This window comes from Limnohabitans sp. Rim11 (genome assembly GCF_001269365.1).
In the GTDB taxonomy this organism is placed as follows: Bacteria; Pseudomonadota; Gammaproteobacteria; order Burkholderiales; family Burkholderiaceae_C; genus Limnohabitans_A.
Genome location: NZ_CXOM01000004.1, coordinates 227,587 through 285,257, shown reverse-complemented (window position 1 = coordinate 285,257; position 57,671 = coordinate 227,587). Strand labels below are relative to the sequence as shown.

Sequence of the window (57,671 nt, the reverse complement as noted above, 5' to 3'; positions counted from 1 at the left end):
TTCATTGACCAGCATGGTTTGGTGCTTTAGCCAGGCGGCCCATGCCTCTTTGCTGACGTTTTCCCAGATGCGTTTGCCCAGGTCGCCAGGATAGGGCGGAAAGTCCAAACCTTCGGCTTCCGTTTCCAATTTGATGCATTTAACAGTACGCGCCATGGTGTTCCTTGATGTTGCTTAAGATTGCTTGTCTATACAGATATAAAATTATTGTATTTCCATTAGCTACAAATAAGCCTGAAAATGGCATGTTTTGTTTAAATTCCCCTAGGTTTTATGAGTGCATTTTTAGAAGAGAAGGTTCTCAGTGTTCATCACTGGACCGATCGTTTGTTCAGCTTTACCACCACCCGTGATCAGGCCCTGCGGTTTTCGAACGGTCACTTCACCATGATCGGTTTGCGTGGTGACAATGGCAAGCCTTTGTTGCGTGCCTACAGCATTGCCAGTGCTAATTACGAAGAGCATCTTGAGTTTTTGAGCATCAAGGTTCAAGACGGCCCACTCACCTCCAAGCTTCAACACATCCAAGTGGGCGACACCATTGTGGTGGGTCGCAAGCCCACGGGTACCTTGCTGATCGATTACCTTACACCCGCCAAACGTTTGTACCTCATTGGCACAGGCACCGGTTTAGCACCTTTCATGAGCATCATTCGCGATCCCGAAACCTATGAGCGATTTGAACAAGTGATTTTGTTGCACGGCGTGCGTGAAGTGAAAGAGTTGGCTTACCGCGACTACATCACCCAAGAATTGCCACAAAACGAATTTTTGGGTGAGATGGTCAGCAAGCAGTTGTTGTATTACCCCACCGTAACGCGCGAAGCCTTTGAGCACCAAGGCCGGGTAACTGATTTACTGGCTAACGGCAAAATTGCCTCAGACTTGGGTGTGCCTGCATTGAACCCAGCAGAAGACCGCGTCATGATTTGCGGCAGCCCCGAAATGCTGCGTGATCTGAAGGCGCTGTGCGAAGGCAAAGGCTTTGTTGAAGGCAATACCAGCACGCCTGGTCAGTTTGTCATTGAACGCGCTTTTGTTGAAAGCTAAGTTCAATTGATTCAAAGCATAGAAAGACGCGCATGACCGACATCCTTCCGATGCTTTTAAAGTGGCCCACCCGAGCTTGGCTTTTGATAGTGGCCGTTGCTTGCACCGCCATGATGGCTTTTGGCGTTTTGTACTTGCAATATTACTTGGGCACAGAACCTTGTCCCATGTGCATTGTTCAGCGCTACGCCATGATTGGCGTCATTGTGTGGTGTTTGCTCGGCCTTAGCGAAAAGTCGCCCGTGCGAACCCTCATCATGTCTTGGTTGGTCTTTTTGTCAGCGGGATTCGGTGCTTTTGTAGCAGCCCGTCAAACTTGGTTGCAGTGGTATCCACCCGAGGTGGTGACCTGTGGCCGAGACTTCTACGGCATGATTGAAAACTTCCCCTTGCAGCGCGCGGTGCCCATGATTTTTAAAGGGGGCGGCGATTGCTCAAAGATTGATTGGACCTTTTTGGGTGGGTCAATCGCCAATTGGTCTTTATTGGTTTTCAGCAGCATCGTCGTATTGATGCTGTATCTGAGATTGCGCGACGGTTTGTTCCGTGCGCAAGCTTCTGCCAACTAAGCCAAGCTCGTACTTCTCAGCTTAGTTTTTTGACCAGCACTTGGCTGCGTCTGTCCCAGTTGTATTTGCGTTTGCGGCCCTCAGGCAACCAATCGGCTTCAACCTGAACAAAGCCACGTTTGATAAACCAATGCATGGTGCGAGTGGTCAGCACAAAAATACTCTTGAGTCCCATGGCGCGAGCTCGTTGCTCGATGCGCTTGAGGACCTTCTCACCATCGCCTTGACCTTGCGACTGAGGTGAAACAGTCAATGCTGCCATTTCAGCTGTCTTTGCTTCCGTGTAGGGATACAAGGCTGCACAAGCAAAGATCAAACCGTCGTGTTCAATGACGGTGTAGTGGTCAATGTCACGTTCAATTTCTGTGCGATCGCGCTTGACCAAAGTGCCATCGTTTTCAAAAGGTTCGATGAGTTGCAAAATTCCGCCCACGTCATCGTGTGTGGCTTCGCGCAACTCTTCTAGTTTTTCGTCCACCACCATGGTGCCAATGCCATCGTGCACATAAATTTCTAACAGCAGAGCGCCATCCACCGCAAATGGCAAGATGTGACTGCGCTCCACGCCTTCTTTGCATGCCTTGACACAGTGCTGCAAATAAAACGCATGATCGGTGGGTTCAAGGGGCAGTGGCAAATCGATCAGCAACTTCTCTGCAGCGGCCAAAGGCAATTCAGTGTCAATGGGGTTGTCTTCCGATTCGGGTTCAAGTGGCTTCAATCGCAGGCCTGGAATTTCGGTCAGAAAAATCAATTTGTCGGCTTGCAGTTCAATGGCAACGCTGGTGGCCACTTCTTCCATGCTGAGGTTAAAGGCTTCACCGGTTGGCGAAAAACCAAAGGGCGACAGCAACACCATGGCGCCCATGTCCAAAGTTTGAGTAATGCCGGCCACATCGACCTTGCGGACCAAACCAGAGTGCTGAAAATCAACGCCATCCACAATGCCGACAGGCCTTGCGGTTAGAAAGTTACCACTGATGACGCGCACGGTTGAACCTGCCATGGGCGTGTTGGGCAGTCCTTGACTGAAAGCGGCTTCAATTTCATAGCGCAATTGGCCCGCAGCCTCTTGGGCGCAATCGAGTGCTACGCCGTCAGTAATTCGGATGCCGTGTGAATATTTGGGTTCGTGCCCTTTGGCTTTGAGTTGTTCGTTGACTTGGGGTCTAAATCCGTGGACCAACACAATTTTGACGCCCATGCTTTGAATGAGGGCCAAGTCTTGGGCCAAGTGCTGTAACTTGCCTGCTTCAATGGCTTCCCCAGCAATGCCAACCACAAAGGTTTTGCCCCGATGCATGTGAATGTAGGGTGCCACCGAGCGAAACCAAGGTACGAAGGTGAAGTTGAAGACAGTGGACATGAGCTTTGGGGTCTCTCGAAAAGGGCCAAGACAGCGGATAATTCAGGGCTTACGCCATCCCTGATTTTTACAGAAGTTTTGCCATTGTCCGCCACCCCCTTGAAAATCGAGTTCCCAGAGTCCTTGCCGGTGTCGGCAAAGCGCGACGAAATAGCGCAGGCCCTGTCGGAGCACCAGGTCATCATCGTTTGTGGTGAGACGGGTTCAGGCAAAACCACCCAGTTGCCCAAGATTGCTTTGGCTCTGGGCCGTGGCAAGCTCAATGCCGCCCCTGGTCAGCGCGGCAAGTGGATTGGGCATACCCAACCGCGCCGCATTGCTGCCAGCAGCGTTGCCAAACGCATTGCCGAGGAACTGAAGACCCCACTGGGTGATGTGGTGGGTTACAAGGTTCGATTTCAGGATCGTTTGTCTAAGGATGCCTCGGTCAAACTCATGACCGATGGTATTTTGTTGGCAGAGACTCAAAATGACCCTTTGTTAGAGGCCTATGACACGCTCATCATTGACGAGGCCCATGAACGAAGCCTGAACATTGACTTCTTGTTGGGCTACTTGCGTCAAATATTGCCAAGGCGTCCCGATTTGAAAGTGGTGGTCACCTCGGCCACCATCGATGCCAATCGCTTTGCACAGCACTTTGCCTCCCGCAAAGGACCTGCGCCAGTCATCATGGTGTCTGGCAGAACCTTTCCTGTCGAAATGCGTTGGCGGCCATTTGAGGAATCTCGCGAACACGATTTGAACGATGCCATTGCTGAAGCAGTCGATGAATTGTGGACGGGTCATGCTTCGGGCGATATCTTGATATTTCTGCCGGGTGAACGCGAAATTAGAGAAGCGGCAGACCACCTGCGAAAACACTTGTCGCACAGCGCTGTCACTCGAAGTGCCGAGGTGTTGCCTTTGTTTGCCAGACTGTCGCAAGCCGATCAAGACCGAGTGTTTGACACGCACTCGGGCAGACGAATTGTGTTGGCGACCAACGTGGCCGAGACGTCATTGACCGTGCCCGGTATTCGATATGTGATTGATGCTGGTACAGCACGTGTCAAGCGCTATAGCCTTCGAAGCAAGGTGGAGCAGTTGATGGTTGAGCCCATTAGCCAAGCGGCAGCCAATCAGCGCGCCGGTCGCTGCGGCCGTGTGGCCAATGGCATTTGCATTCGCCTGTACGATGAAGCCGATTTCAATTCGCGACCCAAATTTACCGATCCCGAAATTTTGCGATCATCTTTGGCAGGCGTGATCTTGCGAATGAAGTCATTGCATTTGGGCGTGGTCGATGACTTTCCGTTCATCGAGGCGCCCTCAAAACGCGCCATTACCGATGGCTATCAGTTGCTGGCCGAACTGGGGGCGGTGGACGACACCAATGAGCTCACACCAACGGGCACAGAACTGGCCCGACTGCCTTTGGATCCTAGGGTTGGCCGCATGATTTTGGAGGCACGCGACAGGCAAGCGCTGGACGAGGTGTTGATCATTGCCAGCGCGTTGTCCGTGCAAGATGTGCGTGACAGGCCCATGGAGGCCCAAGCTCAGGCAGACCAGGCACATGCCAAGTTTGACGACGAGAAAAGCGAATTCACGGGCTACCTGAAGCTTTGGAAATGGTTGTCCGAATCACGGGGTGGCAAATCACCCGCTGGTGCAGAACACAAGTTAAGCAATCGGCAGTACGAACAATTGCTGAGGCAAAATTTCGTCAACATTCGCCGTGTGCGCGAGTGGCGCGATACGCATACGCAGTTGCACACCACGGTGGCGGAGCATCGCTGGCAATTGAATACCAAGCCAGCCACTTACGAGCAAATTCATTTGTCCATGTTGGCTGGCTTGCTGGGCAACGTGGGCTGCAAACAAGACGATGAAGATGTGTATTTGGGCGCGCGTGGCATTAAGTTTTACAGACACCCTGGCGCTCACTTGTCTAAGAAGCCAGGCCGTTGGACGGTGGTTTCTGAATTGGTTGAGACCACGCGATTGTTTGGTCGAGGTATTGCTGGCATTGAGCCCACTTGGCTCGAGCAGGTAGGCTCACACTTGCTCAAGAAGCAATTGCTTGATCCGCATTGGGAAAAGAAGTCAGCAGAGGTCATTGCCCTTGAGCGGGCTACCCTGTATGGCTTAGTGGTCTACAGCGGGAGGCGAGTGCCGTTTGGCAAGATCGACCCGCAAACCGCGCGTGAAATTTTCATTCGCGAGGGCTTGGTACAAGCTCAGTGGGAAACAGCTTTGCCCTTTTTGTCTGCCAATCAAAAGATGATTGCCAAAGTCGAAGAGCTGGAGCACAAGTCAAGACGACAAGATGTGTTGGTGGACGACGAACTCATATTTGCTTTTTACGACCAACAAATTCCAGCAGATGTTTGTTCGGGTCGACTCTTAGAGTCTTGGTACCGCCAAGCAGTCAAGCAGCAGCCCCAACTTTTGTTGTTGACACGCGAAGAGCTGATGCGCCACGAGGCTGCTGGCATTACCACGCAAGCATTTCCCAAAGCCATTCGATTAGGTGGTACCGATTGCAGCGCTACTTATTTGCATGAACCGGGTGATGCCAAGGATGGGGTCACTGTCACCGTGCCTTTGTTTGTTTTGAACCAGGTCAATGAAGAACGCTGCGAGTGGCTGGTACCTGGTTTGTTGAAAGACAAAATACTCGCATTGCTTAAAAGCTTGCCGCAAAAGCCCAGGTCTCGATTTGTGCCTTTGCCAGATTCGGCTTCTAAGTTGGCTGAACAACTGGGTGCGCCGGAAGTTTTTGGCACCGGCTCATTGACAGATGTGTTGCTGAAAAAAGTTCGCGACATGACCAGTCTGGATGTCAAACGCGCTGATTTCAAATTGGACATGCTCAGTCCGCATTTGTTCATGAACCTCCGAGTGGTGGACGAGCATGGGCGCCAATTGGGCATGGGGCGAAATTTGGGCGCCTTGAAGTCTGATTGGGGCTCACAAGCCCGTGGCGCGTTTCAGGCCTTGGCGCAGTTGAAGGTGCAAACGTCTGCGCCACCAGCTGCACAAGGCAGTGCTTCTAAAGACCAAACTAGCACATCAAAATCAACGACTGCAGTCACACATTCATCAACTTCAGTGCAGCCTCAAAAGGGTGGTTCGTCATCCAGTAGCAAAATCAATTCGCAAATCAAATACACGAATTGGTCGTTTGGCGATCTGCCTGAACTCATGGAGATCAACAAAGGCGGTCAAAGTTTGATTGGTTTCCCTGCCTTGGTAGACATGCAGGACGCTGTAGCCATTGAGGTCTTTGACGAGCCCGAAGTGGCGGCTCAAAAGCACCGTGAAGGCTTGCGCCGATTGTTTGCATTGCAAATTAAAGATGCTTTGAAGTATTTGGAAAAGAACATTCCGGATTTGCAAAAAATGGCAGTGTCTTACATGCCGCTAGGCACATCCGACGAACTGCGTCAGCAAATCATTGAAGTAGCCCTGGACCGTGCTTTCTTGTTAGACCCATTGCCTGCCGATGAATTCGCATTTAAAAAACGAATCGAAGAGGGCAGAGGGCGACTTACCTTGATTGCCAACGAGGTGGCTCGTTTGGCAGGTGTCATTCTGATTGAATATGCGGCAGCCACCCGCAAAATCAAGGACACCAAAAATGCACCTGAAGCCACAGCCGACTGTGCGCAACAGCTTCAGCGCTTAATGCCCAAACGATTCATGGTGGCCACGCCTTGGAATCAGCTTCAGCATTTTGCAAGGTACCTCAAAGCCATCGTTTTGCGATTGGACAAATGGCGAGCCGATCCCGCACGCGATGTTACCAAATCCTTGGAGCTCAAACCTCAGGAGCAACGCTACTGGCGGCTGGTGGCTGAAAGAAAAGGCGCAGTCGATGACCGCATGTTGGAGTTCAGATGGTTGCTGGAAGAGCTGAGGGTGAGCTTTTTTGCACAAGAGCTACGCACCCCTCAACCGGTGAGCGTCAAGCGCTTAGACAAAGCCTGGGCGCAACTCACGCACTAAAGACTCACGCTAGCGGATGAACGCCTGAAGCTATCGATTGAATGCCTAACGCATTAGCCTTTGCTTTAGGCCTTGGGCAAGGTCATGAGAGGGATATCTTTTTCGGTAGCCAACTTGTCAAGTTGCTGTCGTGTTTTGCTGGCGAAGAAGGACGCAATGCCTGCATGCGTTTTGGGGCTGAACAATGTTTTGACATCTTTCACAGGGATGCCCGCTGCTTCACACAATGACTTTGCAAAATGAGTTTCTAGCGCAGCCACTGCAACACGTCCATTTTTGCAAGCGTAAATCTTGTAGCCAGCATGAGCGCCACCGACTGGACCCGTTGGCAGTGTCATGCCCCAATGGCGAGGCAAAGCCAACCAGGCAGCGGCTTCGCTGAGTGCAACTTCGTGAAAGCTGCCGTTTCCAGACGTGCGCTGCGAAAGGGTGGCTTTCAAGATGGCTTCACTGGCCATGAGGGCGCCGCCCATGTCTGCAAATAAACTGGCAGGCAGTTGCATGCCAGGTACTAAATTGACTTCGGCTTGATAGGTCAGGTCATGTCCAGGAATTTCTGCCAAGGCGCCAGGCGCTCCCACCACGCTAACGCAACTGAGCTGCGGGTACATCTTGTGCAAGACCTTCCAACCAAAGCCTAATTTGTTCAAGGCCGAGGGTCTGAAGGAGGTGAGCAAGACATCGGTTTTGGCCAGCCACTGATGCATTGATTTTTGACCTGCAATACTTTTTAAATCACACGATACTTCTTTGATACCAGAGTGCAAAGTGGCATAGCCAGCTTGGGTATACAAAGCCATGGGATCGCCATTGGGCGGATTGACCTTGGTGCATTTGGCGCCCATTTGGGCCACACGCAGCAGGGCGGCAGGTCCCGGCAAATTCAAAGCCAAACTTAGAACGCGAACGCCTAGCAGTGTGTTGTCTTTTTTCATGAAATCTCTCAACAAAAAGCCTTAAGCCCATTAAACACCAAGGTGCTGCGCCATGATTTCTGGCTGCGATTGCAGGGATTCAGAACTACCTTCAAAGACCACTTCGCCTTTAACCAAAATCACATTGCGATCCGTAATTTTGGTGACGTGTTTCCAGTTTTTATCAACAATGATGCTGCTAATGCCACTCTCTTTGATGACGCTGCAAATGCGCCAAATTTCTCTGGCAATCAGTGGCGCCAAACCTTCTGTGGCTTCATCCAAAATGAGCACATCGGGGTTGGTCATGAGCGCGCGGCCAATGGTCAGCATTTGTTGCTCGCCGCCGGACAATTGTTGACCGCCATGGCCTAAGCGTTCTTTGAGGCGAGGGAAAGTTTCAAGCACGCGGTCATAGGTCCAATCGCGTTGTCCTTTGGTGCCTGGGCGCGCCGCCATTTGCAAATTTTCAACCACACTCAAATTGCCAAAGATGCCTCGGCCTTCGGGTACATAGGCGATGCCTTGTTGTGCCACTTCAAAAATGGCGCGCTCATTGGTTCTTTGACCTTTGATCAACACATCGCCCGAGCGAGGGGTGATAATGCCCATGATCGATTTAAGCAGGGTGCTTTTGCCCATGCCATTGCGACCCATCAAGCCGATGGTCTCGCCAGCCTTTACTTCAAAATGAATGTCTCTTAGAACGTGGCTGGCCCCGTAGTAACTATTGAGGCCCTTCACTTGAATCAGTGTTTCTGACATGTCAATGATCCTCACCCAAGTAAGCGGCTTGTACGCCAGCGTCTGCGCGCACAACTGCGGGTAAACCACTTGCAATGACGGTGCCGTTGACCATCACAGTCAATTGATCGGCCAAGGTAAAAATAGCGTCAATGTCATGCTCAACCAGCATCATGGCGTGCGATGACTTGAGTCGCAATAAAAGTTGAATCATGCTTTCTGCTTCGGCAACGCCCATGCCGGCCAATGGTTCATCCAATAAAAGTACCTGTGGTTCTGTGGCCAAGGTCATGGCAATTTCAAGCTGACGCTGTTCGCCGTGGCTGGCGGCACCTGCGATGGCATGCCGTCTGTTTTGCAAGCCAGCCAATTCAATAGCCCGCTCAGCGCGCTGATTGACATCTTGCATGGCATCTGCATTTTGCAGCCAAGCCAATGGATTGAAGGGCAGTGGCTGACTTCTGGATTGTGCAGAAAGTCTTACGTTGTCCCAAACCGTAAAGCTTCTAAAGATGTTTGTCTTTTGATAACTTCTGCCGAGGCCATTGCGAGAGATTTTCTCGGGAGTCCAACCCGTAATGTCTTCACCCTTGAGACTGACATGACCCGATGTGGCAGGCAGGTCGCCTGTCAACAAATTGGTCAGGGTCGATTTGCCTGCACCATTGGGGCCAATCACAGCATGAATTTGTCCCAGTTTTAAATCGACTGAAACTTCATTGACGGCCGTTAATCCGCCAAAGCGCTTGGTGACTTTGTGTGCACTTAAAAGCAAGTCTTGGGTGTCACTCATGACGCGCCTCCTTCGACTTGAACAATGTGGCAAACAAGCCCAAGATACCTCTGGGTGCCAAAATGACCAGGCCTACGATGAACAAGCCCATCCACAACTGCCAATGCTTCCCTAAGTTAAACCCGCCCACAGTGGGCAGGTCTTTGAAGACATGCAACAAATACTCAAACGAGAAAGCGCCAACAATAGCACCCGCAAAATTGCCCATGCCGCCCAAAATGATCATCATGATGACGTGCGCACTCATGTGGAACCCCAGCAGTTCGGGATTGACGTAGCCCGATTGAGCACCCCAAAGAAATCCAGCCAGACCGGCCAAGGCGCCAGCCAATGTGAAGGCCGCTAGTTTGTGGCCAAAGGTGCCATAGCCCAAAGCTCGCATGCGATGTTCATTGACGCGAATGCCCGACAAGGCGCGCCCAAATGGGCTCCACAAAAGACGTCTTAAAAACAAATACACCGCCAGCATCATGGCCAAGGTGAAGAAATAGAAAGTCGTTTTGTTTTCTAAATCAAACAACCATGTTTCAGGTTTGAAGTTGATGTAAACCCCGTCAGATCCGCCCAGTGCTTTGTTGTCAAAGAAGGCGTAGAACACCATCTGTGAAAAGGCCATGGTGACCATGATGAAGTAGATGCCGTGTGTTCTAACCACCAAGAACCCAATGACCAGTGCCAGCAGGGCAGACACACCCACAGCAGCAGGCAAGGACCACCACAAAGCAATGGGCTCACCTGGCGGTGTGAAAAACGCCAGCGCATAACCTGCCACACCAAAGTAAGCCGCATGTCCCAAGGACACCAAGCCTGTGACACCTTGCAGCAAATCAAGGCTCATGGCAAAGATGGCCAAAATCATCATGCGGGTGACCATCTGCAAGTAATAGTCTGTGCCAACAAATGGAAAAGCAGCCAGCGCCACAAAGGCGAGTGCCAACAAAATATTCAAACTGCGTGGCAGCGTTTCGAGGGGGGCGTGTGAATCGCTCATGTTGGCCCCTTAGTTTTTGAACAAGCCTTCGGGCTTGTAGAGTAAGACAAGTGCCATCAAGATGTACACCAACATGCCAGACACTTGTGGCAACAGAACCTTGCCAAAGGTATCTACCAAGCCGACCAACAAGGCTGCAATGAGTGCGCCCTTGACAGAGCCAATGCCGCCAATCACGACCACCACAAAACACATGATGAGAACTTGCGAGCCCATGTTAGGGTAGACGCTAGAGACAGGTGCCGCCACCATGCCAGCGATGGTGGCCAGGCCAACGCCCAATGCAAACACCAAGGCGTGAATCAGTTTGATGTTGACACCCAAAGCCTCGGTCATTTCATGATTGAAAGCGCCAGCTCTAATTTTCATGCCCAAACGTGTTTTAGAAATGAGCAAATACAAACCGAGTGCCAGCAACAAGCAAACGCCGGACATGAACAATCTGTAGACAGGGTACGACAGAGTTTCTGTAAGCGGAATAGACGCACTCAGCGCATCAGGGATGGTGACGCCATGAACATCGTCGCCCCAAAGAATGGATCGAGTTTCTTCAAAGACATAGATCAAACCAAATGTCAGAAGCACCTGGTCTAAGTGATCGCGTTTGTAGAAGTGCCTAAACAGCAACCACTCTAGCAACAAACCAAAAATCACTGACAACACAGTTCCAAGAATGATGGCCAGGGTGAAGCTCTGTGTTATGGCTGCCAGAGACCACGCCAAATATGCGCCCAGCATGTAGAAACTACCGTGCGCCAAATTGACAACGCCCATGATGCCAAAAATGAGCGTCAAACCCGCGGCAAGCATGAACAGCAGCAGTCCATACTGAACACTGTTCAATAGTTGAATCAAAAAATTAACGAAATCCATAATGGCTACAAAATAACGCAAGTACTCAGTACTTCAGAAATGAAAAAGCGGCGGATTTCTCCGCCGCTTTGGCGTGTCAAAACCACGCAAGCCTTTTAGCCCATTCTGCAGCCGGTGCCCGGATCGGCAAGGCCTTTGGCAGCAATGCCAATGACTTTGTTTTCACCTTTTTCTGCGACGCGCAGGTACATGTCTTGGATGGGGTTGTGTGACTTGCTCATGGTCCATTTGCCACGTGGGCTGTCAATCACGGCACCTTCCATGGCTTTGTAGAGTTCAGGCTTTTTGCTCAAGTCGCCCTTGACGGCATTGGCACCTTGCATCAACAAGAGGCCAGTGTCATAACCTTGGACGGCATAGACATCTGGTTGCATTTTGAATGCCTTGGCGTATTCCAAACGGAACTTGTTGTTGCGTGGCGTATCCAATGAATCGCTGTAGTGCAAGGTGGTCATGACGCCATCGGCAGCGGGGCCTGCTGCTTGCAAAACGCCTTCGGTCAAGAAGCCTGAGCCGTACAGCGCGATCTTGCCTTTCAGGCCAGCTGCAGCAAAGTCCTTCATGAATTTGGCACCTGAAGGACCGGCAAAGAAACAAGCCACAGCGTCGGGTTTGATGGCTGCAATTTCAGTCAGCAAGGCTTGGAATTCAACATTGGGGAAGGGCAAGCCCAGTTCCTTGACAATGGTGCCACCAGCTTTGGTGTAGCTTTCTTTAAAGCCCTCATAGGCTTCGTCGCCAGCTGCGTACTTCCAAGTAATCCAAACAGCCTTTTTGTGACCTTTGGCCACCATGGCTTGACCCAATGCCAATGTGGGTTGGCTGTTGGAGAAGCTGGTGCGGAAAACGTTGGGTGCGCACAATGCACGCGTGGCGGCGTGAACGCCTGCGTTAGGAATGAGTGTCAGAACGCCAGAATCGCGGGCTACTTTGTGAATGCCCATTTGCACGCCGGAGTGAACGGTGCCGATCAGGACATCGACTTTGTCACGTTGAACCAATTTGTTGGCGTTCTCGATGCCTTTGGAAGGATCTGATTCGTCATCAACCTTGAACCATTCGATCTCGCGGCCGCCCAATTTGCCACCTTGCTCATTGATGGCCATTCGAACGCCGTTTTCAATGGCGACGCCCAAAGGCGCAAAGGCACCAGAGTAGGGCAGCATGAGGCCAACGCGAATTTTGCCGGACTGAGCCATGGCCCATTCAGGCAATAGCAAACCAGAACTGGCTGCGCCAACCAGGGCGGCACTGCGTGTTAAAACCAGACGACGTGAGGGGGAATTGGTCATGAATAATCTCCTTATAAGATGCATTATGTTGCATATCTGAAGGCGAAAATGCTAGGCAAAACCCTTATGCATGAAATCGGAAGATGGCCTGCCCGGAGGGACTCGAACCCCCGACCTACGGCTTAGAAGGCCGTTGCTCTATCCAGTTGAGCTACGGGCAGATAAAAAAGGCCCTGAAACCATGATGGTAGGGCCTTTTAGGATGAATGGTCGGAGCGAAAGGATTCGAACCTTCGACCCTCTGGTCCCAAACCAGATGCGCTACCAGACTGCGCTACGCTCCGACAAGCCTCATATTCTAATGCGGGATCAGTGGAAATCTGAAAAATTGATGAAAAAGTTCTTCAGAAATTCCATCGGACTTGATAGAAAAAGTTAACTCACGGATTGGCTGAGAATTAAGAACCGCGCGTGATTGGCATTTCTACGTCACCAGGCACCAGCATGTGTTTGGCCAATTCAAGTTTGGCCAGAGAGTTGCGGTGTACTTCGTCTGGACCATCTGCGAAGCGAAGGGTTCGCTGGTGTGCGTAAGCATAAGCTAAAGGGAAATCTTGACTCAAACCACCCGCGCCATGAGCTTGAATGGCCCAATCAATGATTTGGCAAGCCATTTGAGGCGCGACAATTTTGATCATGGCAATTTCAGCCTTGGCAATTTTGTTACCCACAGTGTCCATCATGTATGCCGCTTTCAAAGTCAGCAAGCGGGCTTGTTCAATCATGCAACGTGACTCTGCAATACGCTCCTGCCAAACGGTTTGTTTGGAAACTTGCATGCCAAACGCCACACGACTGTTCAGTCGTTTGCACATCAACTCAAGTGCGCGTTCTGAAATTCCAATGGTTCTCATGCAATGGTGAATACGTCCTGGGCCAAGGCGACCTTGTGCAATCTCAAAGCCACGACCTTCACCCAACAACATATTGCCCACTGGAACTCTCACATCTTTGAGAACCACTTCCATATGGCCATGTGGCGCATCGTCGTAGCCAAACACAGACAAGGCTCGAACCACCTTAATGCCTGGAGAATTGGCTGGCACAATGATCATGGACTGTTGTTGGTGGCGTCCAGCTTCAGGGTCTGTTTTTCCCATGACGATGTAGACAGCGCATCTTGGATCGCCAGCACCAGAGGACCACCATTTACGGCCATTGATCACGTATTCATCGCCTTCACGACGAATTTCGCATTGGATGTTGGTGGCGTCAGATGAAGCCACATCGGGCTCAGTCATTAAGAAAGCAGAGCGAATTTCACCGCGAAGCAAAGGCTCAAGCCATTTGTCTTTGAGTTTTTCACTGGCGTAGCGCTCAAAAGTTTCCATGTTGCCAGTGTCAGGTGCTGAGCAGTTAAAAACTTCAGCAGCAAAAGGAACTCGTCCCATGATTTCGCACATAGGCGCGTATTCCAAATTGGACAAACCCTGTGGGGCACGATTAGATTTGGGCAAGAACAGATTCCACAAGCCAGCTTTTTGTGCCAATGGTTTAAGTTCCTCCACAATTTTTGTGGGAATCCATGCATTGCCCTTGGCGCGGTTTTCTTCAATCTCTTTGAAAAAACGCGCTTCGTTTGGATAAATGTGCTCATCCATGAAAGCCAGCAAGCGTGCTTGCATGTCTTTGACTTTGTCAGAATATTCGAATTGCATAGAGTGTCTCCTGTTAAATCTTAAAAATTAAGCTTGCGCTGCAATTTGCCATGCCAATTCGGCCATGGGTTTGGCGCCTGCGCCTGAAGCCTTGGCTTGTTCGCTCGAAGCTGTTCCGGCTTCAACGCGCTTTGCAATGCCTTGAAGAATGGCCGCCATTCGGAACAGGTTGTAGGCCATGTAGAAACTCCAATCAACGGCCAATTTTTCTGGCGTTGTAAAGCCTGTGCGTTGGCAATAGCGCTCAATGTATTCTGCCTCGGTTGGAATTCCCAAAGCTTGGTGGTCTAAGCCACCAATGCCTCTGAATGAGCCTGGCTTGATGTGCCAAGACATGCAGTGGTAGCTGAAGTCTGCAAGGGGGTGACCTAAAGTGGAGAGTTCCCAATCTAACACGGCCAATACCTTGGGCTGTGTTGAATGAAACATCAAATTGTCTAATCTGAAATCGCCATGAACAATGCTGACAAGACTCTGGTCCTTGGCGCTGTTGGGCATGTTGGCAGGCAACCATGCCATGAGCTTGTCCATTTCAGGAATGTCTTGGGTGCGTGATGCGTCGTACTGCTTGCTCCAGCGGCCAATTTGTCGCTCAATGTAACTGCCGGGCTTGCCATAATTTGCCAAGCCTTGTTTGGCAAAGTCAACGGAATGCAGCGCAGCAATAACGCGATTCATTTCGTCATAGATCTCGCTCCTCTGAGCGTTGTTCATTTGGGGTAAGGACTGATCCCACAAGACACGTCCAGCTACAAATTCCATGACATAGAAGGCACGCCCAATGATTGACTCGTCTTCGCACAGTACATGCATTTGTGCCACTGGAACCGCTGTCCCCGATAAACCGCTCATGACTGCGAATTCGCGTTCGATGGCGTGCGCAGAAGGAAGCAGTTTAGCAACAGGCCCTGGTTTGGCGCGCATCACATAAGCGCGCTTGGGTGTCAGTAGTTTGTAGGTGGGGTTGGACTGCCCCCCTTTGAACATTTCTACTGTGAGGGGGCCTTCAAAATCTTGAAGTCTTGAGGCAAGCCACTGTTCAAGGATTTGAACGTCAAATACATGACTACCGGTCACAGGGCGAGTGCCCTCAAAGTGTTCAAACTGGCTCATGGGAGATACCACCGTTGTTTAGCAAATTGTCAAGATGGAATTGGAAAGTCAGATGTCTGAATTGACAATTTTGAGCAAGGCTTGTCGATCCAAAATTGTTAAGCCGCTGGGCTCTATTTTGATGACATTTTCGCGCTCCATTTGTTTGAGCTCTTGATTGACGCGTTGTCTGGATGCGCCCAACAATTGGGCCAATTCCTCTTGAGCCAACTGCAAACTGATGCGAATGGCCTTGGCATCTGAAAGACTCGGCACACCATAACTTCGAACCAAGTGATTGAGCTGTTTGGCCAAGCGAGCGCGCAAGGGCAGGGTGTTCAGATCTTCTACCAGGCCGAACAGTTGACGTATGCGTCTTGCGTGCAAGCGCAGCATAGCATCGTAGAGTTCGATGTGCGTATCTAGAATTTTTTTGAAGTCGGCTTTGGCCACATTGAGTGTGGTGGTCTCGCCATGTGCGTACACATCGTGCGTGCGCCGGTCGCCGTCGAAGATCGAGACGTCGCCAAACCAAATGCCTGGCTCGACATAGGTCAGTGTAATTTGTTTGCCCGATACAGAAGTTGAACTGACACGCACGGCGCCTTTGGCGCACGCAATCCATTGCTCTGGCGGCTCGCCGCGAGAAGCAATCAGTTCGCCGTCTTTGTATCGTTTGACGTAAGCGCATCGGAGAATGTCGTGTCTGAGTGAAGGTGAAAGTGTTGAGAACCAACGACCTGCGTTGATGGCTTCTCTTTCCTCCATCGTAAGAATGGGTTCGTCCATGATGTGTCTTTTGAGTGACTGCTAATGAGAATTTTGTCGCCTGGGAGACCCCATGCGCATCATTCGAACTGCGGTTTTTCTTTGTTTAAAAATGCATTGATCCCAATGCCGCCGTTGACGTGGTGCAAGTTTTTAACGAAATGATCACGTTCTAAGGCAAGTTGTTTGTTCAAAGCAGCGGCATCTGCTTCAGAGAGCAATTCTTTGATGCTGGTCAAGGCATTGGGGGCGCGTTTGTTGAGTTGCTCTGCCAAAGTTAGGGCTGTACCCAAGGCCTGACCCGGTTCGCAAACGCGATTGACGACGCCCAAATCGTGTAACTTTTCGGCACCTATGCGTTCTCCCAGCATGAGCAATTCTGTGGCCAATTGACGCGGCAGTGAGCGCGTCAAGCTCCAGCTGGCACCGCCATCCGGCGACAAAGCGATATTGCTGTAGGCCATGACAAACACACTGTTGCGGGCCGCAATGATGAGGTCGCAAGCCAGGGCCAATGAAAAACCAGCACCTGCTGCAGGACCCTCCACAGCGGCCAATACGGGTTTTGGAAATGCGCGAATGGCTTCAATCCAATTGTGCAAGCCCTCGATACTTTGAGCTTGATGTTCTGGGGGCATCTGACGGTTGTTTTGCAATCGTTGAAGGTTGCCACCCGCACTGAAAACACCCCCTTCGCCCGTGATGACCACACTTCGAATGTCGGCGCTGCTTTCAGCCACGTTCAAGGCTTCAACCCCTGCCGCATACATTTCTGGGCCCAGTGCATTTCGATGCTCGGGATTGCTCAGGGTCAGAATGAGCGTGGCGCCTTCGCTGGTGCTGAGCAGTTGAGATGACATGTCCTCAATCCTCTGTGTGCAACAAAGACAAACCGATGGCGCCGCGACGACGCAACCAGGGGCTAGGGCGATAACGTGGATCGCCATAAACCGTTTGCAAATTAAATAGCACTTCCAAAACGTTGGTAGGGCCCAATTTGTTGCCCAAGGCCAATGGGCCAACGGGATAACCCAAGCCGAGTGTGACAGCCACATCCAAGTCTTGCGGTGTGCAAACTCTTTGTTGGCACATGTCAGCGGCGATGTTCACGATGTTGGCCACCACGCGTTGGGTGATGAAGCCACCGCTGTCGCGAATGACACTCACTGCTTTGCCATCTTTGGCAAACAAGGCGTGCGCGGCATCTCGCATGTCAGAGCGAGTGGCTGGGTTGGTGGCCAAGACGCGACGTTTGGTAGCGGCATCGTCAAACAACATGTCAATGCCCACCGTTCGTGCAGGGTCTAAGCGTTCAACGACCGCAACTGTTGTGACGTCAAAACCCAATGGAGCCACCAGCGTCAATGCGTTGGGTGAAGGTGAGGCACCTGTTTCAATGGTGGCGCCCAAATCCTTGAGCAGTTGCAAAAGTTCTAAGCGCCTTGATGCCCTAGGTGAAACCCAAACTGGAGGAAATTCGGTGACATGTGGCACGGGTGGTTCGGGACTGACATTGGCTTTGCCATCGGTATAGGTGTAGAAACCTTCGCCTACTTTTTTGCCAACGACACCGCCTGCCAAGCGCTGAGCCGTGATAACACTGGGACGGTATCTGGGTTCTTGGTAGTACTGGTTGTAAATGGACTCCATGACAGGATGGGACACATCCAAGGCGGTCAAATCAAACAACTCAAAGGGGCCAAGTTTGAAGCCAACTTGGTCTTTCAAAATGCGATCGATGGTGGCGAAATCTGCTACGCCTTCAGACACAATGCGCAGCGCCTCGGTACCATAGCCGCGGCCTGCATGATTGACGATGAAACCAGGGGTGTCGTTGGCCTGAACGGGGGTATGGCCCATTTGTTTGGCAAACTGGGTGAGGCGTTCGCAAACTTCTGGGGACGTCTTCAGGCCCGCGATCACTTCAACTACTTTCATGAGAGGCACGGGGTTGAAGAAGTGGTAGCCCGCAAAGTGTGCAGGACGCTTTAAGGCAGCTGCAATAGCGGTTACAGACAAGGACGATGTGTTAGTGACCAACACGGCAGTTTCAGACAGAACGTTTTCCAGTTCAACGAACAAACTTTTCTTGATGTCCAAGCGTTCAACAATGGCCTCGACCACCAACTCGCAAGTTTTTAGATCTACCAGCGAGCTGGCCGTGTGCAACTGTGCTTTGTAGCGCGCCACTGTTTCTGCGTCCAGTCGACCTTTGGAAGCCAATGTGTCCCACACTGCGTGGACTGCATCTTTGGCTTTGAGTGTTGCGTCAGCTTGTGTGTCGTAAAGCCAAACTTGACTGCCTGCTTGCGCTGCAATTTGGGCAATGCCACGGCCCATGGCGCCTGCGCCAATGACGGCAACTTGTTTGAAAACGGTTGTCATAAAGAGAAATCTAAAATTGAAAAAAACATTAAATCTTCAGAGCGATTTGTCAAAAAGATAGAAATCTTGAAGATCTATCTTCTGACCTGCAAAGCGCCTGGATTGACAATGTTGGTGGGTGTGCCTTTGATGAAGTTCACCACGTTGTCAAATGCTGCATTGAAGTACAACTCGTAGGTGTCTTTTTCGACGTAGCCGATGTGAGGTGTGCAAATACAATTTTCTAAGCGCAACAAAGCGTGTCCTTGAAGGATAGGCTCGTGTTCAAAGACATCGATGGCGGCAAGGCCGGGACGGCCGCGGTTCAGGGCGCTGATGAGGGCGTCAGGCTCAATCAACTCAGCGCGAGAGGTGTTGACAATCAAGGCGCTGGTTTTCATGCGCGACAAATCTTCAAGCGTAACGATGCCACGTGTTGCATCGTTGAGTCGCAAGTGCAAAGACAAAATGTCACATTGTTCAAAAAATGCTTCACGGCTTGATGCGGGTATGAAGCCATCTTTGACGGCTTTGTCGCGCGAGGTTTCACTGCCCCAAACGACGACTTGCATACCAAAAGCCTTGGCATATCCGGCAACCAACTGACCTATTTTTCCGTAGCCCCAGACGCCAAATGTTCGGCCCCTGAGGACCGTGCCCAAACCAAAGTTACTGGGCATTGACGCAGATTTAAGGCCTGATTGTTGCCAAGCACCATGCTTCAGGTTGCCAATGTATTGGGGCAACCTGCGAGCCGCTGCCATGACCAGAGCCCAGGTGAGCTCGGCGGGAGCATAAGGTGAGCCTGTACCTTGTGCAACGGCAATGCCACGTTCGGAACATGCTTCAAGGTCAATGTGTGTGCCCGCATGACCCGTTTGAGAAATAAGCTTGAGCTTAGGTAGCTTTTCAAGGAGCTGCCGATTGAGGTGCGTGCGCTCTCTGATAAGAACCAAAATATCTGCGTCTTTGAGTCGAACAGACAGTTGCCCCAAACCTTTGACCGTATTGGTATAGACCTTGGCACTGTATGCATCTAACTTGGATGCGCAATCGAGTTTTCGGACGACATCTTGGTAGTCGTCAAGGATCACAATGTTCATAGGCACTATTGTGCCTTGACTTGGAATGCTCAGTGAGGCAAAGCCCCCTTGTTTTTGGCTTCTAAAGCGACTAAACGGTCTAGTTCGGCGCAGACATCGGCCATGCGGCCAGAGATGACCATTCGACCAGCGGAATGGGCGGCGTCGCCTTGCTCGGCGATTCTGACCACTCGGAGGGCGCGTTGCTGTGTAGCACTGGAAAACTGGACATTGTTTGCAGCTTGGGCGCTAATTTGATGGAGGTTGGCGGAGGCATTCATGAATTTTTGAATGCCGTTGTAAATGCTGGAAATACCAAAGAGGGCGATTGACATATTGAGCCTTTGCAATAGGTGAAATTACATTAAGAGAGTGTTGCGAATGAGGCCCACAGCCAAACCTTCGATGTCGAAGGGCTCGCCTGGTTGGACCAAAATGATGGGGTAGTCTGGATTTTCGGGAAGTAATTCGATGCGATCGGGTTGGCGGCGCAGTCGCTTAACGGTGACTTCTTCGCCCAAACGGGCCACCACAATTTGCCCATTTCTGACATCTTTCGTAGCTTTGACTGCCAGTAAATCGCCGTCCATGATGCCGGCATCGCGCATGGACATGCCCCTGACGCGAAGGAGATAGTCGGGTTGCTCTTGGAACAAATGACTTTCGACGTGGTAGGTGCGATCGACGTGTTCTTGGGCCAAAATGGGCGAACCCGCAGCGACGCGGCCAATGAGGGGCAAGGCCAATTGGGCAAATCCGGGCAAGGGCATGCTGAACAAATCTGTGGAATTCCGCATGCCATCGCGAGATGAGCCCTTAAGGCGAATGCCACGGGAAGTGCCACTGACCAAATCGATGGCCCCTTTTCGGGCCAAGGCCTGAAGATGCTCTTCCGCTGCGTTGGCTGACTTGAAACCCAGTACATTGGCAATTTCTGCTCGTGTGGGTGGCGCGCCAGTTTCAGCAATTGTTTTTTGGATGAGTTCCAATATTTGCTGTTGGCGAGCTGTGAGCTTGGGGTGATCGATCATGTTGCGTTCCTTTGGAGGTGTCTGAGTTCGCAGGGCACTGTTTTCTTATCCAGTAACTGTATTTTTAACCAGTCTTTTTAGAAATGCAAGCAAAAAATCAAAAAATTGTTGTTTTAGGCACAGGCGGAACGATTGCCGGAGAGTCGAACTCCGAAAACGAAGGGCTGTCTTATCAAGCCGCTCAGAGAAGTATTCACGACCTGATGCAGGCGGTAGCAGGCAAGTCACAGGCCTTGCCTGAAGCTTTAATTGGGTTTCAATTTGATACCGAACAGGTGTCGCAAATTGACAGCAAGGACATGGATTTCGACATCTGGCACCGGTTGGCCTTGCGATGTGATCATTGGCTAAGTCAGGCAGATGTCCATTCAGTTGTCATTACACATGGCACGGATACGCTAGAAGAAACCGCCTATTTTTTGTCACAAGTCGTTCAACACAACAAACCGATTGTGTTGACCTGTGCCATGCGGCCCGCCAACTTTAAGGATGCGGATGGCCCTCAAAATATGCGAGATGCATTGAATGCGGCATCCCAATTGGAGGGCCAAGGCGTATGGCTAGTGGCTGCCGGCGAAATTCATCACAGTCAGTATGTGCAAAAGGTTCATCCAACCCGTTTGAATGCGTTTGATTCTGGTGAATGGGGACCTGTAGCAGAGATGCGTGACGATCAAATCTATTGGCGGCAAGGGGCTTTGGAAAACTGCCCCCAAAATCAATGGAATGAAGGAATGACCATCCAAGCATTGGCTTTACCAACAGAATGGCCTTGGGTTGAAATCATCACGAACCACGTTCACGCCACGGCTAAGCATGTAGAAGTGCTGTTGGATGCTGGCGTAGATGGTTTGGTGGTGGCCGGCACAGGCAATGGCTCTATCTGTCAAGTGACCAAAGAGGCTTTGTTGAAGGCTCAAACTAGGGGGGTAGAAATTTGTCTTGCAAGCCGCTGCAATCAGGGTCCTGTTGTGCAAACCCCTAACCATGTCTTTCAAATTGCCAAAGAACTTAACCCCTCAAAAGCAAGAGTGGCTTTGATCTTGAACATCTTGTCCAAGAAGCAAAGCCACAACAACTAACCATGTGCATGCAGCACTGAAGCGCTATTGAGCGAAATTAACCACCCAGGGCTTGCATGGCGCGTTGAGTGATGTCTTCAACAGAACCCATGCCGCTGATGGCACGGTATTGAGGCGCTGCCTGAGGTTCGCGGGTGGCCCAGTCAGAGTAGTAAGCCACCAAAGGACGTGTTTGTTGGCTGTAGACATCCAAGCGTTTTTTGACGGTTTCTTCTTTGTCGTCTTCGCGTTGAACCAATGGCTCGCCAGTCAGATCATCTTTGCCTTCTGCTTTAGGCGGATTGAACTTGACGTGGTACGTGCGGCCGGAGGCTGGGTGTGAGCGACGACCGCTCATTCGCTCAATGATGGCTTCAAATGGCACATCAATTTCAAGCACGTAATCGAGTTTGACACCCGCAGCCTTCATGGCATCAGCCTGGGGAATGGTTCTTGGAAAGCCATCAAACAAAAAACCATTGGCGCAATCGGCTTGCGTAATGCGTTCTTTCACCAAATTGATGATGAGGTCGTCGCTGACCAAACCGCCTGATTCCATGACAGCCTTGGCTTGCAAACCCAATGGGGTGCCTGCCTTGACGGCGGCACGAAGCATGTCGCCTGTAGAAATTTGGGGGATGCCGTATTTAGTGCAAATGAAAGCGGCTTGGGTACCTTTGCCAGCGCCAGGCGCACCTAAAAGAATCAGTCTCATGAAAGTTCCGAATTGTTGTTAATCTTTCGCCACAGCCTGCATGGCTCTCTGGTAAGAATATCACGGTAATCCCAGATTTTCCTGACGGCCAGCCCGTCAGCCCCTTAAGCCCTAAAAAGCGTTTGAACTCTGGCCAAATCTTCGGGGGTGTCAACGCCAGGCCCCGGTGCTTTGTCGATGACGTGAACAGCAATTTTGTGACCATGCCACAAAGCACGCAATTGCTCAAGTGCTTCGCCTTCCTCTATGGGGGCCTGGGGCAGTTTGGGAAAGCTTTGCAAAAAGCCCACGCGATACCCATAAATACCAATGTGCCTGAGTGCTGCGGGTTGTGGCAAAGCGTCAATGCCCTTGGAAAATCCATCTCGCCACCATGGAATGGGGGCGCGGCTGAAGTACATGGCCATTTGGGCCTGATCGATCACCACCTTCACCACATTGGGGTTGGTGAATTCTGCAATGTCGTGAATTTCGTGGGCAGCGGTACTCATGCTGGCGAGGGGGTGCTTCCCCAGCAGCGCGGCCACTTCATTGATGAGTTCGGGGTCAATCAGGGGCTCATCCCCTTGAACATTGACCACAATGTCTTGCGGACCCAGTCCCAACAATTGGCTGGCTTCAGCCAAGCGGTCACTCCCGCTAGGGTGATTGACTTGGGTCAGCAAAACGCGAATACCATGTGCTTCGCAAGCCATCACAATTTCGGGGCTGTCAGCGGCAACCACCACTTGAGTGGCGGCCGAAAGAGCCGCTCTTTGCGCAACTCTGACCACCATGGGCAAGCCGTGAATGTCAGCCAGTGGCTTATTGGGCAATCGAGTTGAGGCAAGCCTTGCAGGGACGATGACTGTAAATTTGAGGGTCATGCCGCTTAAACCAAAGGCGTTCGAGGTTTGAGACTTTCGAGCTCATCATCGGTCAGGGTCCGAGCTTCATTTTCTAACAAGATAGGAATGCCATTTCGAATGGGGTAAGCCATGCGTGCGCTTCTAGACCATAGCTCTTGGGCTTCTCTTTGAAGTTCAAGGGGCCCCTTGGTGACAGGGCATACCAGCAGTTCAAGTAATTTGGTGTCCATGGCTCAATGATAACGGGGACTCGACTGCACAAGTGCATCAAACGCTTGCCAGAAGGCATCTTCGGGTTCAAAAATCAAGGGCACCGCCAAGGCATGGGGATGGGTCTGCCAAAGCTTAATGGCGTCTTTCTCGGTACACAACAGGGGGCATTCTGGATGCTTGGCATGCCAATTCGAAAAATCGTCGTGGTCGGGCAATGCTGTTTGGTGCTGAATTTGCATGCCAAGTTCTTGGAGCATCTGGATGAAGGCATGGGGTTTGGCAATGCCCGACACAACTTCGACCGGATTTAATTTCAACTCAGACAATGGCGTTTGCACGCCTGATTTGCTGATGGCCACAGGGCTCAGTGTGCGAATCGACGCATACCCTTCAGCAAGCGTTCTTTTTTGGGTATGGAGCAGTAAGTGGGTGGCTCTAGGCCATGGCTCTCGCAATGGGCCTGCTGGAAGCAAGTGGCCATTGCCAATGCCCTGTGCGTCCATGACACAAATTTCAAGGTCTCTGGCCAATGCCCAATGTTGTAAGCCGTCATCGAAGACCAAAATTTGGGTGTCTGGAAACTTTTGAAGGAGGTGCTGTGCTGCTTCAACTCTACTGGCACTCACTACCACCGGGACATGGCATTTCTGATGAATGAGCAAGGGCTCATCACCTGCTTCTCTAGGCGAACTGTTCGCTGAGACAACATGCATTTCAGATTGCTTGCGGCCATACCCCCTTGTGACCACGCCTACTTTGAAGCCCTGTTGCGTGAGTCGCTGAACGATGGCAACAGTGAGTGGGGTTTTGCCACCCCCGCCAGCCACCACATTGCCCACTACGATGACTGTGGCATTCACGCGGTGGCTCTGAAAGATACCAAATGCGTAAAGCTGTTTTCTGACAAACAAAGTCAGCCGGTATGCCAACTCGAGGGGCCACAACACAAGAGTGACGGCGCTGGTCGACTGCCAATATTGCGGAAGTTGTTGTAGCCAAGACATCATGAGTTTAGGGCTTGGTAGCAGGGGGCTGACTGGCTTGCTGGGTGGCAAAGGCAATTTTCGAAATGCCATTGAATCTGGCGGCTTCTAAAACATTGACCACTGCTTGGTGACTGGCCGATGCATCTGCCTTGATCAACAAGTTGCCTTCTGATTTTCCAAGGCCGGATAGCGCTTTTTGCAGGTCCTGAATTTGCCGACCCTCCAAGGTGCTGCCATTGACGGCGTAGGTTCCTTGTGCGCTAACCGAAACGGTCCATGTGGTGTTATCTTGCGCCGCTTGGGGACTGGCTGCTGAGGGCAGGCTGACATTCATTTCGTTGTATTTGGACCATGTGGTCGTCAGCATCAAAAAGATGAGGACGACCAACAAGACATCAATGAAAGGAATCAAATTGATGTCGGGTTCGATGGGGTTGTTTTGTTTAAATTTCAAACGAAACTCGCTGTGTTGAATGTCATTAGAAAGTCAGTCACGCATAGCTGCCAAGTGCCTGGCAAAGCGTTCGGCAGCCCATTCCATTTGCAAAACCAATCTGTCAACCTTGGCTTTAAAAAAGCGCCAAGCCATGAGGCAAGGAATAGCCACAAGCAAACCCATCGCGGTGTTGTAGAGCGCTACAGAAATACCATGCGCCAATTCAACCGGTTGTTGCTGACCTGGGGTTTGGATGCCAAAAATTTCAATCATGCCAATGACGGTGCCCAACAAGCCAAGAAGGGGGGCAGCAGAGGCCAAAGTTGCCAAGGCAGTGAGATATCGCTCTAAGTTTTGGGCGGCCATGCGGCCTTCCATTTCCATGCTTTCTTTGACATCCTGTTGGCTGGCCGAGGGATTGATGGCCAATGTTTGGAGTCCGGCGGCAAACACAGCACCCACAGCCCCCATCTTTGCGATGAGTTGAATGCGTTCCTCGCTAGGGAAACCTTGACGGGTGCTTTCGATGGCTTGATCGAGCGCGTTCTCTGGAATGACTTTGCTTGATTGCAGCGCCATGAGCCGCTCAAAAATGATGGCCAGTGCGAACACCGAACATGCGATTAATGGCCAAATAGGCCAGCCTGCGGCTTGTATGATGCTAAGCAAAATGATTCTTTCTACTTCTGGTTTCAGTTTTGATTATGTCTGATCAAATTGTTCCACTTTTCTGTGGATAACTTTGTGAAGAACCTGGCCAGAATCGTCTCAGAAGCCGCATCTGTGTTGAGTTTTCTTGCAATGCCACTTTTTTAGTCAATAAAAAATCAAATTAAATCAATAAGTTACGCTCAAGTATGCCAATGCAAGCTGCAATCTACAGTGCCCAGTCCACATTTCTCCAAGCTGTGGAAATATTGCCCCTTGTATGGCAAGCCTTTTCAATCAAAATGACTCTGAAAACCGCACAAATTAAGGCTTTTTCATGGCGCGCCTAGATTCTGAGCCACGCGTTTGGTCTGTTGGGGCACTTTGCCTTGCAATTGCCGACACTTTGAATGCCAGATTCAACCCTGTCGCTGTCAAGGGGGAGATATCGGGCTTCTCACGCGCGGCCAGTGGGCATTGCTATTTCAATCTTAAGGACGACAGCGGCCAAATACGCTGTGCCATGTTCAAAAGGGCTGCCAGTGCTGTGGGTTTCATGCCCAGAGATGGTGAAATGGTGGAGGTCAGAGGCAAGTTGGGTGTCTATGAAGCCCGAGGCGACTTGCAATTGGTGGTCGAAAGCATGCAAAGAGCCGGGCAGGGTGACTTGTTTGCTCAGTTTCTCAAACTGAAGGCCACTTTGGAAGCTGAAGGCCTGTTCAATTCGGACAGGAAAAGACCCATTCCCTCTCAGCCTCGCGCCATTGGCTTGATTACCTCGCTAGGTGCAGCGGCATTGCATGATGTTGTGACGGCACTGCAAAGGCGAGTGCCGCACATCCCGGTCATTTTGGCGCCGGCCTCGGTGCAAGGTGCGAATGCGCCCCTAGAGTTATTGCAAAGTCTTCAAAACCTAGTCGCTTGGCATTCACCTTTGAGTGCATCAGATACCAGCAATCTGGCCATTGATGTGATTTTGATGGTGCGTGGTGGCGGCGCCATGGAAGACTTATGGGCATTCAACGACGCAGCCTTGGTTCGCGCGGTTGCTTCATGTCCTATTCCCATCATTTCTGGGGTGGGTCATGAGACTGACTTCACTTTGCTGGATTTTGTTGCCGATCTACGGGCGCCAACACCCACTGCAGCTGCTGAAATGGTAGCGGTCGAGCGCTCTCAGCGGCTCCAAGAGTTGGACGCTGTACAACAAGCCTTGACCGATTCAGCCATGGGCGCGCTTGACAAAATGAGTCAACGCCTCGATTGGGTGGGCGGCCGTTTAGGGCGTCCTTCCAATCGAATCAGTGAGCAGAAATCCAAATTGGAAAGAGTGGGGCAGTCCATGCAATTTGCCTTAAAGGCTCAGGTGAAGCAGCAAAGCCAAAGCCTCAAAACGATGACTTCTAATTTGCCCAAAGCACTGCAAAACAACTTGCAAAATCAGCATCGGGGATTGATCAATTTACAAACCCGGTTGGGATTGTTGGACCCTCACTTGGTTTTGGAGCGGGGCTATGCTTGGTTAACTGATGAGGCCGGTCAAGCCCTAACCCACACCAAGGATTTCAAGTCTCTTCAAGACGTATCGGCCACGCTGGCAGATGGGCAAGTCAAGCTCCAGGTGAAGTGATGCCTTTGGGGGTCAATTCATGCGTGGTCTCAACCCTTTGAGTCATGTGAGAATAATGACAACGTTGCTGACGGCTCAAGCCGATCAACTTACAATAGCCTTTTGATTTTTTATTGACACTTAACGAGGACCTCATGGAACATACCCTGCCAGCACTGCCTTACGCCATCGATGCTTTGGCACCGCATTACAGCCAAGAAACTTTGGAGTTTCACCACGGCAAGCACCACAACGCGTATGTCGTCAATTTGAACAACTTGCAAAAAGGCACTGAGTTCGAAGCGATGTCTTTGGAAGAAATCATCAAGAAATCCAGCGGCGGCATTTACAACAACTCTGCCCAAATTTGGAACCACACTTTCTTCTGGAACTGCATGAAGCCCAATGGCGGCGGTGAGCCCACAGGCGCTTTGGCTACGGCCATCAACGCCAAGTTTGGCTCCTACGCGGCCTTCAAAGAAGCCTTCGTCAAAAGCGCAGTTGGCAACTTTGGTTCTGGCTGGACATGGTTGGTTAAAAAAGCCGACGGCTCCGTTGACATCGTCAACATGGGCGCTGCTGGCACACCTCTCACAACCGGCGACAAAGCCTTGTTGACCGTGGACGTGTGGGAACACGCTTACTACATCGACTACCGCAACATGCGTCCTAAGTTTGTTGAAACTTTCTTAGACAAGTTGGTGAACTGGTCTTTTGCTGAAGCCAACTTCGCCTAATCGAAGCCTGACTTCAACCAAAAAAAACAGCCCCAGTCTTTGGACTTGGGGCTGTTTTTTTGTGTGCTTGAAAATTAACGAATCATCATGCCGCCATCTGCAACGATAGTTTGGCCGGTGATGTATTTGCCCGCAGCACTGGCCAGCAAAACAGCAATGCCGCCAATGTCATCGGGCTCGCCAATGCGTCTGAGTGGGGTTTCGTTTTCGACCATGCCCGCTTTGACGGGGTCGTCTGTGAGTGCTTTGGCAAAGTCAGTGCGAATGAGGCCCGGCGCAATGCAATTGACGCGAATGTTGTCAGGGCCCCATTCAACAGCCAGGTTGCGTGCCAATTGCATGTCTGCTGCTTTGGAGATGTTGTAAGCACCAATGACATGGGATCCGTGCAGACCACCGACCGATGAAATTAAAACAATGGCGCCATTTTTTTGGGCTTTCATGTCGGGGTAGACCATGCTGCACAACCAGTTGCTGGACAAAACATTGTTGTGCATGATCTTGTTGAAGACCTCATCGCTCATGCCTGTCATTGGGCCGTAATAAGGATTGCTGGCAGCATTGCAAACCAGAACATCAATAGGGCCCCAGGTATCACGTGTTTTTTGAACCATGGCGGCCAGTTGTTCCTTGATGGCAATGCTGGCGCTGATGGCCATGGCCGTGCCGCCTTCCGCTTGAATTTCTTTCACCACAGCTTCACACGCTTCCAGTTTTCGACTTGAAACGACCACTTTGGCGCCTGCTCTTGCCAGCTGGAAAGCAATAGAGCGACCAATGCCGCGGCTTGCGCCAGTGACAATGGCAACTTTGTCGGTCAGGTCAAATAATTTCATGGAACTCTTTCGAAAAGGTGGGTGGATTGGCACAATAGGCAATATGTCATTTCTCAGGCCTTGTGTCTGTCATCCGTGTGTCAACCATCAACAGATTCATCAAGCTAAGCTAAGAACCGTACAACTCATGTTTGAATTTAAATGGACGCCATAGAAACAGTCATTGTGGGGGCTGGTGTTGTTGGCTTGGCCGTTGCCCGAGCGATGGCATTGGCAGGAAAAGAGGTTTTGGTTCTGGAGTCAGAAGATGCCTTTGGCACAGGGACCAGCTCACGCAACAGCGAAGTCATTCATGCTGGTATTTATTACCCAGCGGGGTCCTTGAAAGCGCGCTTGTGTGTTCAAGGTCGAAAGATGTTGTATGCATATTGCCTTGAACGCGGCATTCCTCACAAGCGATGTGGCAAATTGATTGTTGCAACATCCCCAGAGCAAATCGACCTGTTGGCAGGTATTCAAAAAAAAGCATCAGCCAATGGTTTGGTGGGGTCAGAGGCATTGCAAACTATGACCTCGCAAGAAGCCCAAGCCATGGAGCCCGAGCTGCAGTGCTTGGCGGCCCTATGGTCTCCCAGTACGGGCATTATTGACAGCCATGCATTGATGTTGAGTTATCTAGGCGATATGGAAAATGCGGGGGGCCTGTTGGCCCTCCAATCGGGTTTTGACTCTGCAGAAATCATTCGCATAAATTCAAAGACGCAATTTGTGGTGCGCACTTTGGATGGCACTGAAATATTGGCCAATCAAGTGATCAATGCAGCGGGGCTTTATGCGCCTCAAGTGGCCCGACAATTTGGCGGCACAAATACAAGCTTGCTTCCGCAAGCCTATTTCGCCAAGGGCAACTACTTCAGTCTGTCCGGACGTTCTCCATTTACACGTTTGATTTATCCCGTACCAGAGGCTGCGGGATTGGGCGTGCACCTGACCTTGGACATGGCTGGACAAGCTAAATTTGGCCCTGATGTGGAGTGGGTTGATTCACCTGACAACCTAAGGGTTGACGCCCACAGGGGCGATGGTTTTTACGCCGAAGTTCGCAAATATTGGCCCGGCCTTCAAGACGGTGCTTTGTTGCCTGCCTATGCCGGTATTCGACCCAAGATCAATGCGCCTCACGAGACGGCCGCAGACTTTTGCATCATGGGGCCCAGTCAGCATGGTGTACCAGGCTTGGTTCACCTGATGGGCATTGAATCGCCAGGCCTGACCAGTTCATTGGCCATTGCTGACGAAGTGGTGCAATTATTGGCGTGACAACTGTTTCAAAGCCTTTGCCACTTCGTATACCAGCGCTGGGCCTTTGTAAATGAGACCGGTATAGATTTGAACCACATCTGCACCCGCTTCAATTTTGCTGACTGCGTCGTAAGCACTCATGATGCCGCCCACGCCAATGATGGGAAACTGGGGTCCGAGGTGCGAACGCAGAAGACGGATGACGCGGTTGCTGCCCGCTAAAACTGGCGCGCCAGACAAGCCGCCTGTTTCAGTTGAGTGCGCCATGCCTTGAACAGCTTCTCGGGAGAGGGTGGTGTTGGTTGCAATCACACCGTCAATATTGTGCTTTCGCAGGCTGTTGGCAATGACAAGAACTTGTTCGTCGTCTAAATCTGGCGCAATTTTGAGAAAGACGGGCACTTGTTTTTGGTGCTGCGAAGCTAACTCTTGTTTTCGTTCATTGAGTGCTGACAGCAATTGGTCTAGGGCCTCGTCGGATTGCAAGGCGCGTAAATTCTTGGTGTTGGGACTTGAAATATTGACGGTGACGTAGTCGGCATGTGCATAGACACCGCTCAGTCCAATCAGGTAATCGTCAGTGGCTCGCTCAATGGGCGTGGCTGCGTTTTTGCCGATGTTCAAACCCAATAAGCGACCTTGTTGTCTGAAGGTAGACTTTTTGACATTGGCTACAAAAGCATCCAAACCCTCGTTGTTAAACCCAAGGCGATTGATCAAGGCCTTGGCCTCTGGCAGCCTGAACATGCGCGGCTTGTCATTGCCAGGCTGGGCCAGGGGCGTTACCGTGCCGACCTCTACAAAGCCAAAGCCCATGGCCCCCAAACCATCGATGCAGCGTGCATTTTTGTCGAGGCCAGCGGCCATGCCCACCCGATTGGGAAACGTCAGGCCCGCCAGTTGAACAGGATCGGACACCCAAGGCTGTCGGTAGGCGCGGTCCAACAGCGTGTTCTGCGTGTTGGCCAGTTGGTTTAGTGTGAAATCATGTGCAGCCTCAGGATCGAGGCTGAATAAAAATGGGCGGGCGAGCTTGTAAAGGTTCAGGGACATTGGATAATCTCATTCAGAACAAGCATTGTCTCAAATTAAGTTTATGAATCAAGACGAACTCAAAACATTGGTAGGTCAAGCCGCACTTCAATATGTGGTTCCCGGGCAAATTGTGGGTGTGGGCACAGGCTCTACCGTGAACAAGTTCATTGACGCTTTGGCCAGCATCAAAGACCAAATCAAAGGGGCCGTGTCCAGCTCTGAAGCGTCTACTGTGCGTCTCAAAGCCTTGGGTATTCCCGTGTTCGACAGCAACGACGTCAGCGAACTGGCGGTCTACATTGACGGTGCTGACGAAATCAACCACCTAGGCCACATGGTCAAGGGCGGGGGCGCCGCACTAACCCGCGAAAAAATAGTGGCAGCCCAATCCAAAATGTTTGTTTGCATCGCCGACGAGTCAAAGCTGGTAAACGTCTTGGGCGTTTTTCCATTGCCCGTAGAAGTCATTCCGATGGCCAGTGCGCGCATCATGGCGCAGTTTGCCCAAATGGGTGGCCAAGCCCAAATTCGCATGAAAGATGGCGCGCCTTTGGTCACTGACAACGGTCAACAGATCATCGATGTGAAAGGCTTGAAAATAAGCGATCCTGTTGCGTTTGAAACCCAAGTGAGTCAGTGGCCTGGTGTTGTCACTGTTGGCGTCTTTGCGCATCAGAAGGCCCAAATTTGTTTGCTGGGCACTTCTGACGGTGTCAAAACATTGAAGTTTTAACTCATTGGTTGGCAGCGCCTGTTGAGGTCATCATGCCTTGGTGCCTCAACAGCGCATTCAACGAGGGTTCACGCCCCCTGAAAGCAATGAAAGAGGCCAGAGCAGGGCGGCTACCACCCGCCTCCAAAATGGCTTCTCGGTAGCGTTTGCCTGTTTCTAGGTTGGGGCTGCCGTCAGGCAAGGCAGTTTCTTCAAAGGCCGCGTAGGCATCTGCAGACAAAACCTCAGCCCACTTGTAGCTGTAATAGCCCGCAGCATAACCACCCGCAAAAATATGGCTGAAGGTATGCGCCATTCGATTGAAGGAAGGCGGCTGAATGACGGCCACTTCTGCACGCACTTGATTCAAGACGGGCATGAAGTCTTCTTTGGGGTTGTGCTCAGAATGCAAAAGCATGTCTAACAGGGCAAATTCAATTTGCCTCAATGTTTGCAGACCGCTTTGGAAATTTTTTGCGGCGACCATTTTGTCAAACAAATCGCGTGGCAAGGCTTCGCCCGTTTGGACATGGGCAGTCATGTGCTTTAGCACCGACCACTCCCAGCAGAAGTTTTCCATAAACTGGCTAGGCAGCTCGACTGCATCCCACTCAACACCGCTAATGCCCGACACATCGCGTTCATTGACCTGGGTCAGCATGTGATGCAAACCGTGTCCAAACTCATGGAACAAGGTGATCACATCGTCATGCGTCAAAAGGGGTGGATTGCCGTCGACGCTGTCTGCAAAGTTGCAGACCAAGTGGGCTACGGGTGTTTGAAGTTGTTGGGTGTCGGGGCGCAGCCATCTGGCGCGAACGTCGTCCATCCAAGCGCCACCGCGTTTGCCAGCGCGAGCCGGTGGATCTAAATAAAACTGACCGACCAACTGGCCGTCTCGTTCAATGCGGTAGAAGGCAACAGCAGGGTGCCATACGGGTGCTTGGTCTGGTCTGATATTGACTTCAAACAATGTCTCAATGATTTTGAAGAGCCCTTGCAAAACCTTGGGTGCTGTGAAGTATTGTTTGACTTCTTGCTCGCTGAAGCTGTATCGGGCTTCTTTGAGCTTTTCACCAATGTAGGGCCAGTCCCACGCTTGGGGATTTTTTAAATTTAAATGTTGAGCCGCAAATTGACGCATGTCTTCTAGGTCTTGCAGCGCATAGGGTTTTGCACGTTGGGCCAAGTCACGCAAAAAGCTGATCACCTTGCTGGGTGAGTCGGCCATTTTGGTTGCTACAGAAACCTCTGCATAGTTGTGATACCCCAGCAATTGGGCTTCTTCTTGGCGCAGTTGCAAGATCTCTTGAATGTTTTGGCTGTTATTGAGTGCAGCAAAGGCCGGGTCACTTTGGTCGGAAGCGCGCGTGACATAGGCTTGATACAGTTTTTGTCTAAGGGCACTGCTTTTTGCAAACTGCATGATGGGCAAATAGCAGGGCATTTTGAGGGTGAGCTTGAACCCTGCTTGACCGTCTTTTTCAGCGGCTGCACGCGCGGTGGTCTTAACATCTTCTGGCACACCATCCAGTTCATCTTCACTGACAAAGAGGGAGAATTTGTCGGTGGCATCCAAAGCGTTTTCGCTGAACTTCTGGCTCAATTCAGCCATGCGTTCTTGAATGGCGGCATAGCGCGATTTATTCTCGCCCACTAACTCAGCACCACCCAAAACAAAATTGCGCAATGCATTTTGAAGAGCTTGTTTTTGAGCGGCATCTAAAGTGGTTGCATCGACTTGCTTGTATTTGGCATAGAGTCTTTCGTCAGCGCCTAATCGTGTCCAAAACTCCGTGACCACAGGCAATGAATCGTTGTAGGCGGCACGCAACTCAGGGCCGTCGGCTACGCTGTTGAGGTGACTGACGGCGCCCCATGCAGTACTTAAACGTTCGGTGGCGACGTCTAGGACCTTAGCGATGGCATGCCATTCAGTTGGAAAGGCAGGGGCCGTGACAGTTTCAAGGGCTTCTGAAGCGACTTGAAGCAAGACCTCAACTGCTGGCTTCACGTGTTCGGGTTTAATTTGATCAAACAAGGGCAAACCGCCATGTTGCAACAAAGGATTCATTGGAGTGTTTGCAGTTGATGAAGTGCTCATGGGAATATCTTTTTGAAAATTTCAAACGAAAAGTTAAATTCGCTCGGCTGCCTCGAGGGTATTGACCAGCAGCATGGTGATGGTCATCGGTCCCACGCCGCCTGGAACCGGGGTGATGTAGCTGGCGACTTTCTCGACACCTTCAAAATCGACATCGCCGCAAAGCTTGCCTTCATCGTTGCGGTTCATTCCGACATCTAAGACAACAGCGCCAGGTTTGACCATGTCTGCTGTAAGCACATTGCGTTTGCCGACGGCGGCCACAATGACATCGGCTTGCAGTGTCATGGCTTTGAGATTGGTCGTTGCGCTGTGGCTGATGGTGACCGTTGCATTTTTTTGCAGCAGCATCATGGCCATGGGTTTGCCAACAATGTTGCTTCTGCCAATCACCACAGCATGTTTGCCTTTGAGGTCATAAGCAATACTCTCCAGCATCTTCATGCAACCGTAGGGCGTGCATGGCCAAAAACCTGGCATACCGGTCATCAGTGCACCGGCACTGGCAATGTGAAAACCGTCGACATCTTTGTTGGGCGAAATGGCCTCAATGACTTTTTGCGCATCGATGTGTTTGGGCAAAGGCAGTTGAACCAAGATGCCGTGAATGCTGGGATCTTGATTGAGAGATTCAATGCGCGCAAGTAGCGCCTTTTCTGTCAAATCTTCTGGATACTTTTCTAGCAAAGAATGCAAACCGCTGTCTTGGCAAGCTTTGACTTTATTGCGAACATACACTTGGCTGGCAGGATTTTCACCTACCAAAATAACCGCCAAACCTGGGGTAATGCCCTTGGCCTTGAGTGCAGCTGTTCGGCTCGAAACCTCAGCGCGGAGTTTTTGTGAAAGGGCATTCCCATCAATTCTTTGTGCGGTCATTGTCAAACCATGTTCTCGGGTTGTTCAAGTAAAAACGCCCGCGAGGTTGATGTTCACGGGCGTTGTTCGGAAGGCGAGGCCTTTAGGCTTTGGGTGCGTTTTGACCCAATGCAATTTTGAGTAAATCTGCCACGGTATTGGCATTCAGCTTTTCCATGATGTTGGCCCTGTGCGCTTCAACGGTTTTGATGCTGATGCCTAAGTCATCGGCAATTTGTTTGTTCAATCGGCCGGCCACAATTCTTTCCAACACTTGCGCTTCGCGGCCTGTGAGCTTGGACAGCAAAGCATCGCGGTTGGCAGCGTTTTGGTGGTCAGAGAATGAATCACGTGCGCTTTCTAGCATGCGTTCAACCAAGCCCACCAACTCCTCTTCTTTAAAGGGCTTTTGGATGAAGTCCATCGCCCCTTTTTTCATGGTGTTGACCGCCATGGGCACATCGCCGTGGCCTGTGATGAAGACAATAGGTAGGGGTGAGCGACGCTCAACCAATTTGTCTTGCAATTCAAGTCCAGTCATGCCGCCCATGCGGATATCCACAATTAAGCAGGCCACCTCACGCGGGTCATAGCGGCTCAAGAAAGATTCAGCAGAATCAAAACAACGAACGCGGTAGTCTTTGCCTTCCAACAACCATTGGAGGGAGTCGCGAACTGCTTCATCGTCATCAACGACATAAACAGTGCCTTTTTTAGGTATCAAGCTCATGAGTTTTCCGCTTCATTGATCAATCAAAGGGTAGAGGAGGTTGGAATCCAGAACGAAAAGCAACATCCCACTACTTCGTCGGCATTGTAGATGTTCTCGGCCGTAATTCTGCCCTGATGGGACTCGACGATGGTTCGGCATAAATTTAGCCCGATCCCCATGCCCTCTACTTTGGTCGAGAAGAAGGCTTCATAGAGCCGGTCCATCACCTCGGGCGGGAGGCCTTTGCCGGTGTCTGTCACGGCAAAATGGACTGTATTTTGGTGGTCCACCACTTTGGGAACAACCCTCAACTCAACATGTCTTTTGCCAAGCGGGCGTTCTGCGTTATCGATCGATTCCGCCGCGTTTTTCATTAAATTGACCAAAACCTGCTCAATCAAGATGGGATCGACATTGAGTCTGGGCAGCCTTGCCGCTACGTAATGTGACAAACGAACATTTCGACGCCGAAGTTCAATTTCGGCTAATTCAACGGCCTCATCCACCATGTTGACCACATCCGATTCGGTTCTGTTGGGCTCGCTCCTTTTCACGAAAGATCGGATGCGGTGAATAATTTGCCCCGCACGTTGTGCCTGATGGGACGTCTTTTCCAGAGCCCAAATCAGATCGGCCTCTTGAATTTGCTGACCCTTGATGCGAGACAACATGCCGTTGCAGTAATTGGTAATGGCGGTGAGGGGTTGATTCAACTCATGGGCAACACTGGAGGCCATTTCTCCCATCGTAATGAGACGACTAGCATTTTGAGCACGCTCGGCTTGCTGAAAAGCCAATTCCTCTGCCTGACGTCTTGCCGTAATGTCTGTTGCAATGACCATTTGCGCCAGTCTTCCGTCTGCCCAATGAATGTAACGCGTTCGAATTTCTAACCATTTGTCTAAGTGGGTTAGATAAATTTCCGCCCGCTCGGCAGGTGCAACGGTTAAGCTTTCCGTGGGCAAGCCAGCCAAAGCATCGACATCGTCCATCTCGTATTCGGTACTGCGAACATCCAACATGCCTGCTTTTTCAACCAAATTCAAATGACCTTGCGTATCCGTTCCAAACCATTGCCGATAAAGTTTATTGGCAAACAACAACTCTGAGCTGCCCAAAGGGGCGACTGACACAGAGGCATCTAGGGCTTCCAACACAATGGTGAATCGTTCGTAGGAACTTGCCAATTGTTCGCGAACCCGGTTGGGTTCGGTAATGTCGGTCATGGAGGTCATCCAGCCCGTTTGCTGTCCCATGGCATCGATCAAAGGGGAGACGTACAAGCGTGCATCAAAAATAGAGCCATTTTTGCGCTTGACCCTGACTTGAGAGCCTGCTGATGTGTTCTTTCCGCTGAGCTCTTCCTCTAAGCGAACCATCAACATATCGCGATCTTCATCGGGCCAGTAAGGGAAGGGTGCAACAGCCCCAATCAATTCACTTTCATCCCAACCCGTCATTTGGCAAAAAGCCAAATTAACATAGGTGATTCGACCTTCCATATCGAGGGCGCGCATGCCGGTCAAGATTGAATTTTCCATGGCGCGTCTGAAATTGGTTTCGGCCACCAATTCCTTTTGCGTCTGTTGTCTTTTTCTGGTGTGTCGCCAATTGCCGATCAACATCCATGCGGTCAATACACTGAGTGCGCCAACCAACCAGAACAAGCCACTTCCCACCAAATCTTGCGAGGTTCGCCAGGCTTGTGCTCGTAATATCAAGCCATTGCCAACAGGTGAAACGGGCACTTCGTATTCATTGTTTTCAGCATGAATGCCAGGGATGAAATTCCAAATGTTGGTTCTTTTGGGGATGGACTGGCCAGCAATTAGATTGCCTTCACTGTCTAACAAAGACACCGCGTATTTGGCCAATATTTCTGAGGGCACGCCATACCTCAAAAGACTCTCAACGTTGTATTCGGCCATGATCACACCATTGAAGCGACCCTGGGAGTTGGTCAAGGGTGTATGCAACTGAAGCACCATGTTTCTGGCGTAATTTTCTTGACCGATGCTGTTGCTGCCAATCGAAAAGATGCCATCGTCTTCTTGAGAGTAAATGGGTTGCATCAAGTCTCTGGCCAGACTGTAGTTGTTTTCCGATTCACCCCACTTCAGCACATCGCCCACTCGCCATTTCAAGCTAACCACAATGCTTGGCGCAGTTTGACTCGCAATGATTTTTCTTTTGTCATCGATCCATGCCAGTGTTTGAACTTCTGGATTCTTGAGGACCATTGTTTCTGCGCGCCTGCCAAATTCTTTGACATCGACATCCTTGTTTGAAATGTCTCTGGCCAAACGCATCACTTGCTCTTGGCGTTCAAGCAATCGAAGCCTTAGCCTTTGTTGGCCGTACTCGACATCTCGTTTAACGGCTTCTTGTTCCCTGTCAATTTCTTCGACGCGCAAATAGCCAAAAGAAAAAACAATAGCGCCAAAAAAGAGAACCACTGACGCGATGGGTGCCAAACTTGCAAAACGGTCTTGTTTAGCTGCACCTTGGCGTTTCCACCACCTTCGCCACCAGGAAAGAGGTTGTATCGTCTTGATGACTTGAGTTACGTTTTGCGTCTTCATTCCCTTAAGTTTATGGTATTACCCTTTCATTAAATTTCATGATACAAAATCATTGAGCACCATTTGAAATATTTGAAAGATTGTGAGAGAATTTCGAAAAAATAGATCAACCACGGCCTACAAAGGAGACAAACATGTCAGCCGTTCAGCCAAATAACGTCCTCTCAGACTTGGACGCCATTGAAACCCGTGAATGGATGGACGCTTTGTCCGCCGTGATTGAAAAAGAAGGCGGCGAACGCGCTCACTTCTTATTAGAGCAACTCCTCGAACATGCCCGCGAGAACAGCATCGACATGCCGTTCTCTGCCAATACAGGCTATGTGAACACCATTGAGCCTGATCAAGAAGCGCATTGCCCAGGCAACATTGAAATTGAAGAACGCCTGCGCGCGTACATGCGCTGGAACGCCATGGCCATGGTGGTCAAGGCCAACCGCCATAACCCCGAAGATGGTGGCGACTTAGGCGGTCACATTGGCTCCTTTGCTTCATTAGCCCACATGTTTGGCGCGGGCTTCAATCACTTCTGGCACGCAGAAAGCGAAAACCATGGCGGCGATTGCTTGTACATCCAAGGTCACGTATCGCCTGGTGTGTATGCCCGTGCTTATTTAGAAGGTCGCTTGACAGAAGAGCAGTTGCTCAACTTCCGCCAAGAAGTGGATGGCAAAGGTTTGTCTAGCTACCCACACCCCAAATTGATGCCCGAGTTTTGGCAGTTCCCCACAGTGTCCATGGGTCTTGGCCCCTTGATGGCCATCTATCAAGCGCGCTTTTTAAAGTATTTGCACGCGCGCGGCATTGCCAATACAGAAAACCGCAAAGTGTGGGTGTTCTGTGGTGACGGCGAGATGGACGAAGTCGAGTCTTTGGGTGCCATTGGTTTGGCAGCGCGCGAAAACCTCGACAACTTGATTTTTGTGGTCAATTGCAATTTGCAGCGTTTGGACGGTCCTGTTCGCGGAAACGGCAAGATTGTTCAAGAACTCGAAGGCGAGTTCCGCGGTTCAGGCTGGAACGTGATCAAGCTTTTGTGGGGCAGCGAGTGGGACAAACTCTTGGCACGCGACAAAGACGGTGCGCTGCGCAAAATCATGATGGACACCTTGGACGGCGATTTCCAGGCGTTCAAGGCCAACGATGGCGCTTATGTTCGCAAGCATTTCTTCGGTCGCGATCCACGCACCTTAGAGATGGTGGCGCACATGAGCGACGATGAAATTTGGTCATTGAAGCGCGGTGGTCACGATCCTCAAAAAGTCTATGCGGCATATCACCAAGCTGTGAACACCAAAGGCCAACCAACTGTTTTGTTGATCAAAACCGTGAAAGGTTTTGGCATGGGCAAAGCTGGTGAAGGCAAAAACAACGTTCACCAAACGAAGAAACTCACTGACGAAGACATCCGCTACATGCGCGATCGTTTCAACATTCCAGTGCCCGACAGTGAATTGGCCAAAGTGCCGTTTTACAAACCCGCTGATGACACGCCTGAGATGCGTTATTTGCACGAGCGCCGCAAAGCCTTGGGCGGTTACTTGCCACATCGCCGTACGAAAGCCGATGAAAGTTTCACCGTGCCTTCATTGGATGTTTTCAAGTCCGTGATGGAACCCACGCCCGAAGGCCGTGAAATTTCTACTACACAAGCTTATGTTCGCTTCCTCACGCAACTCTTGCGCGATCAAGCTTTAGGCCCACGCATTGTTCCTATTTTGGTAGACGAAGCCCGTACCTTTGGTATGGAAGGTTTGTTCCGCCAGGTCGGTATTTACAACCCTGCAGGTCAGCAGTACACGCCAGTCGACAAAGACCAAGTGATGTACTACAAGGAAGACAAAGCTGGCCAAATTTTGCAAGAGGGAATTAACGAAGCGGGCGGTATGTCTAGCTGGATTGCAGCGGCCACCAGCTACTCCACCAGCAACCGCATCATGGTGCCGTTCTACGTGTACTACTCGATGTTTGGCTTCCAGCGCATTGGCGACTTGGCTTGGGCTGCGGGCGACATGCAAGCACGCGGTTTCTTGTTGGGTGGCACATCAGGCCGTACCACGTTGAACGGCGAAGGTTTGCAGCACGAAGACGGTCACAGCCACATCTTGGCAGGCACCATCCCTAACTGCATCAGCTACGACCCCACCTTCGCACACGAAGTAGGCGTCATCTTGCACCATGGCCTCAAGCGCATGGTGGAAAAGCAAGACAACGTTTTCTACTACCTCACTTTGTTGAATGAGAACTACGCCATGCCAGGCCTGACTGCTGGTACGGAAGAGCAAATCATCAAAGGCATGTACTTGTGCAAAGCTGGCGGCAAGAACAAAACACGCGTTCAGCTGATGGGCTCTGGTACCATTTTGCGTGAGTCATTGGCTGCACAAGAGTTGCTAGCCAAAGACTGGGGCATTGCCGCTGACGTGTGGAGCTGCCCAAGCTTCAACGAACTGACGCGCGATGGTCAAGATGCAGATCGTTTCAACATGCTGCATCCATTGGAAACACCGCGTGTGCCATTTGTGGCGCAACAGTTGGCCAAGCATGACGGCCCCGTCATTGCGTCCACCGACTACATGAAAAACTACGCCGAGCAAATTCGCTCCTTCATTCCAAAGGGCCGCACTTACAAAGTGCTGGGCACCGATGGTTTTGGCCGCAGCGATTTCCGCAGCAAATTGCGCGAGCACTTTGAAATCAACCGCCATTACATCGTTGTGGCCGCACTCAAAGCATTGAGCGAAGAGGGCGCTGTGCCAGTTGCCAAAGTTGCAGAAGCTTTGAAGCAATACGGCATCAAGACCGACAAGGTCAATCCTTTGTACGCTTGATCAAAAAGATTTGGAGACACACATGGCATTGGTAGAAGTCAAAGTTCCAGACATCGGTGATTTCGATGAAGTGGCCGTCATTGAACTGTTGGTCAAGGTGGGTGACACCGTGAAGGCCGAGCAGTCATTGATTACCGTTGAGTCTGACAAAGCATCGATGGAAATTCCATCTTCAACAGCAGGCGTTGTGAAAGAACTGCGCGTGAAGTTGGGCGACAAAGTTAAACAAGGTTCGGTGGTATTGATGGTGGAGGCCAGTGGGGAAGTTGCTGCTGCTGCGCCAGCAAGTGTGCCTGCTGTAGCAGCAGTAAGCGCACCTGTCGCTGCTGCATCTGTTGCCGTACCTGCTGCTTCGGCACCTGTCGCCAGCGGCCCTGTCGAAGTTCACATCCCTGATATTGGCGATTTCAAAGATGTTGCAGTCATTGAAATTTTTGTCAAACCAGGTGACGCTATCAAGATGGAGCAGTCGCTCATCACGGTGGAGTCGGACAAAGCTGCAATGGAGATTCCGTCCTCCGCAGCCGGCGTTTTGAAAGAGCTGAAAGTCAAGATTGGTGACAAGGTCAACATCGGTGACTTGCTGGCCATTTTGGAAGGCAGCGTTGCTGCTGCTGCACCTGTGGCCGGTGCTGCTAGTGTGCCTTTGCCCGCGCCTACAGCAGTCCCCGCAGCTGCAGTTGTGACTGCAACAGTTGTTGCCGCAACGACTGCACCTGCTCACAATCCTGGCGCATCCACTTTAGGCTTGCCGCACGCATCGCCTTCAGTGCGCAAGTTTGCGCGTGAGCTGGGCGTGCCTTTGGAAGAAGTCAAAGGCAATGGCCCAAAAGGTCGCATTACCCAAGATGACGTCCAGTCCTTCACCAAAGCGGTGATGGCCGGCGCCACTCAAACCAAAGCACAAGCAGCCAAGGCGCCTGCTGGTGGCGATGGCGCCGCATTGGGATTGATCCCATGGCCGAAAGTTGACTTCGCCAAGTTTGGTCCCATTGAACGCAAAGAAATGGGCCGCATCAAGAAGATCAGCGGCGCCAACTTGTTGCGCAATGCCATCATGATTCCCGCGGTGACCAACCACGACGATGCCGATATTACGGAGCTGGAAGCCTTCCGTGTGTCGACCAACAAAGAGAACGAAAAGTCTGGCGTCAAAGTCACCATGCTGGCTTTCTTGATCAAAGCTTGTGTGGCCGCACTCAAGAAATACCCAGAGTTCAATAGCTCTTTGGATGGTGATGCCTTGGTCTACAAAAACTACTGGCACATTGGCTTTGCTGCCGACACACCCAATGGTTTGATGGTTCCAGTCATTAGAGATGCCGACAAAAAAGGCATCTTGCAAATCAGCCAAGAAATGGGTGAGTTGGCCAAGAAAGCGCGTGATGGCAAGTTAAGCCCCGCAGAAATGACAGGCGCGACCTTCACCATCTCTAGCTTGGGTGGCATTGGTGGCAAGTATTTCACGCCCATCATCAATGCGCCTGAAGTGGCTATCTTGGGTGTTTGCAAAAGCACGCACGAACCCGTTTGGGACGGCAAGCAATTTGTTCCGCGCTTGATGTTGCCTTTGTCATTGACATGGGATCACCGCGTGATTGATGGCGCCGCTGCAGCACGCTTCAATGCGTACTTGGGTCAAATCCTTGGCGACTTCCGCCGTGTTCTTCTTTGAGAGGCTGAACCATGGCATTAGTTGATATCAAAGTTCCGGACATTGGCGACTTCGACGAAGTGGCAGTCATTGAGTTGCTGGTGAAAGCTGGTGACGTGGTGAAGGCCGAACAAAGTTTGATCACCGTTGAGTCTGACAAAGCCTCTATGGAAATTCCTTGCTCTCAAGCCGGTGTGGTTAAAGAGCTCAAAGTGAAGTTGGGCGACAAGGTCAAGCAAGGCTCTGTGGTGTTGGTCTTGGAAGGCGAGGCTGCTGCTAGCGCTGCACCCACGACTGCACCTGCAGCGCCTGCGCAAGCCATCGCACCTGCGGCTAAAGCACCTGCAACTCAGGTGGCGCCCCCAGTTGCTGCCAGCATTCCTAATGCTGCCTCTTACAGCGGCACCGTTGACATTGAATGCGACTTGTTGGTCTTGGGTGCTGGCCCTGGCGGCTATTCCGCTGCATTCCGCGCAGCCGACTTAGGTCTTAAGGTGGTCATCGTTGAACGCTACGCGACCTTGGGTGGTGTGTGCTTGAACGTGGGTTGCATACCTTCCAAAGCTTTGTTGCACGTGGCGGCCGTCATGGACGAAGTGAGCCACATGGCCGATCTTGGTGTTGACTTTGGCGCTCCCAAAGTAGACATCGCGAAACTTCGTACACACAAAGAAAAAGTCATTGGCAAATTGACTGGCGGTTTGGCTGCCATGGCCAAGATGCGCAAGGTGACCACAGTTCGTGGCGTGGGTGAATTCGTCAGCGCCAATCATGTGGTCGTTGAAGAAACCACCGGCACAGGTCAAGAAAAAACCGGTGTTAAAAAAGTCGTGTCATTCAAGAACTGCATCATTGCAGCAGGCAGCCAAGCGGTCCGTCTGCCTTTCATGCCCAACGATCCGCGCGTGGTCGACAGCACCGGTGCCTTGGCTTTGAAAGAAGTTCCCAAGCGCATGCTCATTTTGGGCGGCGGCATCATTGGCTTGGAAATGGGCACCGTTTACAGCACGCTGGGCGCACGCCTCGATGTGGTGGAAATGATGGACGGTTTGATGCAAGGTGCTGACCGCGATTTGGTCAAAGTCTGGCAAAAAATGAATGCGCATCGTTTTGACAACATCATGCTCAAAACGAAAACAGTTGGTGCTAAAGCGACCAAAGATGGCATTGAAGTCTCGTTTGAATCTGCAGAGGAGGGCGTGGCTGCACCTGCGCCCCAGGTCTATGACTTGGTCTTGCAAGCGGTTGGCCGCACACCCAATGGCAAGAAAATTGCCGCAGACAAAGCAGGCGTGAGCGTGACCGATCGTGGCTTCATTCCCGTCGACATTCAAATGCGCACCAACGTGCCGCACATCTTTGCCATTGGCGACATCGTGGGTCAACCCATGTTGGCCCACAAGGCTGTGCACGAAGCGCATGTGGCAGCCGAAGTGATTGCGGGTGAAATTCAAGGCAACAAAGAATTGGCGGCCAGTGCTTTCAATGCACGTGTCATTCCGAGTGTGGCCTACACCGATCCCGAAGTGGCTTGGGTTGGCTTAACGGAAGACCAAGCCAAAGCACAAGGCATCAAGGTCAAGAAGGGCTTGTTCCCCTGGACGGCTTCTGGCCGTGCCATTGCCAATGGTCGTGATGAAGGTGTCACCAAGTTGTTGTTCGACGATTCACCCGAGGCGCATGGCCACGGCAAGATCTTGGGCGGCGGTATGGTGGGTACCCATGCAGGCGACATGATTGGTGAAATTGCATTGGCCATTGAAATGGGTGCTGACGCGGTTGACATTGGTAAAACAATTCACCCACACCCCACTTTGGGCGAGAGCATTGGCATGGCTGCGGAAGTGGCGCATGGCAGTTGTACTGACTTGCCACCTGCCAAAAAATAAACTGCGTTGTTCTAAAAAAAACCGCCTTCGGGCGGTTTTTTAGGTGGCGATTAGTTTTGAAGAGGTTCAGCTTGCAACTTGTCCGATTGAACCCGCCTTGCGCCATTGAATCTTTTTTGCCAATAGGCTTCTCGCATGTCATCCACTCGAACCGATTTACCGGGTCTGGGTGCATGGATGAACTTGCCGTCTCCAATGTAAATGCCAACGTGGCTGAAGGTGCGTTTCATGGTGTTAAAAAACACCAGATCACCGGGTTTGAGTTCACTGCGGTTGATTTCTTCTGTCACTTTGGCTTGCTCTTCAGCTCTGCGCGGCAGAACCAAGCCCACCGACTTTTCGAACATATGGCGAACAAAGCCGCTGCAATCAAAGCCTTTTTCTTCAGAGGTGCCGCCTCGTTTGTAGGGCACTCCCAAAAGGCCCATGGCTTGGATGACCAGTTCTGAGGCGCGTCCGCCAAAGGTATTGCGAGCCGATTGAAGGGGGCCGCCCAATTGGTTGCTGATTTGTTGAGACAGTTGGTCGGTGATTTGGGTGACCAAACCACGGTCTTTGATCATGCGATCAAGATCGTCCTCAGCGGGAGCCGACCAGGCTGCCGTTGTCAGAAAGAGGAGTCCACATAGAATCAAGCGCATAACTTGTCAGTTTAATGCCATCACTGCTTAATTCACAAGCGATCCGCTGTGTCTTTGGCAGAGAATCTTAATTACTTAGTATCAAGGTAGCCCTATGTTGCTTGAAGTCGAATCCTCTCAATTGGTTCTGATTGATTACCAATTGAAATTAATGCCCGCCATGAAAGACGCTGCAGCGGTGTGGCAACGCGCTGAGGTGTTGGCGCGATCTGCCAAATTGTTGAACGTGCCGGTATGGGCCACTGAACAAAATCCATCGGGTTTGGGTGAAACATCGCCAGAGATCCGCCAATACTGTCAGAAAGTGTTGGCCAAGATGGCTTTCAGTGCTGTTGAGGAGGGTTTGGGAGAGTGGTTGAGTCCACCGGTGCCCGCCGTACCCAAGGGCAATGCACGCAGTTTGCCTCGGCATTTGCAAAAACCCCCTGAGCCAGAAAACGGTCCATCCATTGTGATTGCGGGTTGTGAAGCGCATGTTTGTCTCTTGCAAACAGCACTTGACTTGCTCGAAGACGAATTTGATGTTTGGGTCGTCACAGATGCCTGCGCTTCTAGATCCGACCGTGACCGTGATGCAGCCTTTGACCGATTGGCAGGCGCCGGTGCCGAATTGCTGACCACTGAAATGGTCTTATTTGAATGGTTGCGTTCTGCCGAAAATCCAGACTTTAAGCAAGTTCAAACTTGGATCAAGTCTTTGGTTTAAGCCTTTTTCAAGGCTGGCCAATCGGTGCAAAGTCAGTTTGCAGCAAGTCCCTCATGAATAATTATGAATTCAGAAGGCGAGCCCTGATGACCTAATGTGTTGGCAAAGCTCGCCCTCATTCTTTGCAGTTTCGTGCATTGAATGCCGGTCTAAAGCTTTAGGAGACACCATGGGTCAGTATGCAGATTTTCACCAACGTTCCATCAAGGATCGTGATGCTTTTTGGGCTGAACAAGCTCAACAAATTGAGTGGCACAAAGCGCCCACAGAAATTTGCGACTACAGCAATCCCCCCTTTGCCAAATGGTTCAAGGACGGCGAAACCAACCTGTGCCACAACGCAATTGACCGTCACTTAAAAGACCGTGGCGACCAAGCTGCTTTGATATTCGTCTCGACAGAAACAGATCAAGAAATCACGTACACCTACAAGCAGTTGCATGCTGAAGTTCAGCGCATGGCAGCTTCCTTGTTGTCTTTGGGCGTGAAAAAAGGCGATCGTGTCTTGATCTACATGCCCATGATTGCAGAGGCTTCATTTGCCATGTTGGCTTGCGCACGCATTGGCGCCATCCACTCGGTGGTGTTTGGTGGCTTTGCCTCTGGTTCCTTGGCTTCGCGCATTGAAGACGCTAGCCCTAAAGTCATTGTCAGTGCCGACGCAGGTTCACGCGGCGGCAAAGTGGTCGAATACAAGCCCTTGTTGGATGAAGCCATTCGCTTGTCAGCGCACAAACCCGATTCAGTGATTTTGGTGAACCGTGGCCTTGCCAAAATGGCAATGACGGAAGGCCGTGACATTTTGTGGTCCAACCTCAGAGACAAACACCTGAACGATGTGGTGCCCTGCGAATGGGTGGATGCCACGCATCCCAGCTACACCCTGTACACATCAGGCACCACAGGCAAACCAAAGGGCGTGCAACGCGACACCGGCGGTTACACCGTTGCCTTGGCTTCTAGCATTCCCAATATTTTCTGCGGCAAACCCGGCGAAACTTTTTTCTGCACCAGCGACATCGGTTGGGTGGTCGGACACAGTTACATCATCTATGGCCCGCTGATTGGCGGTATGGCCACCATCATGTACGAAGGCCTGCCCACACGCCCAGATGGTGGCATTTGGTGGAGCTTGGTTGAAAAGTACAAAGTGACCGTGATGTTCAGTGCACCCACGGCCATTCGGGTTTTGAAAAAACAAGATCCTGCGTTGCTTAGCAAATATGACTTGTCCAGTTTGAAGGCTTTGTTCTTGGCAGGTGAGCCCTTGGACGAGCCTACAGCCAAGTGGATTTCTGAAGGCTTGGGCAAGCCCATCATCGACAACTATTGGCAAACCGAAACTGGCTGGCCTATTTTGACGGTGTGCAACGGCATTGAAAAAACGCCTAGCAAGTTTGGCTCCCCAGGCAAGGCCGTTTATGGCTATGACGTGAAGTTGTTGGACGATCAAACCGGTGAAGAGCTGACGCAACCCAATCAAAAGGGTGTTGTCGCCATCGAGGGACCCTTGCCACCAGGTTGTTTGCAAACTGTCTGGGGAGATGACGATCGTTTTGTCAAAACTTACTGGACCACCGTGCCGGGCAAGATGGTTTACTCCACCTTTGATTGGGGCATCAAAGACGAAGATGGTTACTTCTTTATTTTGGGCCGCACCGATGACGTGATCAACGTGGCCGGTCACCGCTTGGGCACACGCGAAATTGAAGAGAGTATTTCTGGCCATGCTGCTGTGGCCGAAGTGGCTGTGGTGGGTGTGGCCGACAACCTCAAGGGTCAAGTGGCCATGGCGTTTGCCGTGCTCAAAGACGGCGCATTGCTCAATGATGCGCAAGCGCTGCTAAAGCTAGAAGGCGAGATCATGAAGGTGGTCGACACCTCCTTGGGCGCCGTTGCGCGACCCGCCCGCGTCCGTTTTGTGTCAGTTTTGCCCAAAACCCGAAGCGGCAAATTGCTGCGTCGTGCAATTCAAGCCGTCTGCGAAGGACGCGATCCTGGCGACCTCACCACCATGGACGACCCTTCTGCGCTGCTCCAAATCTCTGATTTGGTCAAAGTTTGAAGGAAGGTTAATTGACAAATGCCTGACGGGGAGAAAGCAATTTCTCCCCGTTTTGCCATAAAAAAACACCCGCAAAGCCCCAATCAATGTGATAATCCGCAAGTTACTTAGGCCCTTCCTATGCCACAGTCGCATCCGCCAACCGGTTCAGCCGTGTCGCGGAAGGTAAATCCACCAACTAATGTTCCCTGAAGGGGAGCGAAGGTCAGCGAAATATGAGTGAGACAAAGTCCGTCTACACCGCCTACCAAGGCAACACCTATCTCTTCGGAGGCAATGCGCCTTACGTCGAGGAAATGTACGAGAACTACCTGGCCAATCCAGGCAGCGTTCCCGACAGCTGGCGCGAGTACTTCGACGCCTTGCAACATGTTCCCGCAGCTGATGGCTCTTCCGCCAAAGACGTTCCCCATTTGCCAGTTATCAATGCTTTTGCCGAGCGCGCAAAACAAGGTGGCACCAAAGTGGTCATGGCCAGTGACGACGCCGAAATGGGTCGCAAGCGTACCGCTGCCCAACAATTGATTGCGGCTTACCGCAATGTGGGCCAACGCTGGGCCGACCTCGATCCCTTGAAGCGCACTGAGCGTCCCAACATTCCAGATCTCGACCCCGCTTTTTACGGCTTCACCGATGCCGACCAAGAAACAGTGTTTGACACCAGCAACACATTCTTTGGTAAGAAATCAATGCCTTTGCGCGAATTGCTTAACTCATTGCGCGAAACGTATTGCGGCACATTGGGCGCAGAATTTATGTACACCACCGACCAAGCTGAAAAGCGCTGGTGGCAACAGAAGTTGGAAAGCATTCGCAGCAAGCCCAACTTCAACGCAGATCAGAAAAAACACATTCTCGACCGCTTAACCGCAGCCGAAGGCTTGGAGCGTTTCCTCCACACCAAGTACGTAGGTCAAAAACGTTTTTCATTGGAAGGTGGTGAAACCTTCATTGCTGCCATGGACGAACTCATTCAGTCCGCTGGTGAAAAAGGCGTTCAGGAAATCGTGATTGGTATGGCTCACCGCGGTCGTCTGAACGTGTTGGTCAACTCTTTGGGTAAATTGCCCAAAGACTTGTTTGCCGAATTCGATCACACAGCCCCTGAAGATTTGCCTTCTGGCGACGTTAAATACCACCAAGGTTTTAGCTCCGACATCAGCACCCGTGGTGGTCCTGTTCACTTGTCTTTGGCTTTTAACCCTTCACACCTTGAAATTGTGAATCCTGTGGTGGAAGGTTCTGTGCGTGCGCGTATGGACCGTCGTGCTGATCCTCATGGCAAGCAAGTACTGCCCGTGTTGGTGCACGGCGATGCGGCTTTTGCTGGCCAGGGCGTCAACCAAGAAACGCTGGCATTGGCCCAAACCCGTGGTTATTCCACAGGCGGCACAGTGCACATCATCATCAACAACCAAATTGGTTTCACCACGTCTGACCCACGTGACATGCGCTCTACCGTGTATTGCACAGACATCGTGAAGATGGTTGAAGCGCCTGTCTTGCACGTCAATGCAGACGATCCAGAAACAGTTGTGTTGGCCACTCAAATTGCACTTGAGTACCGCATGACCTTCAAAAAAGACGTGGTGCTCGACATCATTTGCTTCCGCAAATTGGGTCACAACGAGCAAGACACACCTAGCCTCACACAGCCTTTGATGTACAAGAAAATTGCGGCCCATCCTGGTACCCGCAAGTTGTACGCCGATCGCTTGTCATCGCAAGGTTTGGGTGACACATTGGGTGATGACATGGTCAAAGCGTGTCGCGCTGCATTGGATGCTGGCAAGCACACCGATGAAGAAGTGGTGTTGACCAATTTCAAAACACAATTCAGCGTTGATTGGGCACCTTTCCTGAATCAAAAATGGACCGATGCCGGTAGCACCGCATTGCCCATGGCCGAGTGGAAGCGCATCTCTGAAAAAATCACCACATTACCCAGTTCCGTTACGCCTCACCAATTGGTGAAGAACGTTTACGACAACCGCGCAGCCATGGGCCGTGGCGACATCCCCGTCGATTGGGGCATGGGCGAGCACATGGCTTTTGCTTCCTTGGTTGCAAGTGGTTATCCAGTACGCTTGTCAGGCGAAGATTGCGGCCGCGGCACCTTCACACACCGTCACGCTGTCATTCACGATCAAAACCGTGAGAAGTGGGACACCGGTACTTACGTGCCTTTGCAAAATGTGGCCGACAAGCAAGCACCTTTTGTCGTGATCGATTCGATCTTGTCAGAAGAAGCGGTGCTTGGTTTTGAATATGGCTACGCCTCAAACGATCCCAATACTTTGGTCATCTGGGAAGCTCAGTTTGGCGACTTCGCCAACGGCGCTCAAGTGGTGATTGACCAGTTCATTGCCTCTGGCGAAGTGAAGTGGGGCCGTGTGAATGGCCTGACACTCATGTTGCCACACGGCTATGAAGGTCAAGGCCCAGAGCACAGCTCAGCACGTTTGGAGCGTTTCATGCAGTTGGCTGCAGACACCAACATGCAAATTGTTCAGCCAACCACCGCCAGCCAAATCTTCCACGTGTTGCGTCGTCAAATGGTTCGCAATTTGCGCAAGCCATTGATCATCTTCACACCGAAGTCTTTGCTACGCAACAAAGATGCCACATCACCTTTGTCTGAGTTCACCAAAGGTGGCTTCCAAACCGTGATCCCTGAAAACAAAGCACTCAAGGCCGACAAGGTCAAACGTGTGTTGGTGTGTTCAGGCAAGGTCTATTACGACTTGGTCAAAAAGCGTGAAGAACTGGGCGCCGACGACACCGCTATTTTGCGCGTTGAACAGCTGTACCCATTCCCACACAAAGCTTTCGCAACCGAATTGAAAAAGTACCCCAACGCAACAGAGTTGGTGTGGACGCAAGACGAGCCACAAAACCAAGGCGCATGGTTCTTTGTTCAGCATTACATCCACGAGAACATGACAGAAGGTCAGCGCCTGGGTTACTCCGGCCGTGCAGCTTCCGCATCGCCTGCTGTGGGTTACTCACATCTCCACCAAGAGCAACAAAAATCGCTCGTGGATGGCGCATTCGGCAAACTCAAAGGCTTTGTGTTGACCAAGTAAGGTCTAACGCAAACATCGACTGAACCTATTTAGAAAGAATTGAAATGGCTATCGTAGAAGTTAAAGTTCCTCAGCTGTCTGAGTCCGTGGCAGAAGCCACCATGTTGCAATGGAAAAAGAAAGTGGGCGACAGTGTTGCCGCCGACGAAATCTTGATCGAAATTGAAACCGACAAAGTGGTGTTGGAAGTGCCAGCACCTTCCGCTGGTGTTTTGTCTGAAATCTTGGTGGGCGATGGCGGTACCGTCACTGCTGAGCAACTCATTGCTCGCATTGATACCGACGGCAAAGTGGCTGCAGCTGCACCAGCCGCCGCTGCTGCACCTGCACCAGCCGCCAGCGCACCTGCTGCTGCACCCGCAGCACAAGGCACCAGCATGGCGGGTGTGGCTATGCCTGCAGCTGCCAAGCTGATGGCCGACAACAACTTGGCTGCTGGCTCAGTGGCTGGTTCTGGCAAAGACGGCCGCGTCACCAAAGGTGATGTGTTGTCTGCTGTTGCTGGTGGTGCCAAACCCGCTGCTCAAGTGTCTATTCCTACTGGCGTGCCCACATCGTCATTGCCGCAAGTGGCTGCACCAACAGTCAACTTGGGTGATCGTCCTGAGCAGCGCGTGCCCATGACACGTTTGCGTGCCCGTGTGGCCGAGCGTTTGTTGCAATCGCAATCGACCAATGCCATCTTGACCACCTTCAACGAAATCAACATGGCACCCGTCATGGAAATGCGCAAGCGCTTCCAAGACAAGTTCGAAAAAGAGCACGGCATCAAGCTGGGCTTCATGAGCTTCTTCGTTAAAGCCGCTGTGCACGCTTTGAAGAAATTCCCTGTGCTCAACGCGTCCGTTGATGGCAACGACATCGTCTACCACGGTTACTTCGACATTGGTATTGCGGTGGGTTCACCCCGCGGTTTGGTGGTGCCTATTTTGCGCAACGCCGATCAGATGAGCTTTGCCGACATCGAGAAGAAAATTGCTGAATTTGGTGCCAAAGCCAAAGACGGTAAGTTGGGCATTGAAGACATGACCGGTGGTACGTTCTCCATTTCCAATGGCGGCACTTTCGGCTCCATGATGTCGACCCCCATCATCAACCCACCGCAGTCTGCTATCTTGGGCGTGCACGCTACCAAAGATCGCGCCATGGTTGAAAACGGCCAAGTGGTGGTTCGCCCCATGAACTATTTCGCCATGTCTTACGACCACCGCATCATTGACGGCCGTGAAGCTGTCCTGGGCTTGGTGGCCATGAAAGAAGCGTTGGAAGATCCATCACGCTTGTTGTTTGACATCTAAATCACATTAGGAATTAGCATGAGCAAACAATTTGATGTGGTCGTCATTGGTGGCGGCCCCGGCGGTTATATCGCCGCCATTCGTGCAGCCCAATTGGGCTTCCAAGTGGCTTGCGTTGACGAATGGAAAAACGCCGCAGGGGGGCCAGCCCCTGGCGGTACGTGCACCAACGTTGGTTGCATTCCTTCCAAAGCATTGCTTCAGTCTTCTGAGCACTTCGAGCAAGCCAATCATCACTTTGCCGATCACGGCATTGAGATGAAAGGTGTCAGCATGGATGTGGCCAAAATGATTGCCCGCAAAGACACCGTTGTGAAGCAAAACAACGACGGCATTTTGTACTTGTTCAAAAAGAACAAAGTGTCTTTCTTCCATGGCCGTGCCGCTTTTAGCAAAGCCGTTGAGGGTGGTTACGAAGTGAACGTGTCTGGTGCAACCAACGAAACTTTGGTTGGCAAAAACATCATTGTGGCTACAGGCTCCAATGCACGCGCTTTGCCCGGCACACCTTTTGATGAAGTCAATGTGTTGTCCAACGACGGCGCTTTGAAAGTTGGCGCAGTTCCCAAGAAATTGGTGCTGATTGGTTCAGGCGTCATCGGTTTGGAAATGGGTTCTGTCTGGCGCCGTCTGGGCTCTGAAGTTACCATCCTCGAAGGTTTGCCAACCTTCTTGGGCGCAGTCGACGAGCAGATTGCCAAAGAAGCCAAAAAGGCTTTTGACAAGCAAGGTTTGAAGATTGAGCTCGGCGTCAAAGTCGGCGAGATTCAAAACGGCAAAAAAGGCGTCAAAGTGGCCTACACCAATGCCAAGGGCGAAGCCCTCAGCATCGATGCAGACAAATTGATCGTGTCCATTGGCCGAGTGCCTAACACCATCGGTTTGAACACCGAAGCCGTGGGCCTCCAATTGGATGAGCGCGGTGCCATTGTGGTCGACGCAGAATGCAAAACCAACCTGCCTGGCGTTTGGGCGGTGGGCGATGTGGTGCGCGGACCTATGTTGGCGCACAAAGCGGAAGAAGAGGGCGTTGCCGTGGCCGAGCGCATTGCGGGACAGCACGGACACGTGAACTTCAACACCATTCCTTGGGTGATTTACACCAGCCCCGAAATTGCGTGGGTGGGCCGCACTGAGCAACAGCTCAAGGCCGATGGCGTGGCTTACAAAGCCGGTACATTCCCCTTCTTGGCCAATGGCCGTGCACGCGCTCTGGGCGATACCACGGGTATGGTGAAGTTCTTGGCCGATGCCAAGACCGACGAAATCTTGGGCGTTCACATTGTTGGCCCCATGGCCAGCGAGTTGATTTCTGAAGCCGTTGTGGCCATGGAATTCCGTGCCAGCGCCGAAGACATTGCCCGTATCTGCCATGCTCACCCCTCATTGAGTGAAGCCACCAAAGAAGCTGCTCTGGCAGTGGACAAACGGACCCTGAACTTCTAAGTTTCTGAAGTCTCGTTAAACTATGAAGCCCGGGCCAGTCCCGGGTTTTCTCATTCCACAGAACCTTTCTTTTAAAGCACCTTTACATGTCCGTTCGCTCAGCCTATGACCAAGAACTTCTGAACAGAGGCTATCAGGCTGACCCTGCCCAATTGCGTGCGGTAGAGGCTTTGGAGCGATGCGCGAAAGAATGGGCGGCGTACCAGGAAAGCATCAAGAGTCCCTTCAGATTCTTAAAGAAAAAGCCCGAACTCCCCCGCGGCGTCTACATGTTTGGTGGGGTGGGGCGCGGCAAGAGTTTCTTGATGGATTGTTTTTACAATGCCGTGCCTGTTCAAGATAAAACCCGTTTGCATTTCCATGAATTCATGCGCGAAGTGCACCGCGAATTGGCCTTGATGCAAGGGACGGTCAATCCTTTGGACGAACTGGGTCGGCGTATGGCCAAACGGTACCAGCTCATTTGCTTTGATGAGTTTCACGTGGCCGACATTACAGACGCCATGATTTTGCATCGATTGCTGGTGTCGCTGTTTGAGAATGGCGTGAGCTTTGTGACCACCTCCAATTTCAAACCCGACAACTTGTATCCCGATGGTTTGCACCGCGATCGTTTATTGCCAGCCATTGCTTTGTTGAATCAGCGCATGGAAGTGCTGAACGTGGACAACGGCACTGACTATCGCCGCCGTACCCTTGAAATGGTCAAGCTTTACCACTGCCCATTGGGTGAACAAGCAGACGTTGCTATGGCAGAGGCCTTTGACAAATTAGTCAGTGGTCAAGATGAAGACCCTATATTGCACATTGAAGCGCGTGAAATCAAATCAAGACGCAGAGCGGGTGGCGTGGTTTGGTTTGACTTCCGCGCACTGTGCGGTGGCCCCAGATCACAAAATGATTATTTGGAAATTGCCACCCAGTTTCACACGGTTCTTCTGAGCAATGTCCCCATGATGCCACCCCGCTTGGCATCGGAAGCAAGAAGATTTACATGGTTGATTGATGTTCTGTACGACAGGCGTGTTAAATTAATTCTTTCTGCTGAAGTTCAACCTGAAGCGCTTTACACAGAAGGTCCGCTGTCCCATGAATTTCCAAGAACCATTTCTAGATTGCACGAAATGCAATCGTCTGAATTCTTGGCTTTAGAACACAGAACCGTAGATACCCAAATTACATGATCTGTCTTTCAAAATCACTGGCTTGTTTGACGACATTTGTATTTTTATCAAGCGTCCCAGCATTAGCTGCAGATGTTGCTCAAGTCATGACATTGAAAAAGATCGCTGAAGAGACAGCAGCATTGAACTCCCAAAAAGAGATTATTTTTCAAACTTACCAAGCTGATTCAAAGTCATGCTGGCAGCTTTTTGCAGTCAATGATTGTTTGGCCAAAGCCAAGAGGCAAAAGTATCAAGCCCTAGCACCACTTGAACAACTTGAGTCCGCCCTCAATGCCAAACGCAGAGAATTGAAAGAAGCCGATAGGATGCAAAGATTGATGGATAAATCGCAGTCGCCTTTGAACGCTTCGGACGCCATCAAGGTTTCACCTTGAGTACTTTATTGCGTTCAGTTGAAGCCATCTTCACCGCCGATGGTGTTCTAGCTCAGGCAACGCCGCATTTCAAACCTCGGTCAGGTCAAACCGAAATGGCCCTGGCTGTTGCCAACACCATTAGCAGCGGCGGAGAGCTGGTGGTTGAAGCGGGTACCGGTGTTGGAAAAACATATGCCTATTTGGTGCCGGTTCTATTGAGTGGTCATCGGGCATTGGTCTCTACCGCTACAAAGGCCCTGCAAGATCAACTTTTTTCGCGCGATATTCCCAAATTGGTTGAGGTTTTGAAGCTCCCAATTCGAGTCGCATTGTTAAAGGGGCGGGGCAGTTATCTCTGTACCCTGCGCTTGTCTCAAGCGAGGCAAAGCGCAGATGCCTCGCTCAGAATTCATGCCCATGCCCTGAGCAAAATTGAAACTTGGTCGCATTCAACCCGAACAGGTGATCTCTCTGAGTTGTCTGGCCTCGACGACCGTTCGCCCGTCATTCCACTGGTGACAAGCACCAGAGACAATTGCTTAGGCTCTCCCTGTCCCAATTTCAAATCGTGCCACGTCAATTTGGCGCGCAAGGAAGCCATGGCGGCCGATGTCGTGGTCATCAACCACCATCTTTTTTTTGCTGACTTGAATGTCCGAGAAACCGGCATGGCTGAATTGTTGCCATCGGTTCAATCGGTTGTTTTTGACGAAGCGCACCAGCTTAACGAAATTGGCATCAACTTTTTAGGTCGACATTTAAGTACCAGTCAATTGCTGGAGCTCACGCGGGATATTTTGGGTGCAGGCATTCAAATGGCCAGAGGTTTGGTGGACTGGACACTCATTTGCAATGTCCTAGAAAAATCAACACGAGATTTGCGCTTGACTGCCCAACATGCGCGCCCTGGGTCACGCTTGCGCTGGGCAGAGTCTATTCCAGATGAGATCGATACGGCCAGTTGGTTAACAGCGATGGCGCAATTGCAAGTTGCCTTGAATGCTGCGCAATCAGCGCTAGACACTGTCAGTGAAATTGCCCCAGACTTTGTGCGCTTGCATGAGCGCGTGAGTTCGCAATTGGCGGCCATCGATCATTTTCAGGATGTCTGCTCTGAAGGCGCTGTTCGCTGGGTTGAGGTGGGTACTCAATTGCGTCTGGTGGAATCGCCGCTTGATATTTCCAAAGCTGTTCACACCTTGATGCTGAACCGCCCCGATATCGATGCACAACCCGATAGCCATTCAAACCCTTCCCATCCGGACAATCAGACCACCTTACACAAGTCGTGGATTTTTACGTCAGCCACATTGGGTGAAGACGACAACATGAAGTGGTTCACAGAGCCCTGCGGACTTTCACACGCCACCAAAATTCGTGTAGCCAGCCCCTTTAATTACGAAGCCATGTCGGCCATCTATGTGCCTAAAGGCATGCCTAAACCCAATGATTTTTCACATACCCGCGCGGTTGCTTCTTGGGTTGAAAAATATGCCAGTCAGCTGGGCGGCCGCACACTGGTCCTCACCACCACTCTGAATGCCATGCGCAACATCGGCGAAGCGCTAACAGCATCATTGGGTCAAACGGGTGAGCTTGAAGTCCTGGTTCAGGGGCAAGGACCTAAGCGAAGGCTGATGGAAAGATTTCGAGAGGGCGCAGAGCAAGGCGGCAAGGGATGTGTATTGGTTGCCTCAGCTTCTTTTTGGGAGGGCTTTGATGTCCCCGGCGATGCTTTGCAATTGGTTGTGATTGACAAATTGCCTTTTCCGCCGCCGAACGATCCCTTGGTAGAAGCCAGATCACAGCGCCTTGAATCTTTGGGTAAAAGTTCTTTTTCAGATTACAGCCTGCCAGAAGCTGCCGTGGCGCTTAAGCAAGGTGCTGGTCGATTAATTCGAAGTGAAACGGACCAAGGATTGCTGGTGGTGTGCGATCCGCGTTTAACGTCCATGGCTTATGGCAAACGCTTGTTGTCTTGTTTGCCACCCATGCGCAGAATTGACACCGAATCTGAATTTGAAACGGCAGTCAGTCAACTTACCAAAACTTCCACCACGAACTAGCTTTTGGGGTTTCGATCTTGGTGCTGGCAGGAAAATTTTTGTCTAAAACGCGTTGGGTATCTGCTTTCAATTCTTTCAGACCCATGGCATCGTAAGACTTGACCATGATTTCAAGGGCTTCTTTGGTTGCGGGTACGCCAGGGTAATCTGTGATGGCCACTTGCGCTCTGTTGATGGCTGCCACATGAGCACCTTTACTTAAATAATATCGCGCCACATGGACCTCATAAGATGCCAAAGAGTTGACGATGTAGGTCATGCGCTGAAGTGAATCAGGGGTGTATTTTGAATCTGGAAAACGCTGCGTCAATTCTTTGAAAGACTCGAACGAATCTTTCGCTGCTTTTTGATCGCGCTCGGACAAATCTTGTTGCGTGAGAAAAGAGAAGAGGCCGAGGTTGTCATTGAAGTTAACCAGGCCTTTGAGGTACAAGGCATAGTCAATGGCAGGGCTGGCAGGGTGTAGCCTTAAGAATCGATCTAAGGTTGCAATGGCTTGAACTTTGTCGCCACTGCGAAACTGAGCATAGGC

At 51.3% G+C, this 57,671-nt stretch carries 49 protein-coding genes and 2 tRNA genes (2 of these 51 only partly in view); 19 read left to right on the top strand and 32 right to left on the bottom strand.

All coding sequences use genetic code 11. The annotated features are described in order from the left end of the window. Positions 1-156 carry the 5' portion of an oxidative damage protection protein gene (locus AMM03_RS12365; RefSeq protein ID WP_090132045.1) on the bottom strand. It extends 120 nt beyond the left edge of the window, so 156 of the gene's 276 nt are visible here — the first part of the coding sequence; its start codon is at positions 154-156; its stop codon lies off the left edge, out of view. Between the two features lie 117 nt (positions 157-273). Here AMM03_RS12365 and AMM03_RS12360 point away from each other — a divergent pair, with 117 nt between their 5' ends. Both AMM03_RS12360 and AMM03_RS12355 read left to right on the top strand, forming a co-directional pair. Then, positions 274-1,050, top strand: coding sequence for a ferredoxin--NADP reductase (locus tag AMM03_RS12360; protein WP_090132043.1), 777 nt, complete (start codon positions 274-276; stop codon positions 1,048-1,050). 50 nt (positions 1,051-1,100) lie between these two features. Further along, the gene (locus tag AMM03_RS12355) at positions 1,101-1,619 is read left to right on the top strand and encodes a disulfide bond formation protein B (RefSeq protein ID WP_090132126.1); all 519 of its coding nucleotides are present in this window, start codon (positions 1,101-1,103) and stop codon (positions 1,617-1,619) included. 16 nt (positions 1,620-1,635) lie between these two features. Here AMM03_RS12355 and argA read toward each other — a convergent pair whose 3' ends face one another. Then, a complete protein-coding gene (argA, locus tag AMM03_RS12350; RefSeq protein ID WP_090132124.1) occupies positions 1,636-2,985 on the bottom strand; it encodes an amino-acid N-acetyltransferase in 1,350 nt (449 codons plus the stop codon). 84 nt (positions 2,986-3,069) lie between these two features. Between argA and hrpA the strand changes: the two genes are divergently transcribed. Continuing rightward, on the top strand, positions 3,070-6,978 hold the full coding sequence (hrpA, locus tag AMM03_RS12345; RefSeq protein ID WP_228764693.1) for an ATP-dependent RNA helicase HrpA: 3,909 nt from the start codon (positions 3,070-3,072) through the stop codon (positions 6,976-6,978). Positions 6,979-7,043: 65 nt separating this feature from the next. On the opposite strand, the gene AMM03_RS12340 is transcribed toward hrpA, so the two are convergent. The 16 genes from AMM03_RS12340 to lexA all read right to left on the bottom strand — a co-directional run bounded on the left by AMM03_RS12340 (position 7,044) and on the right by lexA (position 20,580). Further along, positions 7,044-7,913 (bottom strand): CoA transferase, encoded by an 870-nt coding sequence (locus tag AMM03_RS12340; RefSeq protein ID WP_090132040.1) that lies wholly within the window; start codon positions 7,911-7,913, stop codon positions 7,044-7,046. Between the two features lie 30 nt (positions 7,914-7,943). Next, positions 7,944-8,657: an ABC transporter ATP-binding protein gene (locus AMM03_RS12335; RefSeq protein ID WP_090132038.1), complete on the bottom strand. Its 714-nt coding sequence runs from the start codon at positions 8,655-8,657 to the stop codon at positions 7,944-7,946. Position 8,658: 1 nt separating this feature from the next. After that, positions 8,659-9,429, bottom strand: a complete 771-nt coding sequence (locus tag AMM03_RS12330; protein ID WP_090132036.1) for an ABC transporter ATP-binding protein — start codon at positions 9,427-9,429, stop codon at positions 8,659-8,661. Further along, positions 9,422-10,420: a branched-chain amino acid ABC transporter permease gene (locus AMM03_RS12325; RefSeq protein ID WP_090132034.1), complete on the bottom strand. Its 999-nt coding sequence runs from the start codon at positions 10,418-10,420 to the stop codon at positions 9,422-9,424. Before AMM03_RS12325 ends, AMM03_RS12330 begins: the two co-directional genes overlap by 8 nt. A 9-nt stretch (positions 10,421-10,429) precedes the next feature. Next, a complete protein-coding gene (locus AMM03_RS12320) occupies positions 10,430-11,293 on the bottom strand; it encodes a branched-chain amino acid ABC transporter permease (protein WP_090132033.1) in 864 nt (287 codons plus the stop codon). Positions 11,294-11,388: 95 nt separating this feature from the next. Further along, a complete protein-coding gene (locus AMM03_RS12315) occupies positions 11,389-12,585 on the bottom strand; it encodes an ABC transporter substrate-binding protein (RefSeq protein WP_090132031.1) in 1,197 nt (398 codons plus the stop codon). Between the two features lie 84 nt (positions 12,586-12,669). Next, a tRNA-Arg gene (locus tag AMM03_RS12310) sits at positions 12,670-12,746 on the bottom strand. A 46-nt stretch (positions 12,747-12,792) separates the two neighbouring features. Then, positions 12,793-12,869 (bottom strand) — tRNA-Pro (locus AMM03_RS12305). 114 nt (positions 12,870-12,983) lie between these two features. Continuing rightward, the gene (locus AMM03_RS12300) at positions 12,984-14,243 is read right to left on the bottom strand and encodes an acyl-CoA dehydrogenase family protein (protein ID WP_090132028.1); all 1,260 of its coding nucleotides are present in this window, start codon (positions 14,241-14,243) and stop codon (positions 12,984-12,986) included. 27 nt (positions 14,244-14,270) lie between these two features. Next, positions 14,271-15,356 (bottom strand): phosphotransferase family protein, encoded by a 1,086-nt coding sequence (locus AMM03_RS12295; RefSeq protein ID WP_090132027.1) that lies wholly within the window; start codon positions 15,354-15,356, stop codon positions 14,271-14,273. Between the two features lie 48 nt (positions 15,357-15,404). Further along, entirely contained in the window at positions 15,405-16,124 is a 720-nt protein-coding gene (locus AMM03_RS12290) for a Crp/Fnr family transcriptional regulator (RefSeq protein ID WP_090132025.1), read from the bottom strand. Between the two features lie 59 nt (positions 16,125-16,183). Continuing rightward, on the bottom strand, positions 16,184-16,963 hold the full coding sequence (locus AMM03_RS12285) for an oxepin-CoA hydrolase, alternative type (protein WP_090132023.1): 780 nt from the start codon (positions 16,961-16,963) through the stop codon (positions 16,184-16,186). A gap of 4 nt (positions 16,964-16,967) precedes the next feature. Then, complete coding sequence (locus AMM03_RS12280) at positions 16,968-18,488, bottom strand: 3-hydroxyacyl-CoA dehydrogenase (protein ID WP_090132022.1); 1,521 nt, start codon at positions 18,486-18,488, stop codon at positions 16,968-16,970. Positions 18,489-18,562: 74 nt separating this feature from the next. After that, a complete protein-coding gene (locus AMM03_RS12275; protein WP_090132020.1) occupies positions 18,563-19,570 on the bottom strand; it encodes a D-2-hydroxyacid dehydrogenase family protein in 1,008 nt (335 codons plus the stop codon). 29 nt (positions 19,571-19,599) lie between these two features. Then, on the bottom strand, positions 19,600-19,884 hold the full coding sequence (locus AMM03_RS12270) for a hypothetical protein (protein WP_090132019.1): 285 nt from the start codon (positions 19,882-19,884) through the stop codon (positions 19,600-19,602). Between the two features lie 24 nt (positions 19,885-19,908). Continuing rightward, positions 19,909-20,580 (bottom strand): transcriptional repressor LexA, encoded by a 672-nt coding sequence (gene lexA / locus AMM03_RS12265; protein WP_090132017.1) that lies wholly within the window; start codon positions 20,578-20,580, stop codon positions 19,909-19,911. Positions 20,581-20,663: 83 nt separating this feature from the next. Between lexA and AMM03_RS12260 the strand changes: the two genes are divergently transcribed. After that, positions 20,664-21,662, top strand: coding sequence for an asparaginase (locus tag AMM03_RS12260; protein WP_090132015.1), 999 nt, complete (start codon positions 20,664-20,666; stop codon positions 21,660-21,662). Between the two features lie 37 nt (positions 21,663-21,699). Here AMM03_RS12260 and adk read toward each other — a convergent pair whose 3' ends face one another. From adk to AMM03_RS12230, 6 genes are all read right to left on the bottom strand, one after another. Next, the gene (gene adk, locus AMM03_RS12255) at positions 21,700-22,356 is read right to left on the bottom strand and encodes an adenylate kinase (protein WP_090132013.1); all 657 of its coding nucleotides are present in this window, start codon (positions 22,354-22,356) and stop codon (positions 21,700-21,702) included. A 104-nt stretch (positions 22,357-22,460) separates the two neighbouring features. Continuing rightward, entirely contained in the window at positions 22,461-23,222 is a 762-nt protein-coding gene (kdsB, locus tag AMM03_RS12250; protein WP_090132011.1) for a 3-deoxy-manno-octulosonate cytidylyltransferase, read from the bottom strand. A gap of 5 nt (positions 23,223-23,227) precedes the next feature. After that, positions 23,228-23,434 carry a Trm112 family protein gene (locus tag AMM03_RS12245; protein WP_090132009.1) on the bottom strand — a complete coding sequence of 69 codons (207 nt, stop codon included), beginning with the start codon at positions 23,432-23,434 and terminating at the stop codon, positions 23,228-23,230. Positions 23,435-23,437: 3 nt separating this feature from the next. After that, positions 23,438-24,493, bottom strand: coding sequence for a tetraacyldisaccharide 4'-kinase (lpxK, locus tag AMM03_RS12240; protein WP_090132008.1), 1,056 nt, complete (start codon positions 24,491-24,493; stop codon positions 23,438-23,440). Further along, a complete protein-coding gene (locus AMM03_RS12235; RefSeq protein WP_090132006.1) occupies positions 24,429-24,857 on the bottom strand; it encodes an ExbD/TolR family protein in 429 nt (142 codons plus the stop codon). Before AMM03_RS12235 ends, lpxK begins: the two co-directional genes overlap by 65 nt. Before the next feature lie 33 nt (positions 24,858-24,890). Next, the gene (locus AMM03_RS12230) at positions 24,891-25,508 is read right to left on the bottom strand and encodes a MotA/TolQ/ExbB proton channel family protein (protein ID WP_090132004.1); all 618 of its coding nucleotides are present in this window, start codon (positions 25,506-25,508) and stop codon (positions 24,891-24,893) included. Between the two features lie 316 nt (positions 25,509-25,824). On the opposite strand from AMM03_RS12230, the gene xseA reads away from it, so the two are divergent. Further along, positions 25,825-27,117: an exodeoxyribonuclease VII large subunit gene (xseA, locus tag AMM03_RS12225; RefSeq protein ID WP_090132002.1), complete on the top strand. Its 1,293-nt coding sequence runs from the start codon at positions 25,825-25,827 to the stop codon at positions 27,115-27,117. Positions 27,118-27,251: 134 nt separating this feature from the next. After that, complete coding sequence (locus AMM03_RS12220; protein WP_090132000.1) at positions 27,252-27,833, top strand: superoxide dismutase; 582 nt, start codon at positions 27,252-27,254, stop codon at positions 27,831-27,833. Positions 27,834-27,907: 74 nt separating this feature from the next. Here the strand turns inward: AMM03_RS12220 and AMM03_RS12215 are convergent, their stop codons facing one another. After that, positions 27,908-28,669 (bottom strand): SDR family NAD(P)-dependent oxidoreductase, encoded by a 762-nt coding sequence (locus tag AMM03_RS12215; RefSeq protein ID WP_090131998.1) that lies wholly within the window; start codon positions 28,667-28,669, stop codon positions 27,908-27,910. A gap of 141 nt (positions 28,670-28,810) precedes the next feature. Between AMM03_RS12215 and AMM03_RS12210 the strand changes: the two genes are divergently transcribed. After that, positions 28,811-29,929: an NAD(P)/FAD-dependent oxidoreductase gene (locus AMM03_RS12210; protein WP_090131996.1), complete on the top strand. Its 1,119-nt coding sequence runs from the start codon at positions 28,811-28,813 to the stop codon at positions 29,927-29,929. Here the strand turns inward: AMM03_RS12210 and AMM03_RS12205 are convergent. Then, on the bottom strand, positions 29,918-30,964 hold the full coding sequence (locus AMM03_RS12205) for a quinone-dependent dihydroorotate dehydrogenase (RefSeq protein WP_090131994.1): 1,047 nt from the start codon (positions 30,962-30,964) through the stop codon (positions 29,918-29,920). The genes AMM03_RS12210 and AMM03_RS12205 overlap by 12 nt on opposite strands. 43 nt (positions 30,965-31,007) lie before the next feature. Between AMM03_RS12205 and rpiA the strand changes: the two genes are divergently transcribed. Further along, positions 31,008-31,679 carry a ribose-5-phosphate isomerase RpiA gene (gene rpiA, locus AMM03_RS12200; RefSeq protein WP_090131992.1) on the top strand — a complete coding sequence of 224 codons (672 nt, stop codon included), beginning with the start codon at positions 31,008-31,010 and terminating at the stop codon, positions 31,677-31,679. Between the two features lies 1 nt (position 31,680). On the opposite strand, the gene AMM03_RS12195 is transcribed toward rpiA, so the two are convergent. The 4 genes from AMM03_RS12195 to AMM03_RS12180 all read right to left on the bottom strand — a co-directional run bounded on the left by AMM03_RS12195 (position 31,681) and on the right by AMM03_RS12180 (position 37,914). Then, a complete protein-coding gene (locus AMM03_RS12195) occupies positions 31,681-33,762 on the bottom strand; it encodes a M3 family metallopeptidase (RefSeq protein ID WP_228764692.1) in 2,082 nt (693 codons plus the stop codon). A gap of 33 nt (positions 33,763-33,795) precedes the next feature. Further along, positions 33,796-34,641, bottom strand: coding sequence for a bifunctional methylenetetrahydrofolate dehydrogenase/methenyltetrahydrofolate cyclohydrolase FolD (gene folD, locus AMM03_RS12190; RefSeq protein ID WP_090131988.1), 846 nt, complete (start codon positions 34,639-34,641; stop codon positions 33,796-33,798). An 82-nt stretch (positions 34,642-34,723) separates the two neighbouring features. Continuing rightward, positions 34,724-35,350, bottom strand: coding sequence for a response regulator transcription factor (locus tag AMM03_RS12185; RefSeq protein ID WP_090131986.1), 627 nt, complete (start codon positions 35,348-35,350; stop codon positions 34,724-34,726). Between the two features lie 23 nt (positions 35,351-35,373). Further along, positions 35,374-37,914 carry a PAS domain-containing sensor histidine kinase gene (locus AMM03_RS12180; protein ID WP_090131984.1) on the bottom strand — a complete coding sequence of 847 codons (2,541 nt, stop codon included), beginning with the start codon at positions 37,912-37,914 and terminating at the stop codon, positions 35,374-35,376. Positions 37,915-38,048: 134 nt separating this feature from the next. Between AMM03_RS12180 and aceE the strand changes: the two genes are divergently transcribed. Genes aceE through lpdA (AMM03_RS12165) form a run of 3 tightly spaced genes read left to right on the top strand, consistent with a single transcriptional unit; the run spans position 38,049 to position 44,288 of the window. After that, on the top strand, positions 38,049-40,745 hold the full coding sequence (gene aceE, locus AMM03_RS12175) for a pyruvate dehydrogenase (acetyl-transferring), homodimeric type (protein ID WP_090131982.1): 2,697 nt from the start codon (positions 38,049-38,051) through the stop codon (positions 40,743-40,745). Positions 40,746-40,767: 22 nt separating this feature from the next. Further along, positions 40,768-42,420, top strand: coding sequence for a dihydrolipoyllysine-residue acetyltransferase (aceF, locus tag AMM03_RS12170; RefSeq protein WP_090131980.1), 1,653 nt, complete (start codon positions 40,768-40,770; stop codon positions 42,418-42,420). An 11-nt stretch (positions 42,421-42,431) separates the two neighbouring features. After that, entirely contained in the window at positions 42,432-44,288 is a 1,857-nt protein-coding gene (gene lpdA, locus AMM03_RS12165) for a dihydrolipoyl dehydrogenase (protein WP_090131978.1), read from the top strand. A 50-nt stretch (positions 44,289-44,338) separates the two neighbouring features. On the opposite strand, the gene AMM03_RS12160 is transcribed toward lpdA (AMM03_RS12165), so the two are convergent. Further along, positions 44,339-44,851 carry a C40 family peptidase gene (locus tag AMM03_RS12160; protein WP_228764691.1) on the bottom strand — a complete coding sequence of 171 codons (513 nt, stop codon included), beginning with the start codon at positions 44,849-44,851 and terminating at the stop codon, positions 44,339-44,341. Positions 44,852-45,023: 172 nt separating this feature from the next. Here AMM03_RS12160 and AMM03_RS12155 point away from each other — a divergent pair, with 172 nt between their 5' ends. From AMM03_RS12155 to AMM03_RS12120, 8 genes are all read left to right on the top strand, one after another. Next, positions 45,024-45,635 carry an isochorismatase family protein gene (locus AMM03_RS12155; RefSeq protein ID WP_090131975.1) on the top strand — a complete coding sequence of 204 codons (612 nt, stop codon included), beginning with the start codon at positions 45,024-45,026 and terminating at the stop codon, positions 45,633-45,635. A 169-nt stretch (positions 45,636-45,804) separates the two neighbouring features. Beyond that, the gene (locus tag AMM03_RS12150; protein WP_090131974.1) at positions 45,805-47,700 is read left to right on the top strand and encodes a propionate--CoA ligase; all 1,896 of its coding nucleotides are present in this window, start codon (positions 45,805-45,807) and stop codon (positions 47,698-47,700) included. A gap of 215 nt (positions 47,701-47,915) precedes the next feature. Then, complete coding sequence (locus AMM03_RS12145; protein WP_090131972.1) at positions 47,916-50,786, top strand: 2-oxoglutarate dehydrogenase E1 component; 2,871 nt, start codon at positions 47,916-47,918, stop codon at positions 50,784-50,786. Between the two features lie 44 nt (positions 50,787-50,830). Further along, on the top strand, positions 50,831-52,084 hold the full coding sequence (gene odhB, locus AMM03_RS12140; protein WP_090131971.1) for a 2-oxoglutarate dehydrogenase complex dihydrolipoyllysine-residue succinyltransferase: 1,254 nt from the start codon (positions 50,831-50,833) through the stop codon (positions 52,082-52,084). Between the two features lie 18 nt (positions 52,085-52,102). Continuing rightward, positions 52,103-53,530 (top strand): dihydrolipoyl dehydrogenase, encoded by a 1,428-nt coding sequence (gene lpdA / locus AMM03_RS12135; RefSeq protein ID WP_090131969.1) that lies wholly within the window; start codon positions 52,103-52,105, stop codon positions 53,528-53,530. An 86-nt stretch (positions 53,531-53,616) separates the two neighbouring features. Beyond that, positions 53,617-54,714 (top strand): cell division protein ZapE, encoded by a 1,098-nt coding sequence (gene zapE, locus AMM03_RS12130; protein WP_090131967.1) that lies wholly within the window; start codon positions 53,617-53,619, stop codon positions 54,712-54,714. 26 nt (positions 54,715-54,740) lie between these two features. Further along, on the top strand, positions 54,741-55,091 hold the full coding sequence (locus AMM03_RS12125; protein WP_090131965.1) for a hypothetical protein: 351 nt from the start codon (positions 54,741-54,743) through the stop codon (positions 55,089-55,091). Continuing rightward, entirely contained in the window at positions 55,088-57,139 is a 2,052-nt protein-coding gene (locus AMM03_RS12120) for an ATP-dependent DNA helicase (RefSeq protein WP_228764690.1), read from the top strand. The genes AMM03_RS12125 and AMM03_RS12120 overlap by 4 nt, the downstream gene beginning before the upstream one ends. Here AMM03_RS12120 and AMM03_RS12115 read toward each other — a convergent pair. Then, on the bottom strand, positions 57,114-57,671 hold the 3' portion of the coding sequence (locus AMM03_RS12115) for an outer membrane protein assembly factor BamD (RefSeq protein ID WP_090131963.1). 240 nt of this gene lie beyond the right edge of the window; the window shows 558 of its 798 coding nt (coding positions 241-798); its start codon lies off the right edge, out of view — the gene reads right to left on this strand; its stop codon occupies positions 57,114-57,116. The genes AMM03_RS12120 and AMM03_RS12115 overlap by 26 nt on opposite strands.

Excerpts from the sequence above, each read along its gene's own strand:
- AMM03_RS12360 (WP_090132043.1), top strand. The coding sequence starts at position 274 with ATGAGTGCATTTTTAGAAGAGAAGGTTCTCAGTGTTCATCACTGGACC.
- AMM03_RS12355 (WP_090132126.1), top strand. The coding sequence starts at position 1,101 with ATGCTTTTAAAGTGGCCCACCCGAGCTTGGCTTTTGATAGTGGCCGTT.
- argA (WP_090132124.1), bottom strand. The coding sequence starts at position 2,985 with ATGTCCACTGTCTTCAACTTCACCTTCGTACCTTGGTTTCGCTCGGTG.
- AMM03_RS12340 (WP_090132040.1), bottom strand. The coding sequence starts at position 7,913 with ATGAAAAAAGACAACACACTGCTAGGCGTTCGCGTTCTAAGTTTGGCT.
- AMM03_RS12335 (WP_090132038.1), bottom strand. The coding sequence starts at position 8,657 with ATGTCAGAAACACTGATTCAAGTGAAGGGCCTCAATAGTTACTACGGG.
- AMM03_RS12330 (WP_090132036.1), bottom strand. The coding sequence starts at position 9,429 with ATGAGTGACACCCAAGACTTGCTTTTAAGTGCACACAAAGTCACCAAG.
- AMM03_RS12325 (WP_090132034.1), bottom strand. The coding sequence starts at position 10,420 with ATGAGCGATTCACACGCCCCCCTCGAAACGCTGCCACGCAGTTTGAAT.
- AMM03_RS12320 (WP_090132033.1), bottom strand. The coding sequence starts at position 11,293 with ATGGATTTCGTTAATTTTTTGATTCAACTATTGAACAGTGTTCAGTAT.
- AMM03_RS12315 (WP_090132031.1), bottom strand. The coding sequence starts at position 12,585 with ATGACCAATTCCCCCTCACGTCGTCTGGTTTTAACACGCAGTGCCGCC.
- AMM03_RS12300 (WP_090132028.1), bottom strand. The coding sequence starts at position 14,243 with ATGCAATTCGAATATTCTGACAAAGTCAAAGACATGCAAGCACGCTTG.
- AMM03_RS12295 (WP_090132027.1), bottom strand. The coding sequence starts at position 15,356 with ATGAGCCAGTTTGAACACTTTGAGGGCACTCGCCCTGTGACCGGTAGT.
- AMM03_RS12290 (WP_090132025.1), bottom strand. The coding sequence starts at position 16,124 with ATGGACGAACCCATTCTTACGATGGAGGAAAGAGAAGCCATCAACGCA.
- AMM03_RS12285 (WP_090132023.1), bottom strand. The coding sequence starts at position 16,963 with ATGTCATCTCAACTGCTCAGCACCAGCGAAGGCGCCACGCTCATTCTG.
- AMM03_RS12280 (WP_090132022.1), bottom strand. The coding sequence starts at position 18,488 with ATGACAACCGTTTTCAAACAAGTTGCCGTCATTGGCGCAGGCGCCATG.
- AMM03_RS12275 (WP_090132020.1), bottom strand. The coding sequence starts at position 19,570 with ATGAACATTGTGATCCTTGACGACTACCAAGATGTCGTCCGAAAACTC.
- AMM03_RS12270 (WP_090132019.1), bottom strand. The coding sequence starts at position 19,884 with ATGTCAATCGCCCTCTTTGGTATTTCCAGCATTTACAACGGCATTCAA.
- lexA (WP_090132017.1), bottom strand. The coding sequence starts at position 20,580 with ATGATCGATCACCCCAAGCTCACAGCTCGCCAACAGCAAATATTGGAA.
- AMM03_RS12260 (WP_090132015.1), top strand. The coding sequence starts at position 20,664 with ATGCAAGCAAAAAATCAAAAAATTGTTGTTTTAGGCACAGGCGGAACG.
- adk (WP_090132013.1), bottom strand. The coding sequence starts at position 22,356 with ATGAGACTGATTCTTTTAGGTGCGCCTGGCGCTGGCAAAGGTACCCAA.
- kdsB (WP_090132011.1), bottom strand. The coding sequence starts at position 23,222 with ATGACCCTCAAATTTACAGTCATCGTCCCTGCAAGGCTTGCCTCAACT.
- AMM03_RS12245 (WP_090132009.1), bottom strand. The coding sequence starts at position 23,434 with ATGGACACCAAATTACTTGAACTGCTGGTATGCCCTGTCACCAAGGGG.
- lpxK (WP_090132008.1), bottom strand. The coding sequence starts at position 24,493 with ATGGCATTTCGAAAATTGCCTTTGCCACCCAGCAAGCCAGTCAGCCCC.
- xseA (WP_090132002.1), top strand. The coding sequence starts at position 25,825 with ATGGCGCGCCTAGATTCTGAGCCACGCGTTTGGTCTGTTGGGGCACTT.
- AMM03_RS12220 (WP_090132000.1), top strand. The coding sequence starts at position 27,252 with ATGGAACATACCCTGCCAGCACTGCCTTACGCCATCGATGCTTTGGCA.
- AMM03_RS12215 (WP_090131998.1), bottom strand. The coding sequence starts at position 28,669 with ATGAAATTATTTGACCTGACCGACAAAGTTGCCATTGTCACTGGCGCA.
- AMM03_RS12210 (WP_090131996.1), top strand. The coding sequence starts at position 28,811 with ATGGACGCCATAGAAACAGTCATTGTGGGGGCTGGTGTTGTTGGCTTG.
- AMM03_RS12205 (WP_090131994.1), bottom strand. The coding sequence starts at position 30,964 with ATGTCCCTGAACCTTTACAAGCTCGCCCGCCCATTTTTATTCAGCCTC.
- rpiA (WP_090131992.1), top strand. The coding sequence starts at position 31,008 with ATGAATCAAGACGAACTCAAAACATTGGTAGGTCAAGCCGCACTTCAA.
- AMM03_RS12195 (WP_228764692.1), bottom strand. The coding sequence starts at position 33,762 with ATGAGCACTTCATCAACTGCAAACACTCCAATGAATCCTTTGTTGCAA.
- folD (WP_090131988.1), bottom strand. The coding sequence starts at position 34,641 with ATGACCGCACAAAGAATTGATGGGAATGCCCTTTCACAAAAACTCCGC.
- AMM03_RS12185 (WP_090131986.1), bottom strand. The coding sequence starts at position 35,350 with ATGAGCTTGATACCTAAAAAAGGCACTGTTTATGTCGTTGATGACGAT.
- AMM03_RS12180 (WP_090131984.1), bottom strand. The coding sequence starts at position 37,914 with ATGAAGACGCAAAACGTAACTCAAGTCATCAAGACGATACAACCTCTT.
- aceE (WP_090131982.1), top strand. The coding sequence starts at position 38,049 with ATGTCAGCCGTTCAGCCAAATAACGTCCTCTCAGACTTGGACGCCATT.
- aceF (WP_090131980.1), top strand. The coding sequence starts at position 40,768 with ATGGCATTGGTAGAAGTCAAAGTTCCAGACATCGGTGATTTCGATGAA.
- lpdA (WP_090131978.1), top strand. The coding sequence starts at position 42,432 with ATGGCATTAGTTGATATCAAAGTTCCGGACATTGGCGACTTCGACGAA.
- AMM03_RS12160 (WP_228764691.1), bottom strand. The coding sequence starts at position 44,851 with ATGATCAAAGACCGTGGTTTGGTCACCCAAATCACCGACCAACTGTCT.
- AMM03_RS12155 (WP_090131975.1), top strand. The coding sequence starts at position 45,024 with ATGTTGCTTGAAGTCGAATCCTCTCAATTGGTTCTGATTGATTACCAA.
- AMM03_RS12150 (WP_090131974.1), top strand. The coding sequence starts at position 45,805 with ATGGGTCAGTATGCAGATTTTCACCAACGTTCCATCAAGGATCGTGAT.
- AMM03_RS12145 (WP_090131972.1), top strand. The coding sequence starts at position 47,916 with ATGAGTGAGACAAAGTCCGTCTACACCGCCTACCAAGGCAACACCTAT.
- odhB (WP_090131971.1), top strand. The coding sequence starts at position 50,831 with ATGGCTATCGTAGAAGTTAAAGTTCCTCAGCTGTCTGAGTCCGTGGCA.
- lpdA (WP_090131969.1), top strand. The coding sequence starts at position 52,103 with ATGAGCAAACAATTTGATGTGGTCGTCATTGGTGGCGGCCCCGGCGGT.
- zapE (WP_090131967.1), top strand. The coding sequence starts at position 53,617 with ATGTCCGTTCGCTCAGCCTATGACCAAGAACTTCTGAACAGAGGCTAT.